This window comes from Polaromonas potterensis (genome assembly GCF_033446725.1).
Lineage (GTDB): Bacteria > Pseudomonadota > Gammaproteobacteria > Burkholderiales > Burkholderiaceae_C > Polaromonas.
On sequence record NZ_JAWQLX010000003.1, the window covers coordinates 1 to 54,873 of the forward strand.

The following is a 54,873-nucleotide window of genomic DNA, read 5'->3' on the forward strand; positions in this document are numbered from 1 at the left end:
CGTGTAATCTCGCGCATGGGACTTCTCCTTCATATAGGTTTCAGATTGAATTCAACAACCCAATCTTGGCACTTGATGCCGCTACCGTGAAGTGGGAAGTCCCTTCGTATTCCCCTCGCCCCGTTGGGCGATGGAGGGGGACTTCATTTGGCCAGGTGTGCTGCAAGCGCGTGCATGAATGACAGCCGCTTATGTTTCGACATGACGCGCTGCGCGCGTCATGTCTCCCCCCGAATTGGTATTTGTATTTTTCTCCACCCCCTTCTGGCTGCGCGGAGGAGCGCAGGCAAAAGCGGATCAGGGCTCGCGATTGTCTGAGCCGAAGGCGAGTTCGAGCGAGACCCCGCTTTTCACGAGCACCGCAGGCTGCCCGTAGCGAAGCGCAGGGACGCAGACAGCAGGGTCGCCTTTTCTTTTGCTTACTTTTCTTTTGGCGACGCAAAAGAAAAGTGAGTCGCCCGCCGGGGCGAGACCCGGCTTGCTGGCAAGCCACAGGCAAATGAATCAAAGAAGCTCAGCCCGAACGGTTAAGGCAAGAGAAATCGCTATACATTCAATAGCTGCTTGCGCCGACCACACAAGGGCTAGAGCCCTAAAAGGCTTAAGAAGTGCGTGATTCCACCGCCGCCGCAGGCGGCGCCGCCTGCAAACGCTGGTACTTCAGCCACAAGGTTTCCCGGCTTTCAATAAAAGCGGGATTGAGAGGAATACAAGCCACAGGACAAACCTGCACACACTGCGGCTCGTCAAAATGCCCGACACACTCCGTACAACGATGCGGGTCGATTTCGTAAATCTCTTTGCCCAGATAAATCGCCTGGTTCGGACATTCGGGCTCGCACACGTCGCAGTTGATACATTCGTCAGTGATCAGCAAGGCCATGGTTAAAGACCTTTCTGCGTACCTGCAGCATGCGCCTGCCGCAAGGCGGCCGCCACACCGCTGCTCACCATGTGCTGGACATCGCCCCCCAGCTTGCTGATCTCGCGCACCAGCGTGCTGCTGATACATTGCAAGGGCGCATCGGGCAACAAAAACACGGTTTCGACGCTAGGACGCAGCTTGCGGTTCATCGCCGCCATCTGGGCTTCGTAATCAAAGTCGGTGAGGTTGCGAATACCGCGCACCACGGCCACGGCCTGCTGCGCGGCGCAAAAATCCATGATCAAGCCATCAAAAGGCAAGACCCGAACATTGACCATGCCCCGCGTGTCGGCCTGCACCTGCGCAATCCGCGCGTCCAGGCTAAACAAGGTTTTTTTGTGGTGTGCCACCGCCACGCCGATGATGAGTTCATCAAACAAGCCGGCGGCGCGGCGCACGACGTCGTCGTGGCCCAGGGTGAAGGGGTCAAAAGTGCCGGAATAAACCGCAATGCGGGAGCTGGTCGCCATGCCGCAATTATGCCCCGCTGCCCACTGCGCCGCGTGCCCCTGCGCTTTGCAGGGCTACGCAGGCACGTTGCTGCGAACCAGCAAATGGAAAAACACCGCGCCGGCCTTGCCGCTGCGATGCACCTGCAGGCCGTAAGCCGCCAGTGCCTCGTCGTCCCAGGCCTGGGGCGCCTCCAGGTAGACATAACCGGCATCGGCCACCACCTGCGCCGCGGCCTTGAGTGCGGGCTCGAACAGCGGCGAGTCAAACGGCGGGTCCAGAAACACCAGTTGCAGGCTGCCGGCAGACTGCCGCCTGAGCAGGCTCAGGCCATCGCCGCGCTCGACACGCACCATGTCGGCCTGCAGCTTGAGCCGCAACGCGTCCAGTTTGGCGACCAGGCCGGCGTCCTGCTCGCACAGCAGCACCTCGGCAGCGCCGCGCGAGGCGGCTTCAAACCCCAGGGCGCCGGTGCCGGCGAACACATCCATGCAGCGCCAGCCCCGCAAGTCTTGGCCCAGCCAGTTGAACAGGGTTTCGCGCACACGGTCCGGCGTCGGACGCAGGCCGGGTTTGTTGGGGACCGGCAGCTTGCTGCGTTTGTACAGGCCGCCGATGATGCGGATTTCGCCGGGCGGCACGGACTTGCGTGCCACCACTTTGCCGGATTTGGCGCGCGGGCCGGGTTTGGCGGGTAACTTGTCTGCCACAGCGACAGGTGTGTATTTCATGGGGTTCCTCCGACGATCACCGTCACCATTTTTTCGGGTTGTAATTTGCGCGCAAACGCGGCCTTGATGTCCGCGGCGCTGACTTTGTCCACCTGTGTCGTCCAGCGGTCCAGGTAGTCCAGCGGCAAATCATTCCAGGCGATGTTGGACAAATTGCCGAGCAGCTTGCGGTTGCTGTCGATCAGCAGCGGAAAGCCGCCTATCAGGTTGTCCTTCGCCGCCTTGAGCTCGGCGGTGGTCGGGCCTTGGTCGACAAACTGCGTGATCACCTGCCTGGCCACCTCGGTGGCTTGTGTGGCCTGGTCGGGCCGCGTCTGCAGCCCCACCGTGAAGGCGCCGGCATGGCGGCCCGGCGAAAAGCCGCTGTAGACGCTGTAACTCAAGCCGCGTTTCTCGCGCACCTCTTCGGTCAGACGCGAGACAAAACCACCGCCGCCCAGAATGTAGTTACCCACCGTCAGCGCGAAATAATCCGGGTCATTGCGCTTGAAACCGGGCTGGCCCATCAAGACATGGGCTTGCGCCGAGTCAAAAGGAATACGCAACACCTCGGCACGTGTCAGCGCTGCCACTTCAGGCACAGGCGGCAAAGGTGGTGCCGTCGCACAGTCCAGTGCCGGCAGGCGCGCCAGCAAACCCGTGACCAGTGCATCGGCCTGGACACGGGTGACCGCCCCCACGATGCTGACCCGCGCCGTGCAGCGGTTGATGTAGCTCGCATGAAAAGCCTTCATGTCGGCCACGCTGATGCGGGCCAGGGTGGCTTCGGTCAGTTCATTCCCATAAGGATGTTTGCCGTACACCGCCTTGGTGAATTCGCGGGCCACCACACTGCCCGGGCGGGTGTAGGACTCCTTGAGCTGGGCCACCAGCCGCTGCCGGTCGCGCTGCCAGACATCGTCCGGAAAAGCCGGCTCGGCGATCTGCCGGGCCGCCAGCGCCACGGCTTTGCGCAACAGATCGGGTTCGGTCAGGCTGCGCAGCGAAAAACTGAAGCGGTCCGTTCCGGCCGAGGCCCCAAACGACGCGCCCAGATCGGCCCAGGCCTCGCCCAGGGCGTTTTCATCGAGTGCAGCTTCGCTATCCCGCGCAGCCACGCCTTTGGAGAGCAAGGCGGCGGTGATGCCGGCCAGACCGGCCTGCTCGGCAGGCACACGCCGGCCACCGCCATCCATATCGATCTGCACATCGACCATCGCAATGGTCGGGCTTTCAACCAGATAAACCTTGGCGCCGCTGGCCTGGGTCCAGTTCTGGATGGGAATTGCCGCCAGCACGAATGTATGACAAAAAAGGCCTGTAGCCCCTATCAGCAAAGCGCAAACAGCTCTATTTTTGATAGCACTTTTCACATGAAGTCCTGGGGAATCAGTGTTGAAGAAAACCGCGGCCAAGCCGTCAATGTCGGGACACCGCAGCCGGCGCACGTGGCCGGCGATTCGGGTCCGGCGGCTGCGGCAGCAAGGTGGCGACAGTCAACTGGTCGTCGCCGAAATAACGCGCGGCCACGGCCTGCACTTCGGCGCTGGTGATGGTGCGCAGTTGGGCAATCAAACGGGTGTCGGCGTCCAGCGGCAGGCCGTTGACCCAGTAGGAGCCGAGTTCGCGCGCCTGGCTGAACACGGCGTCGAGTTTATAGGTTTCGCTGGCAATCCACTGGGTTTTGACACGCTGGAGTTCCGCCTCGCTGACACCTTCGCGCGCCACCAGCGCGACCTGCTGGCGCAGGGCATCGGCCACTTGCTGCGCGGTCTTGCCGTCGGCCGGCACGCCATCCAGCGTAAAAATCTGCGGCCCCCGGCCTATCAGGCCATTGGAGGCGCCCGCGCTGTCGGCCAGGCGCTGGTCACCCTGGGTCAGCGCACGCTCCAGCCTGGCGCCGCTGTAACCGTCCAGCACCGCCGACAACACCGTCAGTGCGAGTGCATCGCGGTTGAAGGCATCGCTGCCCTCGGCCGCCTCCGGTGCGCGCAAGCCGGGCACCTTGTAAGACAGGCTCACGTAGGCCTGGCTGGCGCTGGCCTTGAAGTCCAGCCGGCGCGGCCCGGTCTGCTCGGGCTCCACACGCGGCTTGCGCACCGGCACCGGTCGCGCCGCCAGGTGGCCGTAATATTTTTCGGCCAGCCGCCGCACCTGGGCCACGTCCACGTCACCGGCCACCACCACCGCTGCATTGGCCGGCACATACCAGCGCCGGTAAAACGCGCGCGCATCGTCGGGCGTCATGGCCTCGATGTCGCTCATCCAGCCCACCACCGGGCGCCGGTAAGGCGAGGCGACAAAGGTGATGGCATTGGCCGTTTCATACATCAAGGCGTGCGGCGAGTCTTCGGTGCGCATGCGGCGCTCTTCCTTGATCACTTCGATTTCTTTTTTGAATTCTTCGTCGGCCCACTGGTTGTGGGCAAAACGATCAGCCTCCAGGCGCATGACTTCTTCAAGCTTGTTGGAGGGAATCTGCTGGTAATAACCGGTGGCGTCACGCGTGGTGAAGGCATTTTCCCGGCCCCCCAACGCGGCCACACGACGGGAAAACTCTCCCGGCTTCAACTCGGCCGTGCCCTTGAACATCATGTGTTCCAGCACATGGGCCACGCCCGAGGTGCCATCCACCTCGTCCATGGAACCCACCCGCACCCACAACATGTGGGCCGCCGTAGGTGCACGCCGGTCGGTTTTGACGATCACCGTCAGGCCGTTGGCCAACTGGAACCGGGTCACCGGCACGGCGGTGACCGGGGTCGAGGTGGTGGTTTGGGCCCGGGAAGAAAGGGCTAGAAAGGGGGTGAAGAGAAGGCAAAGCGCCAGAGGCAGATAGGTGCTGCGGGATGGTACGGAAAATCGGATAAATAACCCCATGAAATGCTGCCTCGTGTGTTTCATAGAATAGTGTGACTCCAAAGCACACCCAATGTTCAGTTTCTTCAAGAAAAAAAAGCCGGTTGATACACCCATCACCGCGCCAGCAGTACCCCCCAGCCCGCCGCCAGCCGACGTAGCGACACCCGCCAGCGGTGGCCTGATCGGTAGCGCGCTGGTCACACCGATTGGCATTCCTTTGCCCGGCGCGGTGCCGGCCGCGCGTGAACACTGGGTCAGCAAACTCAAATCCGGCCTGCACAAAACCGGCGCCAGCATTTCGGGCGTTTTCACCGGCAACCGCATTGACGACGCCTTGTATGAAGACCTGGAGTCGGCGCTGTTGATGGCCGACACCGGTGTAGCCGCCACCAGCTACCTGCTTGACGAGGTCAAGCGGCGTGTCAAGGACAGCGGCGTGACCCATCCGGTGGCCGTCAAAAACATACTGACCGAAGCACTGACCCAGTTGCTCAAGCCGCTGGAGCGGGCGCTGGTGATAGGCGAATTCAAACCGACCGTGATCATGGTTGCCGGTGTCAACGGTGCGGGCAAAACCACGTCCATCGGCAAACTCACACGACACCTGGCCGGTGAAGGCGCGTCGGTGCTGCTGGCGGCAGCCGACACCTTTCGTGCGGCCGCGCGTGAGCAACTGGAGGTCTGGGCCGACCGGAACATGGTGGAGATCGTCAGCCAGGCTGGCGGCGACCCCGCGGCCGTGAGTTTTGATGCCGTCAGTGCCGGCAAGGCGCGCGGCAAAGATGTGGTGCTGGTCGATACCGCAGGCCGCCTGCCGACGCAGCTGCATTTGATGGAAGAGCTGCGCAAGATCAAACGTGTGGTCAGCAAGGCCGACGCGAGTGCCCCGCACGAGGTGTTGCTGGTGATTGACGGCAACACCGGCCAGAATGCCTTGAGCCAGGTCAAGGCTTTTGACGACATCCTGCAACTCACCGGACTGATCGTCACCAAGCTGGACGGCACCGCCAAAGGCGGCGTGCTGGCGGCCATCGCCCTGTGGTCACGCGAACGCGCCAAAACCGCGCCGGGCTTGCGGCCGGTGCCTGTGTATTTCATCGGAGTTGGCGAAAAACTCGAAGACCTCGAAACCTTCAGCGCCCGGGAATTTTCCCAGGCCTTGCTGGCTTAGGAGGCTGCGCCAGGCCCTCAGGCCAGGCCGAGGCGTAGCAGCAAGACCCCCGCCACCACCCACGCGACGAGAAAAAACGTCTCGCCCAGCAACATGGCCACCGGCTTCCAGCCGAGTTTGAGCAGGTCTTCAAAACTGGTCTTCACGCCGGCGGCGGCAATCGCGGTCACCAGCATCCAGCGCGAAGTATCACCAGCCATGGTCGCCATGGCCGGGGTGATGGTGCCCACACTGGCCAGCATCACCAGCACAATAAAAGCCAGCAAAAAGCCAGGCACCAGCGGCACTTCGTTGTCCGGTGTCTTGACGTCGGGATGGGCGCGGTACAACACGGCGATGATCAGCACCACCGGCATCAGCAGCATGACGCGAAAAAGTTTGACCAGGGTCGCGGTATCGCCAGCCTGTGGACCCAACATCATGCCGGCGGCCACCACCTGCGCCACATCGTGGATGGAGCCGCCAAGCACAATCCCGGCCTGCGCCGGGCTCAAACCCATGGCATTCAGGCTGAAGGGGTAAATCACCATGGCCAGGGTGGACAAGACCGTGACGCCCACCACCGCCAGCAAGGTGAAACGTTCGTTCTCGCGGGTCTGCGGCAACACCGACGACACCGCCAGCGCCGCCGAGGCGCCGCAAATCGCCACCGCGCTGCCCGTCAGCAGCCCCTGGTCACGCGAACACCCGAGCCAGCGCGCCAGTGCCACCCCGAGAAAAATCGTCAGCAACACCGCCAGCACCATCAGCACGCCGGTCTGCACGCCGAGCTCGGCCACCTGCGAAAAGGTGATCCGTGCGCCCAGCAAGGCCACGCCCACACGCAGCACCGTGCGGCCGCAGAAGTTGATGCCTTTGACCACCTTCGGATGGCTGTTCAGGAAATGAAAAGCCAAGCCAATCAGCAAGGCATACAACAGTTGTGGCCCGCCGTAATGCTCGGACACAAAGGTGGCGGCCAGCGCAATCACCAGGCAGACCAGCACACCGGGGAAATACGACACCAGTTGTGTGCGCCAGCGACCAGGCACCTCACGTACGGTTTGGACCCAACTCATGTGGTTTTGGACAACATGCTGACGTAGTCATGCGCCTGGGTGTTGATGGTCGAGATGCGGTACTCCACCGGCTTGTCGCCAAAGGTCAGCGCCAGCCGGTGCACCTCCATCACCGGCGCACCGGCCGGAAGAGCCAGCACACGCGCCACGGACTTGCCCGCGGCCACGGCACGCGCGCGCTCCTGCGCACGTAACACGGTGATGCCGAAGTCGGTCTGAAAAAGTGCGTAAATCGTGCCCGGGCGTTCGGAGAAACGTTTTTCCGTGAGGTTGCGAAACATGGCGGCCGACAGAACCAGACGGTCATGTAACACCACCCGCCCGCGCAGTGCCAGCTTGTTTTCAATTTTGAACACCGCTTCGCCCGGCTTGATACGCAAGGCCCTGGCCTCGGCTTCATCGGCCTTGTCACGCGCAAACGACATGCAGTCGATCTCGGGAAACTCCTGCTCGCGCAAGTGATCGTCTTCCGGGTCCCAGCGCGGCTCCACGTGGAAAAACTGGAACATGAAACGGGCTTTGTTGTGCGGTGCGACAAACGTGCCCTTGCCCTGGCGCCGCACCAGCACATGTTCATGCACCAGCTCGTCCACCGCGTGGCGCAAGGTGCCCATGCTGACCTGCAGGGCCTGGGCCAGCGCCGTTTCGCTGGGCAGGGCTTGACCCGACCCGTAGTGCCCGGCTTCAATGATTTTTTGCAGTTCGCGCTTGACCTGGCGGTACAGCGGCAGCGACCCCGATCCGGACAGCGGCTTCAAGAGGCGGGCTTTGGTTTGAATCTCCACCGCCCTATTGGAACATTGCCGGCTGGTGTCGTACAGGTCATTTAGATGAGTTGATTGACAAGCCCGGACCCGTCCCTAGACTGGCGATTCGATTTAACTTCGGACCTCTGGAAACCCAATGATTCATTTTGTATTACATGATGCCAAAGACACCGTGGCAGTTGTGGTGGTGGAAGGTGTGAAGTCGGGCATGGACATGACCGGCTGGATCATGGATGAAGACAGCATGATCCATGTGAAAGCGCAACAGGACATCCCGATTGGCCACAAGGTCGCTCTGAAAGACATGGCCCTAGGGGACACCGTCTGGAAATACGGCATCGACATGGGCAAGGTGGTGGCCGACATCAAGGCCGGCCAGCACGCTCACGTGCATAACATCAAAACCAAACGCTGGTAATTTGACGACCCATCCAGCTACTGCGCGGCCCGCATGCGTCGTTGCGAATCCTCGCCGGGTTTCAACCCGGCTGCGGTTTTCGCCTAGCCTGCCGCCCGCTCGCTACGCCGGACAAACCATCGATTCACCAAAATTTGAAAAGGACTCCCATGTCAGTCATCGATAAAAACACCACCTTCCTGGGCTACCGCCGCGAAAACGGACGGGTCGGTGTGCGCAACCACGTGATCATTCTGCCGCTGGACGATTTGTCCAACGCTGCCGCCGAAGCCGTTGCCCACAACATCAAGGGCGCGATGGCGATACCACACCCCTATGGCCGGCTGCAGTTTGGCGCCGACCTGGAGCTGCACTTTCGCACCCTGATCGGTGCCGGCTGCAACCCCAACGTGGCGGCGGTGGTGGTGATCGGCATCGAAGACAGCTGGACCAAACAAGTGGTGGACGGCATTGCCAAGACCGGCAAGCCGGTGGTAGGTTTTGGCATCGAGGGCCACGGCGACCACGAAACCATCATGCGTGCCTCCAAGGCCGCACGCGAGTATGTGCAGTGGGCCAGCGAAAAACAGCGTGAGGTCTGCGGCATTGCCGAACTCTGGGTCTCCACCAAATGCGGCGAGTCCGACACCACCTCGGGCTGCGGCGCCAATCCGACGGTGGGCAACGCGTTTGACAAGTTACACCCGCTGGGCAACTACCTGTGTTTCGGCGAAACCACGGAGCTCACCGGTGGTGAACAAATTGTCGCCGAACGCTGTGCCAGCGATGCGATTCGGGAGCAGTTCATGTTCATGTTCAACCGCTACCAGGCCGTGATTGACCGCCACAAGACCAGCGACCTGTCGGACTCGCAGCCAACCAAGGGCAATATCGCCGGCGGCCTGACCACCATCGAAGAAAAAGCCCTGGGCAACATCCAGAAGATCGGCAAGAAGTGCACGGTGGACGGTGTCATCGACAAGGCCGAAATGCCGACCCATCCGGGCCTGTGGTTCATGGACTCGTCCAGCGCCGCCGCCGAGATGGTGACCTTGTGCGCCGCATCGGGTTACGCCCTGCACTTTTTCCCCACCGGCCAGGGCAATGTGATCGGCAACGCGATTGTTCCGGTCATCAAGATCTGCTCCAACCCACGCACCGTGCGCTTGATGAGCGAACACATTGACGTCGACACCTCGGGTTTGCTGCAACGCGAAATCACGCTGGACCAGGCCGGCGACAAGCTGCTGGAAAACATGCTGCGTACGGCGAATGGGCGTTTGACCGCAGCAGAAGCGCTCGGTCACCGCGAATTCGTTTTGACGCGCCTGTTCGAAAGCGCTTGAGCGTGCGAGCCCGCATCGTTGTCACCGAGTTCATGGACGAACGCGCCGTTGCGCAGCTGGCGGCCGTACACGACGTGTTGTACGACCCCCTGCTGGTGGACGACACGCCGCGCATGATCACCGAGGTCCAGAAGGCGGACGTGCTGATCGTGCGCAACCGCACCCAGGTGCGCCACGCCCTGCTAGGCGCCCTGGGCCGCTGCAAGGTGGTGGGCCGGCTGGGTGTGGGGCTGGACAACATTGATGTCAGCGGCTGTACCGCCAAAGGCATTCAGGTGATTCCCGCGACCGGTGCCAATGCCCTGAGCGTGGCTGAATACGTGATGGCCAGTGCGATGTTGTTGCTGCGCGGCGTTTATGCCTCGACACCCGCTGTCGCCGCTGGCCAGTGGCCGCGCAATGCCCTGAGCAATGGCCGGGAGACCGCGGGCCAGACACTGGGCATCATCGGTTTCGGCTCTATCGGGCAAACCACCGCGCGCCTGGCGCAAGCCCTGGGCATGAAGGTGATGGCTTTTGACGCCATGCTCACGCCCGACGCGCCGGTGTTCGCACAAACCGGCGTTCGCAGTGCCGCGCTGACCGAGCTGATCAGCCGTGCTGACGTGATTACACTGCACGTGCCGCTGGTGGACACCACACGCGGACTGTTCAATGCTGCACGTATCGCCGCGATGAAACCAGGCGCCATCCTCATCAATACCTCGCGTGGCCACATCGTGGACCTGGCGGCACTTGCCGCGGCGCTGCGCTCCGGCCAGCTGGGCGGTGCCGCCATCGACGTGTTTGATGTGGAACCCCTGCCTGCCGATGCGGCGCTGTTGAACTGTCCCAAGCTGCTGTTGAGCCCGCATGTCTCCGGCCTCAGCGTGGAGTCCAATGAGCGTGTCTCTTTCATGATTGCCGACAAAATTCTGGAGCAACTGCGTTAATGGCCCAACTGTCTATCGAAGAAGCCACCCATCTCGTGACGCGTGCACTACGCCTTGCCGGCGCGGGTGAGGCCATGGCGGCCAGCACCGCGCGGGCGCTGGTCCGCGCCGAGGCGCAAGGCCTGGCCTCGCACGGTCTGAGCCGTGTGCCGCAATACACCACCCACCTGCGCAACGGCAGGGCCAATGGCCAGGCCTTGGCCGTCGTGGTCAAACACAAAGGTGCGGCCGTGCTGGTGGATGCCCAACAAGGCCTGGCCTTTCCGGCCTGTGAACTCGCCGTGGCGACGGCCATCAGCACCGCGCAAACGCTGGGCGTGTGTTTTGCCGGCGTGACCAACAGCCACCACTGCGGCGTGCTGGTGGATCACCTGCGTCCCGTGGCCGCTGCCGGCATGGTGGGCCTGGGGTTTGCCAACTCGCCGGCGGCCATGCCGGCGGCCGGAGGCAAACACCCGATTTTTGGCACCAACCCGGTGGCCGCGGTGTTTCCGCGCAGAAATGCCGACCCCTTGATGATTGACCTGTCCCTCAGCGAAGTCGCACGCGGCAAACTCATGGTGGCGGCCAAGAACAAGCAGCCGATTCCTTTGGGCTGGGCACTGGACGCCCAAGGAAACCCAACCACCGACGCCCAAGCCGGGCTGGCCGGCTCCATGTTGCCGCTGGGCGCGGTCAGCAGCCCCAAAGGTTCCATGCTGGCGCTGATTGTCGAGTTGCTGGTGACCGCCGTGGTGGGTGCGCAATTCGGTTTTGAAGCCTCCTCGTTTTTTGTCGACGAAGGCAATGCGCCACGTATCGGCCAGGCCTTTGTGGTGATCGACCCGGGCGCACTGGCCGGCAGCGACGTGTATTACGAACGTATGGAAACACTGATCAGCGACATGTTGATCGACGACGGGGTGCGCCTGGCAGGCGCTCGCCGAATGCGGCTTGAGGAACAAGCCATGAGGTCAGGGTTAACGATTCCTGATGCACTGAAAACCCAGCTCGATCTGCTGGCCGCCTAGGCGGGTTTGGACGGCCTCTGATCCAGAGGTAGTGCGGACTGGCCTTTATTCAAAAGAAGGAGACAAGCATGAAACGTCGAGACATCGTCATGGCTTCCGCCGGTGCCGCTTTGGTGGCGCTTCCCGGCTGGAGCCAGGCCCAGGGCTTTCCCAAACCCGGCGCCACCATCAAATACGTCGTGCCTTTTGCACCGGGCGGACTGACCGACATGATGGCGCGCACCGTGGCGCAAAAACTCAGCGAGTCCTGGAAGGTGTCGGTCATTGTGGAAAACAAGGCCGGCGGCAATGCGCAAATTGGCGCGGAGCAAGTGGCCAAGTCGGCCCCCGACGGCAGCAGCCTGCTGGCCATCACCCTCACCCATGCGGCCAATGTCGCCCTGTTTCCCAACGCGGCCTACAGCTTTGGCAAAGACCTGCGCCCGGTCGCGCTGCTGGCCGGCTCGCCCATGCTGGTGGTGGTGCCGACGGGCAGTCCGATCAAGGACTTCAAGGACCTGGTTGCGCTATCCAGAAACAAACAGCTCAACGCTGGCTCCAGCGGCAACGGCACACCACCACACCTGACCATGGCGCTGTTCAACGACCTCAACAAAACACAGATGACCCACGTGCCCTACCGCGGTGGCGCGCCGTCCATGTCCGATTTGATAGGTGGCCAGTTGGATGTGATTTTTTCCAACTTTCCGGAATCGATTGCCCACGTCAAAGGCGGCAAGCTGCGCGCGCTGGCCATTTGCAGCCAGGGTCGCCATCCCATGGTGCCGGACGTTCCGACCACCACGGAGTCGGGCATGCCCGGGCTCCTCGTCGAGAACTGGACCGGCGCCATGATCCAGGCCAAAACCTCCGACGCCATCGTCGACAGCTACTCGCGCGAAATGATCAAGACCATGTACAGCGCCGATGTGGAAGAACGCGCCAGGCAGCAGGGCTTTCGCGTCACAAGCAAAGGGGCGGATGAGTTCTCGGTTTTTCTGAAAAGCGAGATTGAGCGCTGGAGCCGCATCATCCGGACCGCAAACATCACGGCGACCTGAGCGAACCGGTGGTTTCCCGGCTTCCCCAAGCGGTCGCCCTGGATTAAAGTATCTTTCAGGCCGGCCTCTTTCCGGCGCTGGAGAGACCACCATGGACAGCAGCACCCTTCCCCACACGCCCGACGGCACACGCCGGGTCGATCAGTTGCTGGCGCATTATGGCGAAAGTCACCAACACCCGACCAACGAACTGATTCATTTCGTGGCCATACCCCTCATCATGCTGAGCCTGGTCGGCATGTTGTTTGCCATTCATCCCTATGTGGCTTACGCGTTTATCGCGGCGAGCATGGTGTATTACGCACGACTGTCGCTGGTGTTTCTGGTCGCCATGGCCTTGTGGTCGCTGATCAGCATTGCGCTGCTCCTGGCCACGGGCTCGCTGCTGCTGCCGCTGAGCATCGCCATCTTTGTCGGCGCCTGGGTCCTGCAGTTCATCGGCCATAAAATGGAAGGTAAAAAGCCCTCTTTTTTCGAGGACCTGCAATACCTCTGGGTTGGCCCGCTGTTTGTCCTGGCCAAACTTTTTGGCAAACTGGGCATACGCTGGTAGCTTGAAAACGCTGCTCCTGCCCGCATCTGGAAACCATTGATTTTCCGGGGATACCTCTCTTGCCCAACTTTATAAGCCGTGTTTTACGTTTTGCCCTGCGCCTGATGCTGTGGCTGTTTGCTGCGATTTTTGCCTTCAGCCTGCTGTGTGCCGGCCTGATCATTCTGGTTTTCAGCCTGCTGAAGTCGCTGATCACCGGCCAAAAGCCCAAACCCATGGCGTTTGGCCGTTTTCAGCAGTTCTCGGCGCAAACCATGTGGCCGGGCGCCGGCGCCCGTGAGGCCGCCGCAACGCGCCAGGCCGATGTCGTGGACGTCGAAGTCCGCGAAATCCGCGACGACAAACGCCTGCCCTGAACCGGGCGCACCAGCGGTGCGCGCCTCCTCCGTCCCATCCCTTTCTCCAGCTTCTCGTGGTTTTCCCTGAGCTGGATTTGATTTCCATTTTTTCGTATACGATATAAATAATCCCAATCATGACCACACACCTGCCCTGGCTCACCGAATCTTCTGCCGACCGTTTTAACGACGTGCGTGACACCTCGCTCGCCAAACTGGTCAAGGGCGACATGCTGGCGCTCATCCTCAAGGGCGTGTTGATTCCCGGGCAACGTATCAACGAACCCGATGTAGCGGCGCGTCTGGGTGTTTCCCGCGTGCCGGTGCGTGAGGCCTTGCGCGAACTGGAAAGCTCAGGCCTGGTGGTGGCGCGCAAACATGCGGGCGTTTTTGTGCGCCAGCTGGAAGCCCGCGAAATCCGCGACCTGTACCAGATGCGCGGCCTGCTTGATGGTTTTGCCGGGCGCCAGGCGGCGCAGTTGCCGGCCGCCGACAAAGCCGCGCTGCTGGCGCTGCTGGACGAATCCGTGCAGGCCATGAGCGACGCGGCCGGCCGGCATGATGTGCAGCGTTATTACGGCGAGAACCTGCGTTTTCACTGGGCCTTGATCGAATCCGCCGGCAACCAGACCCTGACGGAAACCTACCGCGGCATTGTGCAAAAGCTGCACCTGTCGCGCCTGAAAAATCTGTCGCACGACGTCGGTATGCAAGCCTCGATTGCCGAACATCTGGACATCGTGCAGGCCGTGCGCCAGGGCGACCCACTGCGCTGCGAGGCCTTGATGGCCCACCACGTGGGCGACGCCTACGAACGTCTGCTCCAGGCCAGCGTGCCCCCAGCCTGAGCCCCGGCCACCTGAATTTCAAATAAAAAAACCAACTGGAGACAAACCATGAAACGACGCAGCCTGCTGTATGCCGCCCCCGCCCTGTTGGGCGTCCCCGCCCTGGTGTTGGCCCAATCCGGCTACCCGGCCAAGCCGATACGTTACATCGTGCCGGTCTCGGCCGGCGGCGGCAGCGACATGGTGGGCCGCACCGTGACCGAACGCTGGGGCAACCAGCTCAAGCAGAGTTTCATCGTGGACAACCAGGGCGGCGGCGGCGGTGTGATTGCCTGCCAGACCACGGCCCGCGCCGCGCCCGATGGCTACACCTTGATGCAGGGTTATGTCGCCACCCACGGCACCAGCCCGGCCACACGCAAGCTGCCTTACGACGCCGTCAAGGACTTCACGCCGATCGGCATGATAGGCGGCACGCCCAATGTGCTGGTGGTCAATGCCGCCTTGCCGGTCAAGACCGTCAAGGAATTCATCGATTACCTGAAGAAAAACCCCGGCAAGGTGAGTTACGGCTCGGCCGGCGCCGGGTCCTTGACCCACCTGACGATGGAGCTGTTCAAGCAGCAGGTCAACTCCTTCATGGTGCACATTCCCTACCGCGGCATTGCCCCGGCTTTCACCGATTTGATAGGTGGCCAGACCCAGGCCATGTTCCCCGGCCTGGCTGCGGCCGTGCCACACATCCGTTCCGGCCGGGTGCGGCCGCTGGCCGTGACTGGTTTGACACGCCACCCGCAGTTCAAGGATGTGCCGACACTGGACGAATCCGGCTTCAAGGGTTTTGACGCGCAGCAGTGGTACGGCGTGGTCGGCCCGGCCGGCATCCCGGCCCCCATCGTCAAGCAACTCAACGAGTCCCTGGCCAGCGTGTTGCGGGCGCCCGACCTGCGTGAAAAACTGTCTGTCGAAGCGGTCGAACCCCAGGTCATGACGCCCGAGCAGTTTGGCGAATTCATACGCGCCGACATCGCCCGCTGGACCCAGCTGGCGCGCGCCCGCGGCATCCAGCTCGACAGTTGAGTCCGAAAGTTTAAGCAAATAAGGGCTGTAGCCCTTATTCCACGGGCGTAATAAGCTCCTTTATTCATAGCATTTTTTCACTCCTGGCACTCCCTGCCGAAAGACACCATGGCCCGCAATACCCAGGTCGCCGCCGACCACAACGCCCCGCCCGTCACCCAGATCCTGGCCCAACACGTGGCCAGCCATCCCGGCTACCTGGCCGGCGGCTGGAGCGCTGCGGTCGACCATGAAGCCCACCGCACCTTCATGAACTGGCTGGGCTGCGCCGTCGGTGCGGCCCACCACGAAGCCGCCGACGCCGCACTCGCCGCCGTCAATATGCTGCAACCCGCCGCGCAAGCCAGCGTGTTGGGCCGGGCCGAGAAGGTCGACATGGCCAGCGCCGCGCTGGTCAACGGCATCACCTCACACACCTTCGACTTCGACGATACCCACCTGAAAACCATCATCCACCCGGCCGGGCCCGTCGCGTCGGCGGTGCTGGCGCTGGCCGAACACACGGGTGCTTCGGGCCGCGAACTGATAGACGCGCTGGTGCTGGGCATTGATGTGTCCTGCCGCGTCGGCAACGCCATGTACCCCGAACATTACGACCGCGGCTGGCACATCACCGGCTCCACCGGCACCCTGGGCGCTGCGGCGGCCTGCGCCCGCCTGCTCAAGCTGGGCGTGGCCAAAACCGCGATGGCGCTGGGCATCGCCGCCTCACAGCCGGTCGGCATGCGCGAGCAGTTCGGCACCATGACCAAACCCTTTCACCCCGGCGGTGCGGCGCGTGCCGGCCTGATGTCGGCGCTGCTGGCCAGCCAGGGTTATACCGCCAGCCCGAAAGCACTGGAAGCGCCACGCGGCATGATGCAAACCGTGTCCACCAAAAACGACTGGAACGAAATCACCAGCGAACTGGGCCAGCGTTTCGAGATTTCCTTCAACAGCTACAAACCGTTTGCCTGCGGCATCGTGATCCACCCCAGCATCGACGCCTGCGCGCAGTTGCGCGCCCAGGGCGTCACGCCGGAGCAAATCGAATCCATCGAACTCAAGGTGCATTCGCTGGTGCTGGAACTCACCGGCAAGAAGGAACCCGTCGATGGCCTGCAAGCCAAGTTCAGCGTCTACCACGGCTGCGCCGCCGGCCTGAGTTTTGGCCGCGCGGCCGAAGAAGAGTTCTCCGATGAAGTGGTCAACCGCACCGACATGGTGGCGCTGCGCCGCAAGGTGGTGGCCACGGTGGATGACTCCATCGACGAAGCCAGCGCCGACGTCACCGCCGTCCTCAAAGATGGCCGCCGCGTGCATGTGTTTGTCGAACACGCGATCGGCTCGCTGCAAAACCCCATGACCGATGCCATGCTGGAAGCCAAGTTCCGCGGCATGTCGGACGCCGTGATCGGCGCCGACAAAACCACGGCGCTGATCCAGGCCTGCTGGGCCGTCGGCAACGCTGGCGATGTCCGTGCCCTGACCGCGCTCGCCCGACCATGAGCAGTACCAGGCCCCACATCGTCGTCCTCGACGACAGCGAACGCGCCTTGCGCCGACTGGCCGACTGGGGCCGTATTGATGCGCAGGCCGATGTCAGCATCCACCACGCGGCGCTGAGCGGCGCGGCCCTGGTGGAGGCGCTGAAAAACGCCGACGTGATTGTGTTGATGCGCGACCGCACACCGTTCACCGCCGAGTTGCTGGCGCAACTGCCCAAGTTGCGCTACCTGGTCTTCACCGGCACCCGCAACGCCAGGCTGGACCTGGCGGCCCTGGCCGCGCGCAACATTCCCGTCAGTTGCACCGAGTTCGGGCCGTCCAAGGACAGCACTTGCGAGCTGACCTGGGGCCTGATCCTGGCCGTCACCAAACAGCTGGCCAGCCAGACCGCCAGGCTACAGGCCGGCCAGTGGCGCAGCGACACCGCGGCCCCGCTGCCCGGCGCGCTGGTCGGCCAGCGTCTGGGCCTGATCGGCCTGGGTGAAATCGGTGGCCGAGTTGCCAAGGTTGGCCAAGCCCTGGGCATGGACGTGGTGGCCTGGAGTCCGCGCATGACGGCCGAACGCGCGGCCGAACAAGGCGTGGGCTTTTTGCCGCTGGACGAGTTACTCGCCAGCTCGCAAGTTGTCAGCCTGCACCTGGTGGTCTTGCCCAGCACCCGGCATGTGATCAACGCCCAGCGCCTGGCGCTGATGCAGCCCGGCAGCCTGCTGGTCAACACCTCGCGTTCGGAACTGATAGACACCCAGTCGCTGGTCCAGGCCCTGCAACAGGGCCGGCCTGGGTTTGCGGCGCTGGACGTATTTGACGTCGAACCGCTGCCGCTGACCGACCCGCTGCGCCAGTTGCCCAATGTCTTGCTGACACCGCACCTGGGTTTTGTCACCGAGCCGGTGTTCCAGCGTTTTGCGACGGGTGTGACGGAATGCCTGCAAGCCTGGCTGGACCAGCAGCCGCTGGTTCGGGTGGTGGCTCCCGCAGCCTGAAACGCTACTGAATTCATAGCTGCTTGCGCCTGTGGGTAGGGGGCTAGAGCCCTATTTCATCTGAATATGGGCCAGATTCAAGTATTTGGCAGGCCGTGAAGCGCCTCTAGCCCAGCCTTTTTGGCCCTGTCCGACACAAAAAACCCCTTCAGCAGGCGGATTTTGACGCCCCGGCCACTGCTTTTCGTCCTACACAGGCCGACTGAACTAAAACGCACAATCAGGGACTAATACGGGGTAGGCCTAGGGTTAACGCGTATTAGCCTGACCCTATCAAAGCCATTGATCCTCTTGCTTAGCACTCTCTACTGCTGAGTGCTAATATTGACTTCAGAAAAGGAGTTCTGCCTTATGTCCTATGCGCTTTCCCCCCAAGTGGCCCCTACAACGACGGCCTTGGCGACTGCCAATCCCTGGTCGCTGCTGCCGCCGCTGGGCAACCTGGACGCTTATATTTCTGCGGTCAACCGCCTGCCCATGCTCACCCTGGAGCAGGAGCAGGAGTTCGGACGCAGCCTCAAAGACAACAATGACCTGGAAGCCGCAGGTAAGTTGGTGCTCTCTCACTTACGGCTGGTGGTTGCCACGTCACGCAAGTACCTGGGTTATGGCCTGCCCCATGCCGACCTGATTCAGGAAGGCAATATCGGCCTGATGAAGGCGGTCAAACGTTTTGATCCGGACCAGGGCGTGCGCCTGGTCAGCTACGCGCTGCACTGGATCAAGGCCGAGATGCACGAGTACATCCTGAAAAACTGGCGCATGGTCAAGGTGGCGACCACCAAGGCCCAGCGCAAGCTGTTTTTCAACCTGCGCTCGATGAAACAGGGCTTCAAGGACGACGCCGATGTGGCGACACACCGCGACACCTTGACCGAAGGCCAGATCAACTCGATGGCCAAAACGCTGAACGTCAAACGCGAAGAAGTCATCGAGATGGAACAGCGTATGTCGGGTGGCGACGTGTTGCTGGACCCCAGCCCCAGCGATGACGGCGAAGACGCGTTTGGCCCGATTGCCTACCTGTCGGATGCGACGCAGGAGCCGACACAGCTGATGGAGTCGCGCCAGCGTGACTTCCTGGCGAGTGACGGCATCACCGCGGCCCTGCAAGACCTGGACGACCGGTCGCGCCGCATCGTCGAGGAACGCTGGCTCAAGGTCAACGACGACGGCTCAGGCGGCATGACCTTGCATGACCTGGCGTCCGAGTACAAGGTCAGCGCTGAGCGGATTCGCCAGATTGAAGTGGCGGCGATGAAAAAGATGAAAAAGGTTCTGGCCGCATATGTCTGATGGGGCCTGACATCTTGCCTGCAAGGGTCGCGAGAAGCGGCTGTTGCAACAGCCTGCACCCGACCATCGCGTGCAGGCTTTTTTTTGGCCCGCGCCGGCCAGCCCGACGGCGGGATCAGTTGCCCTTGAGCAGCAACCGGATGTCACCGGCCAACAAGGTAGCGCCGCTGCCATAACGGCTGTACAGACGCACGCGGCCCTGCGGGTCAAAAATATAGCTGCCGGCCGAATGGTCCAGCGTGTAGCTGCCCGGGGTCTTGCCCTCGACCTTTTTGTAAAAGGTCTTGAAGTCCTTGCTCAGTTGCGGCAATTGGTCCAGCTCGGGTCGCAGCGCCAGGAAGGTTGGGTCGAAGTTGCCCATATAGGCCTTGAGCACCGCCTGGGTGTCGCGCTCGGGGTCGAGTGTGACAAACAGGCCTTGCAGCTTGTCGCCGTCGGCGCCCAGCATTTTTTTGATGTCGGCCAGCTCCGCCATGGAGGTCGGACAGACGTCCGGGCACTGGGTGTAACCGAAGAACATCACCACCACCTTGCCCTGGAAGTCCTTGATGCTGCGCGGCTGGCCGTTGTGGTCGGCCAAAGCGAAATCGCGGGCGTAATCGGCGCCGGTGATATCGATGCTGGCAAACTGCGGCTTGACTTCGGTGCAAGCACTTAAAATGGCTGCAGCCCCCGTCCATAAAGCGCCACCAGCTATCAATCGGATAGCGTTTCGTTTGCTGAGGGGAGTGGAGAAAAAACTCATACGAGGTAGTGGTCCAGCAGCAGGGCTGCGAATAAAACAGACAGGTGAATCAGCGAGAAGCGGAAGGTCTTGCGCGCCAGGGCATCGGAATAATTGCGCCACAGCCGCCAGCCGTACCAGCTGAAACCAAAACTCAAAACAATCGCCGCCACCAGGTACAACCAGCCACTCATCTTGTAGATAAACGGCATCAAACAGGCGGCAAACAAGACCAGCGTGTACAAAAAGACCTGCAGGCGCGTGAACTCGTTGCCATGGGTGACGGGCAACATCGGCAGGCCGGACTTGCGGTAGTCCTCGACGCGGTACAGCGCCAGCGCCCAGAAGTGCGGCGGCGTCCAGAGGAAGATGATCAAAAACAGGATCAGCGCTTCGGGGCTGACGTTGCCGGTCATGGCGGCCCAGCCCAGCACTGGCGGCATGGCGCCGGAGGCGCCGCCTATCACGATGTTTTGCGGCGTCAGCGGCTTGAGGATCACGGTGTAAACCACGGCGTAACCGACAAAGGTCGCAAACGTCAGCCACATGGTCAGCGGGTTGACCCAGACGTACAAAATCCAGGAACCCAGCACACACAGCCCGGCGGAAAACGCCAGGGTCAGCGGATTGCTGATCTGCCCCTGCGCGGTGGCGCGCCAGGCGGTGCGCCGCATCTTGGCGTCAATGTGCTGCTCGACCAGGCAGTTGAAGGCCGCCGCCGCACCGGCCACCAGCCAGATGCCGGCGCAAGCCACCAGCGCCAGTTTGACATCGGCCCAGCTCGGCACACCGGGCACGGCCAGCACCATGCCGATCAGGGCGCAAAACACGATCAGTTGCACCACGCGCGGCTTGGTCAACGCATAAAACTGCGCAAATTTGGAAGGGATGTGAGGCACCGCAAGGGCCGCGGAAGAGTCGGTGGGGTTCATGATGTCGAAGCACTCAATTTTGACGCACCCACCCTGGCTTGGGCGGGTCGGCTGGAAAAAATAGCACCAGTCAGCACCACCACCAAGGCGGCCGCCCCGCCGGTGTGGGAAACCGCCGCCACCAGGGGCCAGCCCAGCACAACGTTGCTCAGGCCAGTGGCAAACTGCCACAAGGCCAGGCCGCCTATCCACAAGCCATAAGAACGCATGGCGGGCATACGCTTGAGCTGCCAGGCCAGCAGCAGCAGCGCGGCAAACACCAGGTAAGCCGCCAGCCGGTGTACATAGTGGATCGCGGTCAAGGCCTGGAAGCTGATGTTGTCACCGTCCAGCCCGGCGCCCAGCGCCCGCCAGAAAGTGAAACCTTCCTTGAAATCCATGGCCGGCCAGAAACTGCCCTGGCAGGCCGGAAACTCACTGCAAGCCAGCACGGCGTAATTGGTGCTGACCCAGCCGCCCAGCGCAATCTGCAGCCAGAGCAAGACAAAGGTCGCGCCCAGCAGCAGCCAGGTGCCGGCCGGCAGGGCCACGCGTCGGGAGGCGTCCTGCGCCTGCGTGTAACGCACGGCCTGGGCCTGCAGCAAGGCCAGCAAAATCAGTCCCCCCATCAGGTGCAGGGTCACAATCATGGGAAACAGCTTCATGGTGACCGTCAGCGCGCCAAACGCGCCCTGGATGCAGACCCAGACCAGGGTCGCGGTAGGCCACCAAGGCGAGATAACGTGGCCCCCACGCTCGGCACCCGCCTGTCCACGTTTCGCCATGCGCCGCTCACGCCAGGTGAACACCGCCAGGGTCAAAATCAACACACCCACCCCTGTCGCCAGGTAGCGGTGCACCATTTCTATCCAGGCTTTGGAATGCGTGACGGGGCCGGTCGGCATGGCTGTCTGTGCGGCACTGATGTGCTGCTGCGCGCCCACCGGGCTGGCGTGGCCGTAACAGCCCGGCCAGTCGGGACAACCCAGGCCGGAATCGGTCAGGCGTGTGAAAGCCCCGAACAGCACCAGGTCAAACGTCAGAAACAAGGTGACCAGCGTGAGCACACGCAGGCGGCGGGCGGTGGGCTGGTTTTTGTTGCGCAGCCAGACCCAGGCGAGCGGCGCCATGGCCAGGATCAGGCCGGTGCCCATCAGGCGCAGCGCCGGGCTGAGGTTGTAAAGGTCGTGTGTGTCCATACGTCAGTCAGTGCAGCACAGCATCACCCCAAGCGCGCACACCAGGGTTCTATTCAAGCAGGGGCCGCGGGTCCGGCTCCGCCGGCCCGCAGGCGCAGCGGCCCCCTCGGGGGGCAGCGCAGTACACGCAGTGACAAGCGTGGGGGTCACATTCACCGGCCTTCCTTGTCCCAGGAACTGGAAGCACGCAACAGCCGCTCCAGATCGCGTTTGGCCTGGGCTGCGCCGGCCGCGTCCATATTGGCCGGGAAACGCATCATCCAGTTGCCAATGGGATCCACCACATACAGGTGATCGGCCAGCTTCTGGCCGGGCGCGGCTTGCAGCCACTGGTCGAGGCCGGCCACACGCAACACGGTGGCGCCCTGCAGCGCGGTGTTCAGCTTGTCGGGAATCGCTGCCTCGTCGCTGACCAGCCAGACACGGTCCAACCGCTCTTTTTCACGGCCCAGGGACTCGCGCATCTGGCGCTGGAGATACAAATACTGCTCACAGGTGGCGTCGCAGGCGCCGCCCGCCACACTGACCAGCAGCCACTGCCCTTTGAGCGCGGGCAGCTCGATGCGGCGGCCATCAGGCGCCACGCCTGTCAGCGCCGGCAGCGGACGCTGCGGATCGATCAGTTCGCCATAACTGCGCCTGGCTTCCGGGCGGATCACGTAATAGGTGAAATAAGAGGCGATCACCGGCGCCGCGCACACCAGCAACACGGCCAGCATTTTCCAGCGCCCCGAGCGGGTATCGGGCGCGCGGGCCGCCGTGGCCGAATCCGATGTCGGCAAGGCATGCACGGTCAGGCCCAAAGGCTGGTCCCGCCCACCTGGCGTGGATGACGCCGCCAGGCCAGGGGACGCTTGGAAAGAATCAGAGGAGGGATGTTGCACGGTAAAAATCGTTGTTTTAGGAATGCTGTGAGTGCCGCTTGCTGCGACGCGGAAGAATCAACTGGAACCAGACATACAGGCCAGCGACCAGGGCGCACAAGCCAAACCACTGGAAGGCATAACCATGGTGTTTGTCCACGCCGGTGTTGGGTGCCGGCCAGTCGCGCAGCAAACCTTCGCTGGCGGCGCCGGTCTGCAACATCGATGCCGGGAGCAAGGGCACCCCGATTTCGGCACTGAAAGCAGCGACATCGAGATTTTGCCGGATACGGCCTTGATCCGCCCCCTCGAAGGCGTAAAGCTTGGACGGTGGCGGGGCCATGCGGCCGGGCACGCTGACCAGGCCTTCGGGGGTGACGATGGCGGGTAGCCGCGTGCGGTCCCCAAAGTCGCGCGGCACCCAGCCGCGTTGCACCAGAATCCACTGGCCGCTGTCCGTCAGCGCCAGTGGCGTCACAACCCAGAAGCCGGATTTGCCGTTCATGGGCCGGTTGTCGAGGTAAACCGTATGCGCGCCTTGCCAGGTGCCTTGCAGCACGGCCCGCCTGTGCATCACATCCGCTATGTTTTTAGTAGCTATCAGCGCCCATCCATCGAGGGCTGGAAGCTTTTTTTGTGCATCAATCGCGGCCTGCAACGTTTCTTTCTGCGCGGCGCGGCGCAACTGCCACTGGCCCAGCGAAAAAGTCAGCGCCACCATCAGCACGGCGGCCAAGGTCAACACCACAAAGCGGCGGGTCTGAAGGCGTGAGCTCATGCGCGGATAATCCTGTTCATGACTTATCTCGTAGCACTTGCATTTTTGGCCATCCTGGCCAGCCTGGCCTCGGCGCTGTTTTTCATGCTCAAGGACGGCACGGACGGCAAAAAGAAAACCAGCAACATGGCGCGCGCGCTGGCCTTTCGTGTCGGGTTTTCTATCCTGCTGTTCATATGTGTTTTGCTGGCCTGGAAGTTCGGCTATATCCAGCCTACGGGCATTCCGGCTGGAAAGTAAAAAAAGCGCCTTGCGGCGCTTTTTTCCGATTGGCCAGGGTCACAGCCAGTAGACCAGGATGTACAAGCCCAGCCAGACCACGTCCACAAAGTGCCAGTACCAGGCGGCGCCTTCAAAACCGAAGTGACGTTCCGCCGTGAAATGCCCGTTTTGCAGGCGCAGCGTGATGAACAGCAGCATCAACATGCCGACCAACACGTGAAAGCCGTGAAAGCCCGTCAGCATGAAGAAGGTCGAGCCATACACGCCGGACGTGAGTTTCAGGTTGAGTTCGCTGTAGGCGTGGAAATATTCGTAACCCTGCACACACAGGAAAACAATACCCAGCAGCACAGTCGCCCACATGAAGGCAATGGTTTTGCCGCGGTGGTTTTCGCGCAGGGCGTGGTGAGCGATGGTCAGTGTCACACCCGAGCTCAGCAGCAAGGCGGTGTTGATGGTGGGCAACCAGAACGGGCCCATGGTCGTGAACGGCTCGATGATGTCGGCAGGCGATCCGGTGACACCGGCGGCCATGCTGGGCCAGACGGCTTTGAAATCAGGCCACAACAAGGCGTTGTCCAGGCTGCCCAGCGTCGGCAGCGCATGTGAACGTGCCCACCACAAGGCCGTGAAAAAGGCGCCGAAAAACATCACTTCCGAGAAGATGAACCAGCTCATGCTCCAGCGGTAGGAGAGATCGATCTTGTGGCCGTATAGGCCGCCTTCACTTTCCCGCGCCGCGGCGCGGAACCAGAAAAACAGCACAGACAGCCACCAGACCATGCCCAGCGCCAGGGAATAAGCCCCCCAACCCGCACCGTTGATCCACTGTCCTGCGCCCAGAATGACGAAGAACAGGCCGATCGACGTCATCACCGGGTAGGCCGAGGGCTCCGGGACGAAGTAATAAGGGGTTCCTGCATGTGCTGCTGACGACATTTCCAACTCCTGTTTCGCTAAATTCTGAATTTATTCTATTGAGGGTCTGGCGGCTTATTTGCCCACCACCCAGGTAGCCAGAAGAATCAGGCTACCGACAAACACCAACACCCCGACCAGCGCCACGATCACGATATGCACGGGGTTGAGCTGCTCCACGTCTTTTTCATAGTCGCCGCGATCGCGCAAGCCGACAAACGACCAAGCCACGGCCTTGATGGTCCGCAGGATGGATCCCTTGCGCTTGGTCACGGGTTCGTTCATGCGCCTGGCTCCTGCTTGGGGCTCACATGCACGGCCGCCACCGGGGCTGCCGGCGTTTTACCGCCGACTTCAAAGAAGGTGTAAGACAGGGTGATGGTGCTCACGTCTTTGGACAGTTTGGGGTCGATCACAAAGGCCACGGGCCACTGCTTTTTTTCACCCGGGGCCAAGGTGTACTGGCTGAAGCAAAAACACTCCAGCTTGTTGAAGTGGGAACCGGCCTGGGCTGGCGCATAGCTGGGAATCGCCTGCGCCGACATGGTGCGGTCCTGCACATTCTGGAATTCATACATCACGGTGGCCAGTTCGCCCGGATGCACCTGCAGCGAACTGACCGCCGGCTTGAACATCCAGGGGCCGCGTGCATTGGCGTCGAACTCGACGGTGATGCTGCGGCTGGTATCGACCTGGGTGTTGGCCGACAGGGTCGGCGTGGCGCCGGGAATCAGGCGGTCACCGAGCGCCAGCACGTTGATGCCGGTCATCTCGCAGATGGCCTTGTAAATCGGCACCAGCGCATAACCGAAGACAAACATGCCGAGCACAATCACACCCAGCTTGCCGACCATCCTGACGTTTTCTTGTTTCAGGCCCATAACTCAGCCCTTGCCAAAAAAGACCAGCTTGGCCATGAAACCGAGAAAAAACACGAACGCAATCGAGGCCAGGATCAACCCCAGGCGCCGGTTGTTCTTTTTCTGTTCAGGTGTCATGGCGTACGGTTATCTTTTCCAGCGACTCAGTAATAACCGACGACTTTGGTCGCGGTGGCATCCAGACGGGGAGGCGTTTCAAAGGTGTGGAAAGGTGCTGGCGAAGCCACTTCCCATTCCAGGCCTTCGGCGCCCGCGCCATCTGGATCGTTCCAGGGACGCTGGGGGGCTTTTTCGCCCTTGCCCATCATGGTCGGCAGGACGATGAAGAGGAAGAAATACACCTGTGCAATACCGAAGAAGAAGGCACCCACGCTGGCAATCGCGTTGAAGTCGGCAAACTGCATGGGATAGTCGGCGTAACGGCGTGGCATGCCGGCCAGACCCAGGAAGTGCATCGGGAAGAAGGTGATGTTGAAGGAAATCAGCGACCACCAAAAATGGATCTTGCCGCGGGTTTCGTTGTACATGACACCGGTCCACTTGGGCGACCAGTAGTAATAACCGGCGAACAGCGCGTACAAAGAGCCGGCTACCAGCACGTAATGGAAGTGGGCCACCACGTAATAGGTGTCCTGCAACTGGATGTCAATCGGCGCGACCGACAGGATCAGGCCGGTGAAGCCGCCCATGGTGAACACGAAGATGAAACCGACGGCGAACAACATGGGGGTCTCGAAAGTCATCGAGCCTTTCCACATGGTTGCGATCCAGTTGAAAATTTTCACACCCGTGGGCACGGCGATCAGCATGGTCGAATACATGAAAAACAGCTGGCCGGTCACCGGCATGCCGGTGGTGAACATGTGGTGCGCCCAGACCACAAAGCTCAGGATGGCGATGGAGCCGGTGGCATAGACCATGGAGGCATAGCCGAACAGACGTTTGCGGGCAAAGGCCGGGATGATCTGGCTGACGATGCCGAAGGCCGGCAAAATCATGATGTAGACCTCGGGATGGCCGAAGAACCAGAAGATGTGCTGGTACATCACTGGGTCACCGCCGCCGGCGGGGTTGAAGAAACTGGTGCCGAAGTGGCGATCGGTCAGCGTCATGGTGATGGCGCCAGCCAGCACGGGCATCACGGCGATCAGCAGGTAGGCGGTGATCAGCCAGGTCCAGCAAAACATGGGCATCTTCATCAAGGTCATGCCGGGAGCGCGCATGTTCAGGATGGTCACGATGATGTTGATCGAACCCATGATGGACGAAGCGCCCAGGATGTGCATCGCAAAAATGCCGGCGTCCATGGACGGGCCCATCTGCAAGGTCAGCGGCGCATACAGTGTCCAGCCTGCAGCCGGCGCACCGCCTGGCATGAGGAAGGAGAACATCAGCATCAAGCCGGCAGGAATCAGCAGCCAGAAGCTGAAGTTGTTCATGCGGGCGAAAGCCATGTCGGCCGCGCCGATCTGCAGCGGAATCATCCAGTTCGCAAAACCCACAAAGGCCGGCATGATGGCGCCGAACACCATGATCAGGCCGTGCATGGTGGTCAACTGGTTAAACAGCTCGGGGTTGACCAGTTGCAGGCCAGGCTGGAACAGCTCGGCACGAATGCCCAACGCCAGGACACCGCCAAACATCAACATCGTGAAGCTGAACAGCAGGTAGAGCGTACCGATGTCTTTGTGGTTGGTCGCAAAAACCCAGCGCCGCCAGCCCGTGGGCGCATGGTGATCGTGATCGTGGTCGCCATGGGCGTGATCGGGATGGTCTAGAACGGCACTCATCTTGCTTCCTTTGAAACTTGTCTGCGGCTTGTCTGTCTGTCAGCCGACGGGAGACGGGAGGTCTTGTGGCTGGATTGCTTACTTGCGGGCGGCCAGGACTTCAGCAGGCTGCACCAGTTCGCCGGTCTGATTGGACCAGTTGTTCTTGGTGTAAGTAGCCACTGCAGCAAGATCGGTATCGCTCAGTGCTTTCCACGAAGGCATGGCACCACCGGCAGCACCGTTGAGCAGAACCTGAATTTGTTTGCCGTGGTCCTTGTCCAGCACAATGGCCGAGCCGTCCAGCGGCTTGATCGGGCCGGCGCCCTTGCCGTTGGCCTGATGGCAGGCCGCGCAATTGGCGCCATAGACTTTTTCGCCGCGCACCTTCAGGTCGGCCAGGGCCCAGACTTTGGAAGGATCGTCGGCCTTGGCCGCGGCTTCCTTGACCTTGACGCCCACCCATTTCGCATAGTCTTCAGCCGACACCACCTTCACGTGGATAGGCATGTAAGCGTGCTCCTTGCCGCACAACTCGGCGCACTGGCCGTAGTAGTCGCCGATTTTTTCAGCACGGAACCAGGTGTCGCGCACAAACCCGGGAATTGCATCCTGCTTGATACCGAAAGCCGGCACCATGAAGGCGTGGATCACGTCGTTGGCGGTGGTGATGATGCGGATTTTTTTATCCACTGGCACGACCAGCGGGTTGTCGACCTTGAACAGGTAGTCATCCGGCTCTTCGCCTTTTTTCGGACCGCCGTTGTCGGACATTTCGCGGTGCGTGCTGTCCAGCGTCGAGACAAAACCGATGCCTTCGCCTTCACCCTTGATGTAGTCGTAGCCCCATTTCCACTGCATGCCAGTGGCCTTGATGGTCAGATCGGCGCTGGTCGTGTCTTTGGAGGCCACCAGCACCTTGGTGGCCGGCAGGGCCATCAGGATCACAATGACGAAGGGAACAATGGTCCAGATGATCTCGACCGTAGTGGATTCGTGGAAGTTGGCCGATTTGTGGCCAACGGACTTGCGGTGTTTCCACATGGAGTAAAACATCACGCCGAACACTGCCAGGAAAATGACCAGGCAGATGATCATCATGAACCAGTGCAACCACTGCTGCTCTTCGGCGATCTTGGTGACCGCGGGGTGCAGATTGAGCTGATTGACGGCGGGGCCGCCAGGCAAGTCATTCACGGCGTAAGCGGCGGTGCTGACCAGGGCGGCCGCAGATCCGAAAATTGCGCCCGCATGCTGCATGCCAAGCCGTGTCATTTTGCTCATGGTGTTACTTACGTTCATCGTGATCACTTTTTCTGCTTCAATTACCGACCGATTATAAAGTTAGCGACGAGTCACCCCGCCGCACCTCCAGCTGATGCAAGACTTTCAGGACCTGCTCAGCAGGCCCGCAGTGCGAAACGGATCTCGCGGGCTAACGCCGGCCGCAACTCAGGCGGCACATGCCGCACCGTCCGGCCCTGACCGGACACCTCGATCAGCGAGCCGTCTCCATCCTTGGGCTCAATCCGACCCCACTCCCGGTTGAACTCGGCCCGCTGCATACGCCCGGCCGACTCCAACTCAACCACCAGTTGCCCACCTTGCAAGACGATTCTTTCACCGTCTCCCGCATGGCGCACATACACCACCAAGGCCATCCCCACTGCCACGATCTCTGCCCAGGCAAAAGGCATGACCAAGGTCGCACCCCGCGACCAGAGGAAGGCCGCCATCCCCAGCGACACCACACACAGCGACACGTAAACCCATCCCAGCTGGGCCGGCGTCACGGATCGATGTCGTTTGAGAAGCCACTGCACAGCCTCCTGGCTATGGCTACCCTGCGCGGGCACAGTGGCAAAACGAAAGGCGGGTGGCGGCTGCAACACGTGGCAACCCTCATCAACTGCAGCCCCTACCCTGCACGGGCCGCATGAGGTATGGGAACATCCCCAAAATTCAAGTGGCAATTGTAGCCGCGATTAGCCCGTGCGAACCCGTAGTCCAGGGCCTGAGTCACGCCCGAGTCGGACCAGCTTCAAGCGTATTTTCCCTCTGTAGCGCGGCCTATCGGGCTTGCCGGCAAGGTGGCATTCGAGCGGATGCCGAAGCCATCAGGAAAGACAGCAAGGCTAGCGAAAAAACAACAAACGTGTCAAAAAAGTATGGTTGGCCTCGGCCGCCATCAGAAAAACCAACACCAGCAGGCACACCGGTGGCAGCAAGATGGCGCAAACCAGCGCCAGTCGCTCCCAGGCCATGTGCATGAATACCGCGACGATGAGTCCGGCCTTCAGCAACATGAGTGTCAGGATCAGGGTCCAGCGCAGATAGCCCTGGAGATGCACATAGTCCACCAGGTAGGACAAGGCACTGAGGACAAATAACAAGCCCCAAACCTTGAGGTAGAGACTGATGGGGTGTTGTTGGCCAGTGTTCATGATCAAGTCCTTCGACGAACCGCCGTCAGGCGGCTTGGCGCCCCCGCGGAGGCAAGAAGCAAATCTGCGCATGAAGATTCATGGCGTTCCTCACCAGAGATAAAACAGCGCAAAGATAAACACCCAGACCAAATCGACAAAATGCCAATACAGGCCGACGATCTCGACGATCTGGTAATTGCCGCTCTTTTCGTAATCGCCGCGCATGACCTTCCAGGCCACGACGATCAGGTAGATCACGCCGGCAGTCACATGCAGGCCGTGAAAGCCCGTGATCATGAAGAAACTCGAGCCGAACTGCGCCGCGCCCATCGGGTTGCCCCAGGGCCGCACCCCTTCCTCAAGAATCAGCTTGGACCATTCGAAGGCCTGCATGGCAACAAAGGTTTCACCCAGCGCGGCGGTGACAAACATCAGTGCCGCGGCGTTGAAGCGATCGCGCCGGTACGCGCAGTTGACGGCCATCGCCATCGTGCCGCTGCTCGTGATGAGCACAAAGGTCATGATCGCGATCAGCAGCAGCGGGATATCGGAACCGCCCACATGCAGCGCAAACACCTCGCTGGGATTCGGCCAGGGCACGGTGTTTGAAACACGCACCGTCATGTAGCCGGTCAAAAAAGAGCCAAAGATAAAAGTGTCGCTGAGCAAGAAAAACCACATCATGGCCTTGCCCCACGACACCTGGAAGGCCTGGCGATCCGACGACCAGTCGCTGATCAGGCCGCGCCAGCCATTGATCGCGGCGGGTGCGTCCTGGGGAAGGTGAGTCTTGGCGGACATGTCGTGCCCCTTAAGCCGTGCCGCAAATGAAGGCCACCAAAGCCGGCGTCAGCCAGCCCAGGGCCGCGAACAAAACCAGCCACACACCCAGCAGGAAATGCCAATAACGGGCGCACAGCGCTATACGCCAGGCTTGGCGGGTCGTGTCACCGGACAGGCGCACCGCACGCAAGGTGATGCCCCAGCCAACCAGGCCACCCAGCACATGCAACCCGTGCAGCGCGGTCAGCACGTAGAAAAAACTCGCTGCCGGGTTGCCGGCCATGGCCACGCGCGCGTCTTGCAACAGTTGCCAGGCCCACAGCTGAACCCCCAGGAACATCAACGCGCACAGGCCGCCGGCCAGCAGCCAGCGGCGGGCTTGCACGGATCGCCCGGTGTGTGCGGCGGTGCTGGCGCTCTGCATGGCTAGGCTGGCGGCGACCAATAACGCCGTGCTGAGCCACAACGGCCACGGCAAAGCCATCGACGACCAGTCGGTACTTTGCATACGCATCACATAGGCCACGAGGAAAAGCGAAAACAGCATGCCGGCCACCGCCATGAACACCCACAGGCCCAAGCCCGCCGCGACGCACGGGTCAAGCGTGCGCTGGCCGTCCGGCCGACCGACGTGCTCCGTGTTGGCGCTGAGAATCACGCTGCCCGGGTTCATGCCAGCACCTCCCGAACGCCACCCGGCACAGGCTCTTCACCGCCCGCCCCAGGTGGCTCGTTCTGCGCGATAAAGTCCTTGGCCGCCCCCGGCACGCTGTAGGCATAAGCCCAGCGATAAACCACCGGTAGTTGCGGTCCCCAGTTGCCGTGGACAGGGGGCGTTTGAGGTGTCTGCCACTCCAGCGAGGCGGCACGCCACGGATTGGGGTCGGCTTTCGCGCCCCGAAAAATGCTCCAGACCAGGTTGAAGACAAAAACCAGTTGCGTGGCCCCCACGATGAGTGCCACCACCGTGATGAACTCATTGAGCAGGTGCGCCGATGGCGGGATGAACTGGTAGTTGTCGAAGTTGTAATAACGCCGCGGCATGCCCAGAATGCCGAGGTAGTGCATAGGGAAGTAGATCAAGTAGGTGCCGATGAAGGTGACCCAGAAGTGGAACTGGCCCAGCCGGTCGTCGAGCATGCGACCCGTCACCTTGGGGTACCAGTGGTAGATGGCGCCGAAAACCACCAGCAGCGGCGCCACACCCATCACCATGTGAAAGTGCGCGACCACAAAATAGGTGCCCGACAAGGGGATGTCCACGCTGACATTGCCCAGGAACAGCCCGGTCAACCCGCCGGCCAGGAACGTGAGGATGAAGGCCAGCGTGAACAGCATGGGCACGGTCAGGTGAATGTCACCACGCCACAGCGTCAGCACCCAGTTGTAGACCTTGATGGCGGTGGGCACCGCGATGATCAGCGTACTCGTCGCAAAAAAGAAACCGAACCACGGGTTCATGCCGCTGACAAACATGTGATGCGCCCAGACCACGAAGCTCAGCCCCCCAATGATGACGATGGCCCAGACCATGGTGCGGTAACCAAAGATGGCCTTGCGCGCATGCACGCTGATCAGGTCGGAGACGATGCCAAAGGCCGGCAACGCCACGATATAAACCTCGGGGTGGCCGAAGAACCAGAACAAGTGTTGAAACAGCAGCGGGCTGCCGCCCTTGTAATTACTCACCTGCCCCATGGACACCAGCGCCGGCATGAAAAAGCTGGTGCCCAACGTTTTGTCGAGCAACATCATCACGCCGCTGACGAACAGCGCGGGGAAAGCCAGCAGCGCAAGAATGGTGGCCACAAAAATGCCCCAGACCGACAGTGGCATGCGCAGCAGCGTCATGCCCTCGCAACGCGCCTGCAACACCGTCGTCACGTAGTTCAGCCCGCCCATGGTCGTGGCGACGATGAAAATCAGCAGCGACACCAGCATGGTGATGATGCCCCAGTCATGCCCTGGCGTGCCGGGCAAAATGGCCTGCGGCGGGTACAAGGTCCAGCCCGCACCGGTAGGCCCGCCCGGCACAAAAAAGCCGGCCAACAGTACCACCACCGACAGCAGGTAGACCCAGAAGCTCAACATATTCAGGTAGGGGAAGACCATGTCGCGCGCGCCCACCATCAGCGGGATCAGGTAGTTGCCGAAACCGCCCAGGAACAAGGCGGTCAACAGGTAGATCACCATGATCATGCCGTGCATGGTGACAAACTGGTAATAACGCTCGGCATTGATGAACTCGAACTGGCCGGGAAAGCCCAGTTGCAGTCGCATCAGGTTGGACAGCAGCAGGCCCACCAGCCCCACCATGATGGCGGTGCAGGCGTACTGGACCGCAATCACCTTGTGGTCCTGACTCCAGACATAGCGGGTCCAGAAACTTTGCGGGTGGTGTGCGGTATTTGCAGCGTAGGCCATGGTGCTCCTTAGGGGTGACGGGGCGTCACCGTTGTGCCTTCTGCTCGGGCGCCACCGGGGCCGGGCCACCCAGCGACCCGATATAAGCCACCAGCGCAGCCAGTTCTTCCTCACTCAGCTCGATCTTGGGCATGATGGGCGGGAAACCTTTCACACTGCGGGCCTGCGGATTGCGTATGAAACCCTGCAAATAAGCCTCATCCACCAGCGCACTGGAACCATCCGCCATGGTTTCGGTTTTGCCGTACAGGCCTTTCCAGGTCGGCCCCACCCGGGGACTGCCATCGATCGTGTGGCAAGCCACACAACCCTTGGACTGAGCCAAAGCCTCTCCCTGGGCGACCTGTGGACTCGCGCTGGCGGCGGCTACGCCGGACGCGCCGGGGGCTGATTTGGCCATGGACATCGCAAACGTTGGCTGTTTCTTCAGCCAGGTCTGGAAGGCGACCGGGTCTTCCACCACCACAAAACCACGCATATTCGGATGGCCGATGCCGCAAAGCTGGGCGCACAAGGCCTCGTAACGGCCGAGCTTGGTCGGCGTGAACCAGAAGCTGCTCATCTGGCCCGGCACGATATTCATACGCGCCCGGAACGGCGGCACATAAAAATCGTGCAAAACGTCGTTCGAACGCAGCAACACCTTGACCGGCTGGTTCAGCGGCAGGTGCACCTCGTTGCCGGCGACCAGAAGATCGTCCTGCCCGGTGGGGTCGTCGGGCTGGAGTCCGAAGGGGTTGGCGGCATTGACGAAACGTGCATCGGTCCGGCCCAGCTTGCCGTCCGCACCTGAGAAGCGGTAATACCACTGCCACTGCTGGCCCAGCACCTCCAGCACCATGGACTCCTGCGGCGGATTCACGTATTTGGCGTAGACAAACAGGCCAGGCGCCAGCAAAGAGGCAATGCCGACCGTGGTGATGCCTATCAGCCAGCGCTCAAGTTTTTTGTTGTCGGGTTCGTAGGCTGCGCGCTGGCCGTCGCGGTGTCGATAACGCAGCACGGTGTAGATCAGAAAACCGCAAATGACAATGAAAAAAAGACTGGTGATGGCCAGCGTCACCGTCAACATGTCGTCCATCTGCTGCCAGTTCGAGGCCAGGGGTGTGGTCCACCAGGGGCTGACAAAGTGAAACAGCACCGAACCGATGACGATGACGATGAGCGCAACTGCCATAAGCACGTGCATCTCCCGGTTCAGTGTTAACGATCCGCTCCATGCCTGTCCAGCCTTGCGTACAAGAGCGCGGCGCTTACGCCAAAAATCAGATGATTCACCAGCGTGGCCGTGCCGCGCCAGTCGACGAACCAGGGGAAAAATTGAACCATGCCGTAAAAGTTCAGCAGGTACAGGGCAGCGCCAAACACCGCGCCCGTCAGCGACAACAGGCCCAAACTTGAATCGAGGTGAAACGGCGCAACGATGGCCGCCAGCACCAGGCCCAGAAGGCTACCCAACACATAGTGGGCCAACAGCGCCACCGTCACGACGCCCAGGCTGAAGCCGGAGGATTGCAAGGTGTCCGGCCCCATCACGATGGCGGCAATCATGTGCGAAGCGGCCCAGGGGCTGGTGTGCGTGAACCAGGTGAGCCAGATCAGTTCCAGCACCATCAGCACAGCCCCCGCGGCCAGCCCGGCCACCGCAGCGGCGGGCCAGTCCGGCACGCGTTGCCGGTGGTAGGAATGCATGTGAATGTCCATGGCCGACTCCTTCAAACGTGAACCCAGCACCGGCGCGGTATGCGCCGGACAGGTCCCGGTGTTTCAGGGAAATACGGGGGTATCCGGGTCCGCGCCCTCAAAGCGAGCTTCCGGATGCGAGGCTTGCAACAGCGCCTCGACCACGGGCACACGCGCACTGGGCACATCCACCATCAGCAGGATTTGCCCCTGCGCAATGGCGGCCTCGAAACGTTTGAGTCTGTGGCTGGGCATGGAAATGCCAATCATGCTCGACGACCAGGCACCAATCAATGCCCCCAGGACGCCTAGCACGGCCACCATGCCCCACTGCAGCGACCCGTATCCGGTGATGGAGATGGGGTAAAACATGGCCACCAGCAAGCCCGTCACGATGCCTATCGTGCCGCCCACCAGCAAACCAGTTTCGGCCGCGTAAATCACATCCGTCGTCTGGAAGACATTGGCGGCGTTCAAGCCGGTCATGGCCGTGCCTTCGCGTCCGAAAAAATGAATCTGCTTCACCGGGATGCGTGCGAGCAGCAAGTCATCCATCGTCCGCCGGGCGCTTGCCACATCGGGTATCAGCCAGTAAATGCGTCTGCTCATAAAACCCCCTCTCATCACACCATGTGACCACAGGAAATAGAACATGAACGATTTCGTTATACACCTGCACCCACGCGCGTGCAAGTTGCGCCCGCCGGCCCTGGGGAAGTAGGCAAAGGAGCGCGACCCGGCTCAGGCTTTGGGTCGTTTGTCGTGCAGCATGGTGCGCATGTCCTGAACAGAGACGGCACTGAGTGCGCTGACCTTGATCCTGGGCTGAGCTTTCATCGCGTGGCCGTAAATAATTTCGAAGGTCAGTGCCAGCCGGCCATCGGCCTGGCGCGGCAAATGCTGCGCCAAGGCCTGCAGCAAACGCGCCTTCCAGGCGCGGCCGCGCAACGCCGGAAAACGTGCGGGATGGAAATTGCGCCCCAGCTCGCGCAACTCCTGCAGCAGGCGTTCCGGCGTTTCATACGTCAGCGTGATGCGCTCCATGTCCATCACCGGTTCGGCAAAACCGGTTTGCACCAGCATGTCGCCCCAGTCGTGCATGTCGGTCAATTGGTGGCCGGCCGGCGGCCAGCTCAGCAAGGTGTAGATCTCGCGCAGCTCGCGCGTGGTGTCCGGCCCCAGGCAGGAAAACATCAAAAAGCCGCCGACCTTCAAAGCCTGGTGCCACTGCGCCAGCAAGGCCTGCGGGTCCGCACTTTCGTGCAGTGCCATGTTCGCCCACAACATGTCCACGCCCCCTGGCGGCGGCGCCTCGAATGACACGGCGGGCGCTGTCCAGCGTTTCGGGTGCCACCATGGTTTCGCTATGTTTTCAATAGCTGCTTGCGCCCGTCCTTCCTGGGCTTCAAGCACAAAACATGCTGCATCTGGGTAGGTATTGGCAAGTTCGCGGTGGGCCTGCAACCCCCCACGCACCGCGCCCCAGTGGCTCCAGGCCTGCGGCTGCAGCTTGATCCACTGCAACCGGTCCCGCATGCGCTGCGCGACTTCTTCGTGCAGCCAGGGCGAGGCCGCCGGCGCAATACGCTGCCAGTGGCTGACAGCGATCGGATCCAGGGTGGGGGGGCGTTGGGTAGGCATGGCATGGGAAAGAAGGGAAGCGCCGAGTATATTGACACGATGTCGCTACGCCTGCCCAACCCGGCTTCTGTGCTGCAAACCCTGGCCAGCCAGTGCGCGGTTTGCCACAGCTGGCCGTCGCGCCGGGTGTGTGCGGCCTGCGTGGCGCGTTTTGGGCAAACACAAGCGCGTTGCGACACTTGCGCATTGCGTTTGCCCACTGACCTGTCCTTGGGACAAGGCCGCCCTGCGTCCCGCTGTGCGACCTGTCTTCGCCAGCCCCCGCCGCTGGACGCCTGTTTTTCCGCCATGACTTATGCCTATCCCTGGTCAGAGCTGGTGGCCAGCTACAAATTCGGCGGCGACCCGGCCTGGGCCGCTGTCCTGGCCGAGTTGCTGCTGCAAGCGCCTGGCGTGCCCCAAGCCCTGGCAGCGCTGGAGACCGGCGACTGGCTGATACCCCTGCCCTTGTCCACCGCACGCCTGCAGTCGCGCGGCTTCAACCAGGCCTGGGAACTGGTCAAGGCCTTGGCGCGCCAGACCGGCACGTTGGCCCAAACCGATGCCCGGCTGTTGCTGCGTATCCGGCACACGCCACCGCAGGCCCAGCTCAAACGCGAGGCCAGGCTGCAAAACGTCAAGGGGGCTTTTGTCGTGGACCCTTTGCGCGTGTCCGGGCTGCAGGGCCGCCGCGTGCTGCTGGTGGATGACGTGATGACCAGCGGCGCCTCACTGTTTGCCGCCGCGCAGGCCTTGCGTGATGCCGGCGCGGCCTCGGTCTGCGGCGTGGTGTTTGCTCGTACGGAAAGTGACTGAAGCCCCCACGCTTGTCGCTGCGCGTCATACGCAGCAGTTCCCACGCTTCACCAGCAGCGACAATCCCCCCATGTTCAATATCGTCTTAGTCGAGCCCGAAATCCCCCCGAATACCGGCAATGTGATCCGGCTGGCCGCCAACACCGGTTGCCGCCTGCACCTGGTGGAGCCGCTGGGTTTTTCGATGGATGACAAACACATGCGGCGCGCCGGGCTGGATTACCACGAGTACGCCGAGCTCAAGCGCCACGCCGATTGGCAGACCTTTCTGGACACCGAACAACCGGATCCGCTGCGGCTGTTTGCCCTGACCACCCGCGGCACGCGACGTGTACATGACGCGCATTTTTTACCCGGCGACTGGCTGGTTTTTGGCGCCGAAACCCGGGGCCTGGCGCCCGAGGTCCGCGAGGCTTTTGCGCCCGCGCAGCGCCTGACCTTGCCCATGCTGGCCGGCCAGCGCAGCCTGAACCTGTCCAATGCGGTGGCCGTCACGGTGTTTGAGGCCTGGCGGCAAAACGGCTTCGCGGCGCGGCCTGACCGCGCGCCAGGGCCCGCCACCTAGGTGGGCTTGTCGGTCTTTTCTGCCGGGTCCACAGTGGGCGTCGGCCGGGACGGCCAGGTTCGCTCGGCCTCGGCCGCCTTCAGGCGTGTCTGCTCGATCAGGAATTCCATGAACACCTTGGCGCGGGTCGGCACAAATTTGCGGCTGGGCAAAGCCGCGTACAAGGTGAAACGCCCGGTGATCCAGGGCGCCAGCACACGCCGCAGCTGCCCGTCCCGCAGGTAGTTCGCCACCAGGTCCAGCGGTTGCGCGCAGATACCGCTGCCATCCAGCGTGGCCCGCAGCAAGGTGTCGCTGTGGTTGGCCATCAGCACCGGCTTGATGTCCACCACTTCTTCCCGGTCGCCCTCCTCGGGATTGATCAGCCGCCACTCCCGCTGCCGCGCACCCGTGTACATGAGGCGCAACAAAGCATGTTTTTGCAGGTCTTCGGGCTTCTTCGGCGTTCCCGCAGCGCGCAAATACCGGGGGGAAGCACACAACAGGCCTTCCGAAACAATCACCGGCCGCGCCACCACATTGGCGTCATACAGTCCGCCGGCCCCCAGAATCGTCAGGTCGAAATCTTCCACCGGCGGCACCAGCGGCGAGTCCACCGTGATGTCCAGCACCACCTTGGGATAACGCCGTCGGAACTCGGCCACCAGCGGCGCCAGAATGTGCACGGCCATCACCGGCTGGGTGTGGATGCGCAGCAGGCCGGCCAGCTCGGTGGTTTGCTGGCGCGTGGAGGCTTCGGCCTCGTCCACATCGTTGAGGATGTTCCGCACCCGTTGCAAATAGGACTGCCCCGCCTCGGTCAGCGACAACTTGCGTGTGGTGCGCTGCAGCAGGCGCACGCCCAGGTGTTCCTCCAGATCGGTGATCAGCCGGGTCATCACGGCGGGTGACATGTCCAGCGTCCGGGCGGCGGCGGCAAAACCACCGTCATCCACCACTTGCTGGAAGGCGCGCATCGATAAAAGTCGGTCCATAGGGTTAATACCTACAAAGTCAAGGCTTTATTGTTCCACATTTGGCAATTAATAATTGAAGCATACGCTGTTTTTCTTCTTCAACGGCAATAGTACAGTTCATACATCGATGAGCCGAAACCACTTAGTAAGCGACTCACCGAGGCTGGACAGACGAGGTTTTTGATCCCCGCCCGCCCGGAAATGTCTTATCAACGTCTAAAAAGGATTTTCATCATGAACTCGAAATTTGTTGCCTCCGCTCTGATCGCTGCAGCCAGCCTGGTGTCCGTGAGTGCTTTTGCCGCTGGCGCCGACGGCTCCGTCGACGTCCAGCCTACGCTGACCAGCATCTACACCCGCGCCGAGGTGCAAGCCCAAGCCCGCGACGTGCAGCCTGGCGCCGTGACAGCCAGCAACATGGTCTCCGGTGGCGCGACGGTTGCCGTAGCACCTGTGGCCAGCGATCGCAGCCGCGCTGAAGTGCGTGCCGAAGCCGTCCAGGCTGGTGTGTCTTACAACGCTGCTCCCGGCCGCGCTTAAGCCCACCGCTGCAGTCATGCAGCTGCCAACAAAAAACCCGCCACGGCTTGCCCTGGCGGGTTTTTTATTGGACGGATGAACATCTTTCCCGGTATCAAACGCTTCAGGGATTCAGGGATTCAGGGATAACGCCGCACCAGCGATTCGGCGATACACACGGGTTTGGCCGAGCCTTCCCGTTCAACCAACACTTCCCAAGTCATCTGCACGCCGTTGTTGTCAATCGGCTCGCTGGCCAGCAGCTTCATGCGCGCACGCAAGCGGCTGCCGACCGGCACCGGCGCCGTGAAACGCACCTTGTTCAGGCCGTAGTTCACCCCCATGCGGCTTTGCACAATGGTCAAGGAAGACTCAAAAAACCTGGGCAGCAGCGACAAGGTCAAAAAGCCGTGGGCAATCGGCGCGCCGAAGGGCCCACTTTTGGCTTTTTCCGGGTCCACATGAATCCACTGGTGGTCGCCGGTGGCTTCGGCAAACAGGTTGACCTGCGCCTGGGTGACGGTCAGCCAGTCGCTGACGGCAACTTCCTGGCCCACACAGGCGGCCAGCTCGGAAAGGGTCTGGAAGGTTTTCATGGGCCGACTGTAACGTGGGACCAACGGCCGGCGTGTCCAGCCAGCGACAGCCAGTGACGCCGGTTCACTGGTCCAGCCAGCGGCAGATGCCGGCCCACTGCTCCAGGTCTTTTTCAACCCGGCTCGGGGCCACGTCAAACAAGGTGAGTCCGCGCGCTGCCAGATGGATGTAGTTTTGCGTGTCGCGCACATAACCCAGCACCGGCAAACCCAGGCTGTCGACAAAGCTGCGCAGCTTGTCGGCGGCAATCGTGCGCGCATCCACCCGCATGCCGATGATGCCGACCTGCATCTTCCCGGCACGACGGTGTTCGGCTAGCTGGTCCAGAAAAGTCCGGGTTGCAAAAATATCGAACACGCTGGGCTGCAGCGGCACGATCACCTTGTCGGCCAGCTTGGCCACATCGTTGAAACGCCAGCCGTGCAAGCCGCCTGGCGTGTCCAGCACCACGTGGGTGGTGCCTTTGGGCGGTTTGACAATCAGGTCGGCGTTGATGTCCCAGGTGGCGATGGGCCGTGCCGCCTGTGAACGCAGCCCCAGCCAAAGCCGGGACGACTGCTGGCGGTCGGCATCCCCCAGCATGACCGCATGGCCCTGGCTGGCGAAATACCCCGCAACATTGGTGGCCAGTGTCGTTTTACCGACGCCGCCTTTCGGATTGGCAATCACAACCACAGGCATACATATCTCCTGGAATTTGAACCGTATCGTAACGGCAGCCGCCGGATCGTCCAAGCCGCGGCCAGTCGCAGCCGCTCAATGGTGACGTTTTTACCACTTTTGGCGCGAAGCGGCGGCTAATGCAAGCCATCCCACAGCAGCTTGATGCCGGTGAGGAACATGCCGAAATAAAGAATCCGGTAAAACAGCACCGGATCGATACGTCTGGCCAGCCGCACCCCTATCCACACACCGATGGGCGCCAGCGGCAGCAACACCAGCGAGGTGCTCATGTTGCGCATATCCAGCAGGCCCAGCCAGGCATAAGGAATCCACTTGGACAGGTTGATGACAAAAAAGAAGAAGGCCAGCGAGGCGGTAAAGGTCACCGGCGACAGGCGCAGCGGAATCACATAAGCGCTGACCGGCGGGCCGCCGGCATGGGCGATAAAACTCGTGAAGCCCGAGGTGACGGTGAACAAGGCACCCAGCCAGCGCGGCGGCGGCGGACTGTCAGGCCGGGGCGGAAACAAGAGGCGCTGGGCCAGGAACAACAAGGTGAACCCGCCGACGATGCCGGCCACGGTGTTGGCCGGCAAGACCTTGAACAACAAGGCACCGATCAAGGTGCCCAGCAAGCCGCAGGGCACGAGGAACTTCACCAGCCGCATGTCGAAGTCCTTGCGAAACGCGGCCATGCCCAGGAGATCGATCAGCAGCAACACCGGCATCAGGATGGCGGCCGCCTGCGGCACGGTCACGGCCAGCGCCATCATGGGCACGGCCAGCGAACCAAAGCCGGCGCCGAAGCCACTCTTGCTGATCCCCAGCAACAACACGGCGGGCACCGCCACGGCATAAAAGAAGGGATCGGTGATGAGGGGAAAAGTCACAGGAAGAGAAGAAACGGACGGGCCAACAATCAACAGCTGCCGATTATCGAGCCTAGAGCGGAGCGACCCGCTGCTGGCGGCATAAAGCCGGCGGCAGAAGACTTCATCATAAAATCGGCCTCCAGCCCTTTAGCAACGGACGCAAGCAGCTCCTCTTTTGATAGCGATGATGCGTTGCGGCAGCCCGGTCGCGATTCACTCCTGCATTTCCAGGCCCAGATAGGCCTTCTGGATCTCCGGCCGGGTCAGCAACTCGCTGGCCTGGCCCTCTGCGACGATGCGCCCTTCCTCCATCACATACGCCCGGTTGGCCAGTTCCATGGCCATGGCCACGTTTTGCTCCACCAGCAGCACCGAGGTGCCTTGCGCATTGATCTGGCGGATGGCGCGGAACATGTCCAGCACAATGGCCGGCGCCAGGCCCAGCGAAGGCTCGTCCAGCAGCAACAGGCCGGGCCTGGCCATCAGGGCGCGGCCCAGGGCCACCATCTGCTGCTGGCCGCCCGACAAGGCACCGGCGGGGCTTTGCAGCTTGGCCTCCAGCGCCGGAAACAACGCCAGCACATGCGCCAGCGAGGCCTTGCGGTGTGCCTTGGCCTGGGGGATGAAGCTGCCAAGCTCCAGGTTGTCCAGCACCGTCATCTGCGTGAACAGCCGCCGGCCTTCCGGCACGATGGCAATGCCGGCTTCACAGAAGCGGTGACTGGCCAGTTGGGTAATGTCCTTTCCGTTAAAACGCAGGCTGCCTTCGCGCACGCGGTGCAGGCCGGCGATGGCGTTGATCAGCGTGGTTTTGCCGGCGCCGTTGGGGCCGACCACACACACCAGCTCGCCGGGTTGGACCGCAAGTGTCACGCCCCACAGCGCCGGTGCCGCGCCGTAGTTGACCAGGATGTTGTTGACTTCAAGCATGGGGGGTTCCCAGGTAGGCGCTGACCACGTCGGCGTTTTTCATGACCTCCTGGGCCGGGCCAACGGCGATCAGCTTGCCATGGTTGAGCACGGCCACACGATCGGCCAGCGCCATCACGGCCCGCATCACATGTTCGACAAACACGATGGTGGCGCCGCGGTCGCGTATCTTGCGGATCAGCGTGATGGCTTCGTTGATTTCGCCGGGTGTCAGGCCGGACAACACCTCGTCCAGCAACACCAGGCGCGGCCGCGCGGCCAGCGCCCGCGCGAGTTCCAGGAACTTGCGCTGGTGCAGGTTCAGGTCGTCGGGCAAGGCATCGGCCTTGTCCTGCAGGCCGGTGAAGGCCAGCCACTTCCAGGCCTCTTGCGTGGCCTGCGCGTGGTTCAACGCCGCGCCGCCAAACATCGCCACCAGGGACACGTTTTGCAGCACGCTCAGATGCGCAAACGGCCTAGGGATCTGGTAGGTGCGCGCAATGCCGGCCTGCGCGATCTGGTGTGCGGCCAACCCCGCGAGTTGGCGCCCTTCAAAAAACATCTGCCCGCCGCTGGCCGGGAAATGCCCGCTCACCACATTGATAAACGTTGACTTGCCCGAACCATTGGGGCCGAGCAGGCCGAGGATTTCCCCCTCGTGTACCTGCAAGGTCACGCCATCCAGCGCCTGTACACCGCGAAAGGCCTTGGACAGCTGGCGCACGTCCAGCAACACCTTGCCGCTGCTGCCGGCAGGCGCCGGAGCAGCCACCGTCTCCGGCGCGGCTGGCGGCGCCACCACCACTGGTGGTACCGAACGTTTGCCCGCCGTGCGTTTGAGGAAATAACCCAGGATGCCGTTGGGCATGAACAGAATCACCAGCACCAGGATCACCCCCACGGCCGCCTTGCCGGCTACCGGGTGGTTGCCCGCCGTGAAAAAATACATCAGGCAGGTGATCGCGATGGCGCCCACCGCCGGCCCGGCCCAATGCCGCGTACCGCCCAGCACACTCATCAGCACCACGGTCAGCGGCACCACAATGGTGAAGGTTTCGCCCGCCGTGACATACGAGACAAACAAGGCATGGATGCCGCCGGCCAGGCCTGCCAGCGCGCAGGAAATACCAAAGGCCAGCAGCTTGTAGCGAAAGGTCGGCACGCCCATCACTTCGGCCACGTCTTCGTCGTCATGGATGGCAAACAGGCCCAGGCCCAGCCGCGAGGCCTGGATGCGGTAGGAGATCAGCAGCGTGGCCACAGCGCCTAACAAGGCCATCAGGTAAATCGACGACGAGGCCGTCGGGCCCAGCGCCGGGACGGCCACGGCATTGAGGTAAATCCCCGGTCCGCCGTCAATCCGCGTGTTGAGCACAATCGTGCCCACCACAAACGTGATGGCCAGGGTCAGCAAGGCAAACAACTCGCCGCGCACCGACTTGACGCGAAACACCACGGCGCCCAGGGCCATGCCCAGCAAGGCCGCCAGCAGGGCCGCCGCAGGCAGGGTCCAGAGAAAAGGCCAGTTCAAATTGGCCGCCAGCCCGGCCGAGGTGTACATGCCTATGCCGAAAAAAGCCCCGTGGCCAAAGGAAAAGTAGCCCGAATAACCGGACAGGATGTTCCAGGACAGGGCCAGGATCATCCAGTGGCAAATCAGGTAAAGAAAAGATTCATAAAAAGCCGGCACACCCAGCCAGGGCACACTGGCCAGCAAGGCGCCCGCGGCCAGGATGCCGATGACGGTTTTGTTCATGCGTGGGCCCGTCCGGCCTTCCGACGTGGATGGACGTCCTTCCTCTTCGGAGGGCAGCGCAACACGCGGCGTAGTGAGTGTGGAGGTCATAGTTTTCCCGGACGAAACAGCAGCATCACGATCAGCAGCGAGAACGAAACGATGGGCGCCCACGAAGGTGCGGCAACGGCCATGGTGATGGCTTCACTCACACCGATGATGATGCCGGCCACCAGGGGCCCGAGCGCGCTGCCCAGGCCGCCCAGCATGACCGCCGCGAAAATCACGCCGACCCAGGCAAAAATCTGCGAAGGGGTCAGCGTGAAGGTCAGTGCCAGGCAGATGCCAGCCACCGCCGCCAGCGCCGCGCAAATACCCGCCAGCATCAGCGACATGCCTTTCTGGTTGATGCCAAAGGCCGAAGCGATGGGCCCGTCCTCGGCCATGGCACGCAAGGCCTTGCCGAGGTCGGTGTAACGCATGGCCGCCCAGATCAGCAGCGACAGCGTGACCGCCATCCCCAGCGTCACCAGCTCGGGCACGGGAAAATACAACGAGCCGAGGGTGAATTTCTGGTCGTTGTAATGCGTTTCCAGCCGGCGAAAGTCAGCGGTCCAGATCGCCTGGATCACACTTTCGATCACCACCGTGATGCCAAAGGTGACCAGCAGCGAATTGAATGGTGAAATCGCAAAACGCGACAACACCCATTGCATGCCCACACCGAACATAAAAAACAGCGGTGGCAACAGCAGCAGTGTGAGCAGCGGGTCCACATGCCACACCGTGGCCATGTGGTAACTCATGTAGGCGGCCAGAAACACCAGGCCAAAGTGGGCCAGGTTGATCTGGCGCAGCAAGCCCCAGGTCAGGCCCAGCCCGAGACCGATCAGGCCGTAGAGGCCGCCTATGAAAATCCCCGAGAGGATGGACTGGGCGAGCAGGTTGAAACTCGGGAAACTCATCTGCGGCTCGGGGCGTCAGTTGACTTGCAGCTTCGCGCCGGCCGGGGCGAACTGCGCCGGATGGATCACCACCCACTTGCCGTTCTGGACCTGCTTGACCTTCATCAGGTCGTCACCGTAGTTGCCGGGGCCGTCGAAACGCAGGCGACCGTGGATGGTGTCCACCCGGTTCTTGCGCAGCCAGGCGGCAATCGCCTTGTCGTCAAAACTGTTGGCACCGCGCACGCCGGCTTCCAGGATCTGCCAGGCCGAGTAAGAGGCTGCGGCCTGCACTTCCACCGAGGTGTCGGGCAGGTTGGCCTTGGTGGCGCGCTCATTGAACAATTTGACAAATTCGGCCGCCACGGGATTCGTGGTGAATGGCGCATGTTCTTCAAAGATGGTGAGCGAGAGTGCGTTTTTTCCATCGGGTGACTTGGTCATGGGGCCAGGCGCGGGATAGGTGTGGAAATGCAGCGGCGGCACATAGTCGATTTTTTTCATCGCGTCGAGCAGCATGTTGCCCTCCAGGCCGATGTCACCGACCCAGACCAGGTCGGGCTTGGCATCCTTGACCCGCGCCGCAATCGGTCCGAAATCGCGGTTGCCGAAATCCCATTCGAGAAACAACACCTCCTGCAGGCCGCGTTTTTTGGCGACTTCCCGGGCGCCCAGGGACATGAAGTGGATGGACGGAAACTTGCTGGTCACGAAGGCGACCGTCTTGGGCGGCTTGGGCGCAGCGGCCAGGGCGTCGAACACCGAGTTCGGCACCGTGGTGCCGGGATCAGAGCCCAGCGACCAGGCCGGAAACGCCATGTCGTACTTGGACAAGGACGGAATGCCGAAGGTGTGATGCACCAGCACCTTGTTGTAACGCTGGGCCACACCCATGGCCGAGAGAATCGCGCCCGTCGCATAAGGGCCCATCAGCAGGTCCACCTTGTCCGAGGTCACCAGTTGTTCATACAGGGTGCGGGCCAGCTCCGGCTTGGACTGGTCATCCTTCAGTGTCCATTCCACCTTGCGGCCCAGCAGACCGCCCTTGGCATTAAGCTGCTCTACATAAATTTCGCCCACCAGCTTGTGTGTCAAGGCGGTGGTCGCCAGCGGCCCGGTCAAAGCCAAGGTGCTGCCGATACGCACAGGGGCCGGTGCCTGCGCGGCCGCCGGCATGGCGGCAAGCAGCGCCGCGCTGGCTACAGCCGTGGTGAAAAGCGATGTCAAGAATTTCATGGTTTGTCTCCTGTTGATTTATAGATACGCTCACTGCAGAAAAAATATCGGCACGGACCGGTCTGCGTCTTCGTCGCTTCACCGGTCCGGCCGTTCACGGCCTTCGCATGGCACGTTTCATGGCACGCCAACGCCGCACGGAACTATTCCACCTTCGCGCCCGACTTCTTCACAATCGCCGCCATGCGTTCGGTCTCGCTCCTGATCAGTGCGCCCATCTGCTCCGGCGTGGAACTCATGGGCACCATGCCCTGGCTGCTCAGGTTTTTCTCGACAAAATCGCGGTTCGCAAGAATGCTGTTGACCGCCGCGTTCAGCTTGGCGACGACCTCGCGCGGTGTGCCGGCGGGTGCGAGAAAGCCGTACCAGGCACCGATGTCCATGTCCTTGAAACCGGCCTCGGCGAAGGTCGGCACATTGGGCAACAAGGCCACCCGTTTGTCGCCGCTCACGCCGAGCACCTTGAGCTTGCCCGAAGCGATGTGGCCCTGGATGGTGGGGAATGCCGGGAAGGTAAACAGCACCTGACCGCCCATGACGTCGGTCACCGCCGGGCCGGCGCCCTTATAGGCCACATGGACCAGGTCGGCACCGGTCAGCCGCTTGAACATCTCGCCCATGAGGTGTGGCTGGCTGCCCGCGCCGAAAGAGCCATAGCCCAGATCCTTGCGCGATTTGGCGTAGACCGCCAGTTCCTTCATGTCATTGGCCGGGGTACTGGCATTCACCACCAGCGCTAGCGCCACATAGGTGACGGGTGCGACCGGAACAAAATCACGCTGCACGTTGTAAGACAGCGCGGGAAACAAGACAGGATTGAGTACAAAGGTGGCATCGTTGGTGAACAACAAGGTGTGGCCGTCGGCTGGCGACTTGGCCGCGGCATCGGCCCCTATGGCCGTATTGGCACCACTACGGTTGTCGATGATCACCGGCTGACCGAGGATTTCCGAAAGCCGCTGGCCCATGCGCCGGCCGACAATGTCGGTGGTGCCGCCTGGCGCGTACGGAATGATGATACGAATCGGTTTGCTGGGAAATGGGGCGGCGCCCTGGGCGGCGGCCATGCGGGGAAACACGGCAACAAGGGCGGTGGCGCCCGCTGCGGCCAGGAGTTTGCGTCTGTGGGTCATGTCGGGTGTCGATCGGTTATTCAAGGCCTCAGTCCACCTGGGCGCCAGAACGCTTGACCAGATCGGACCATTTCGAAATTTCGGCGCGACCGAAGTTCGCCATCTCCTCGGGCTTCATGCGGCGCAGCTCCAAACCTTGCGCGCCCAGCCTGGCGGCGACATCAGCGCTGGCTAGGGCCTGATTGGCGGCATCGCGCAAGCGTGCAAGAACCGGTGCGGGTGTGGCCGCCGGCGCGTACAACATGAACCAGGCCACCAGGTCGAAATCGCCGTAGCCCTGCTCCGCAATCGAGGGCAATTCGGGCGCGGCAGCGCTGCGTTTTGCGCTAGACGCGCCCAAGGCGCGCAGCTTGCCGGCCTTGATGTGTGGCAACACGGCCGCCGGGTGGTAAAACATAAACTGCACCTGGCCAGCCATCACGTCGGACATGGCCAGTCCGCCCTCCTTGTAGGGCACATGCACCATCTCGCCACCCAGCCTGGCCTTGAGCAACTCTCCCGCCAAATGGCCCGAGGTGCCATTGCCGGCCGAGGCAAAACTCACGCCGCCCGGTTTGCCGGCCTGGGCCGCCAGATCTTTCACGGTTTTCAGCGGCGAGTTGGCGGCCACCACCAGCAAGGTCGGTGTGTAGCCAGCAAAAGCCACCGGCGCAAAGTCCTTGAGCGGGTCGTAAGGGAGTTTTTTGTACAAGGTCGCGTTGATCGCATGCGTACCCACCGTGCCCATGACGATGGTGTAACCGTCGGCCGGCGACTTGGCCACCAGGTCGGAACCGATGACACCACCGGCGCCGGCGCGGTTCTCCACAATCACGGTCTGGCCCAGCGGTTTGGCCAGGGCTTCCGCCATCACGCGTGAAATGATGTCCGTTGTGGTGCCCGGGCCAAACGGCACGATGAGTTTGATGGGCCGTGTGGGATAGTCCTGCGCGCCAGCAAGCGTGGAACCCAAAGCCAGGGCGGTGCCCACCAAAAAGGCAGCGGTACGTGTCAAACGGCCGCGGATGACAAGCGGTGAGGTGTTCATGTATTGATTCCCGTGGAAGGCAGGGGGGCGGCGCGTTCGGACCAGCCGGCACGTAATTCGGCGTTGTGTTCGCCCAGCAGCGGCGGTGCGGTGACGTCCAGGGCACGCTCGCCGTCAAAGGACACCGGTGACCGCACGGTGCGGAATGAGCCGGTCACCGGATGCCGGGTTTCGACAAACAACTGCAGGTGTTTGGCCTGCGGGTCTTCTGGCACCTCGGCCGTGGTGTACATGGGTGCGTGCGGCACATCGTTGGCCTCCAGCCGTTTGCACCAGTCGGCGCGATCCCGCAGGCAAAAAATGCCGCCCAGCACCTGCATCAGGTCTTCCTGGTGTTCGATACGTGCCAGCCGACTGGCGAAACGTTCGTCTTCAAAAATGTCGGCGCGCTCCATGGCGGTGGCCAGGCCTTGCCAGAACTTTTCAGGCGAGGACATGTGCAGGGCAATCCACTTGCCGTCCGAACACTGCAAGACATAGGACTGCGAAACGCTGGGGCGGCTGAACGGCCCCATGACTTCATCCACCGCAAACAAGTGGGTGAAGGCATCCAGGTTGAAATGCGCCATGGCCTCGAACATGGAGACTTCCACCTTGCGGCCCACACCGGTGGCGTGGCGTTCGTGTAATGCGCCCAGAATGCCGTAGGCCGCGTAATAGCCGGTCACCGCGTCGGCAATCGCCGGCCCCACCACCCGCGGATTCGCCGGATTAACCAGCAAACGCAGGTAACCACTGGCGGCCTGGGCCACCGTGTCATAACTCGGTCTATGCGCGGCCGGACCGGTCGCGCCAAAACCGCTGATGGCGCAATAAATCAGCTTGGGGTTGATCGCCCGCAAACGTTCTTCGCCGGCGCCTATCTGCTCGGCCACACCGGGACGGAAATTCTGGATGTAAACATCGGCCTCGCGAATCAGCGCGTCGAACTGCGCCAGGTCGTCGGCCTGTTTGGTGTTGAGCGTGAGGCTGCGCTTGTTGCGGTTGTAGGTCTGGAAATGCGGACTGTACAAGCCGCCCTTGAAGGCGCGGAAAGGATCGCCCGTTCCCGGCAGTTCCACCTTGACCACGTCGGCGCCCAGGTCGGCCAGCAGCATGGACGCCGCCGGCCCGGTGATGAAGGTGCCGTGTTCGACCACACGCACACCCTGGAGGACTTTGCTCATGCCTGACGCTCCGCCGGCAACGTGCCGGTGTATTGCTGATCACGTGTGGCCTGGTAGGACAAGGCAAAACCGATGGGGTCGCTGAGTTCTTCGTTGAGGTGGGCAATCAGGCTGGCCGTGCGCGCCAGCATGGGCACCCCCTTGAGCGCATTGACAGGAAAACCCACACCCAGCAACACGGCAGGGATGGCGCCCGACACATTGAGCTTGAGTTCCTTGCCCACCACCTCGGGAATCACGGCTTCCACGGCCTGCGCGATCTCGACATAACGCTGGCCGCCACCGGCTTTCACCGACACCTCGAAGAGTTTGCCCACACGCGGGTCGCGGGCCTTGTGTTCGGGGTGACCATAACCGGCAATTGGCTGCTTGCGCGCCCGCAGATCGGCGATGACCACGCGGGCTGCGGCCCGCAAATCGCCATTGTGTTTTTCCGCTTCCTTTTCAACTTCCAGGTAGAGGCGGCCGGCGGTTTCTGACGCGCCCAGGATCACCGAGCCCGAGCCGAGAATGCCGGCTGCCACCGCGCCCTGCATGGCGTCAGGCGCGGCGGCCAGCGTCATACGTGCGGCCTGCACGCTGGGCACCAGGCCATGTTCGGCAATCGCCACCAGCGTGGCATTCAACACGGCACTGGTCGCGGCGTCGGCGCGTCGGCCGGTGACCAGCAGGAAAAAATAGTCGCCAAAATTGATCTGTCCGATCAAATCCTGGGCCAGATCGGCGCCGCGAACAACAATGGTGTTTTCATTCGAGGTGCAAATTGCAGAACGGGGCACGGTGGCCTTGCCAATTTTCAAGTGTGTTCTCCAGTCAATGGGGATGGGTGGGTTCAGGCGTTGGCGACCAGCCGAAAGTCGTACCTGGCGCTGTGAAAAGGTTTCGTCATCACCCGGCCGCCCGGGGCCGGGCCTGCAGGGTGTGCATCAAAGTCGACGATCAGGCTGTTACGCACGCCGAAGACGGCGTCGGAGTCGATGTAGGGGCTGTCGGACACAAAAATGTGTGTGGTCAGGCGCTCATGTCCGGGCGCCTGCAGCATCATGTGCATGTGGCCTGGTCGGTTCGGGTGGCGGCCCATGCGGTGCAACATGCCGCCCACCGGGCCGTCGGCGGGCACGGGATAAAACGCTGGCTTGATGGACCAGAAACGGTAGTTGCCATCGGCGTCTGTGTAAAAACGCGCACGCAAGGCCATGCCGGCGTCCTCGCCCTTTTGCATGTCGTAAAAACCTTCGCCATCGCCCGACCACACGTCCACCGCGCAGTGGCCCAGCGGCTGGCCGGCCAGGTCGGTCACGCGGCCATGGTAATAACAGGGCTCGCCGGAATTGCCCTCACCGATGTCGGCGCCCAGTTCCAGCACCGGTGCACCTTCCCAGTAAAAAGGACCTTGCACGGTCGCCTCGGTAGGTGTATCAACGCCGACACGGGCCTGGTGCGCGGCGGCGCCTTTGGCCTGGTCGATGGCGACCACCAGCATCGACAGGCCCAAGGTGTCCGACAGCAGGATGAACTCCTGGCGTTTCTCATCACACATCTTGCCGGTGGCCGTCAGAAACTGAATGGCGGTCATCCATTCGTCGGGCGTGAGCTGCACGTCCTGCACAAAGGCATGGGCGTGTTTCACGAGGGAGGTCATCACCTGTTTGAACCGCGCGTCGGGGCAGTCCGCCATACGCTCCACCACGGCTTGGGCCAGGTCTTGTGCTTCGAGTTGCGCCATCTTCTTGTCTCCTTTTTAATCGTTCGCCCCGGGGGCCTGGCATGGGAAAGCAATGCGAGTCTAGGAGTTCATGTCATGTCCTGGAAGTGATTAATTTCCACCGTTATCATCGATGCCATCAATGGTAAAAAACCGAGGCTTTCTCCATGGAACTCCGTCATGTCCGTTACTTCGACGCCATCGCCGAAACCCTGAATTTCACGCGCGCCGCCGAGCGCTTACACGTCACCCAATCAACGCTGTCGCACCAGATCAAGCAGATGGAGGACGAACTCGGCGTCGCGCTGTTTGACCGCAGCAACAAGAAAATCCGGATGACCGAGGCCGGTGAAATCCTGCGTACCTACATGACACCGGCGCTGGAACAAATCGATCGGGGCGTGCAGGCGCTGCGCGGTGACGCAGAGTTCCTCTCGGGCACCATCCGCCTGGGCACCACGCCCAGTTTCAACACCCGCATGGTGCCGCTGTGTGTCTCCACCTTTTTGCACCACTACCCGAACATCCAGGTGGTGGTGGAAGAGTTGTCGGGGGACATGCTGGCCAGGCGTATTTCCTCGGGCGAGCTGGACCTGGCCGTGTCTTACCGGCCGGCCGACGGCACGGGCCTGTGGTTCGAGCCCCTGTACAACGAAGAATTGCGGCTGGTCGTGGCGGCCTCGCATCCGCTGGCAAAACGGCGGCGCGTTCGCATGGTGGAGTTGCATCATGTGCGCATGGTCCTGCTGCCGAAGGAATACCTGACGCGGCAACTGCTGGACGAATGTTTTGAAGCGGCCGGAGCCACGCCGCTGGTCGTCGCGCAACTCAACTCGATCTGGCCCATGTTCGAGCTGATCCGGCAGACGGACCTGGCCGGCATCTTCGGCGAGACCGCCGTGACACCCTCGGCCGACTTGCGTGCCGTACCGCTGGAGGACCCGGTACCCATCCGCACACCGGGCCTGCTCTGGCAAAAAGGCGCCACACGCTCGCCCACCCTCAAGCATTTTGCAGACATCATCCGCCGGGCCGCAGGCCAGATCGGGTGATGCCTGCGCGGACTCACAGGACCGTACACGCCTGTTCAAAAGACAGCCGCGGGTTGCGGTCAAACAGCTTGCCATCGTCGCCGTAACCGAGGTTGATCAGGAAGTTGGCCTGCAGGCGGCCGTCGGAGAAAAACTCGGCATTCACCTTGGCCAGGTCTACGCCGCTCATGGGGCCGCAGTCCAGGCCCAGGGCCCGCGCCGCGGTCATGAAGTAGGCGCCACCCAGAGTGCCGTTGCGGGTCGCCGTGCCTTGCGCCAGGCCGGGATTGCCTTCGAAGTTTTCCTTGGCACCCGGCTTGTGCCAGACCTGGGACATGTGTTCGTAAAACTGGGTGTCATTGGCCACGATCACCGTGACCGGGGCATCCCGTGTCTTGTCCAGGTTGCCGGGCGACAGCGCCGGCAGCAGGCGCGCACGCGATTCCAGCGACACCAGAAAGACATACCGGGTCGGCTGGGTGTTCATCGACGTGGCGCCCATCTTCGCGATGTCATACACCTCGCGCAACAAGGACAAGGCCACGGGTTTGTCGAGAAATCCGTTGGCGGTACGCGCCTTGAGGAACAACTGGTCCAGGCATTCAGGGGAGATTTTCATGGGTTTGCTTTTCAATCAACAGTAAAAAAATGGCGCTTTATTCCGCCTTGATGTCGGCGTCGCGGATCAGCTTGGTCCAGCGCTGCACGTCGCGCTGCACCAGTGCCCGGGTGTCGCCGGCGTTCAGGCTCATGGGTTTGCCACCGGCCTTGCGGAAGGCTTCGCCCACGTCAGGCGCGGCGATCACCTGGGCCAGCTCGGTGCGCAAGCGGCTGAGTATCTCAGGCGGTGTTTTGGCCGGCGCAAAGTAGCCGAACCAGGACTCCAGTTCCAGCGCGGCCACACCAGTTTCCAGCACCGTGGGCACCTCGGGATGCATGGGGTTGCGCGCCCCGCCCGACACGGCCAGCGCCTTGACCGTGCCGCCATCGACCTGCACACGCGCCGTGGGTGAGAGGTCAAAAAACAGGTCCACCCGACCGCCCAGCAAGTCCTGATAGGCGGCCTGTGCGCCGCGATAAGGCACATGGGTGATCTGCACACCCGCCAGATGCCACAATGCGGCCGGCAGCACATGCTGGCCCGAACCGTTGCCGGCCGAGGCATAAGTCAGCTTGCCCGGATTGGCCTTGGCATAGGCCACGACCTCTTTCAGCGAGGTCAGTGGCAAGTCCTTGCGCGCCATCAAGGTATAGCTGTAACCCACGGCCAGTCCGAGCGGCTCAAAGTCTTTCAGGCTGTCGTAAGGCAAGTTGCGGTACAGGCCAGGGTTCAGCGCCAGGTTGGACACCGAGCCGACCAGCAGGGTGTAACCATCGGGCGCGGATTTGGCCACGAAGTCGGTGCCCACCAGCGTGCCCGAGCCGGGTTTGTTTTCGACAATGAAGCTCTGCCCCATCTGCTTGCCCATGCGGTCGGCCAGCAGGCGGCCAACAAAGTCGAAACCACCACCCGGCGGTTGCGGAACAATGACCTTGACCACCTTGTTGGGGTAGTTGTTGGCTTGCGCCTGGGCCAGCGGGAAACAGGTCGCTGCGACAAGGCCAAAAGCCACGGCCAACGCCCTGAGTTTGAGAAAATTTCTCCAGGGAAAAGTCGGTGTGTTCATGCCGATCACCGCTCCAGCACACCGCCGGCCAGCCAGCGCGTGCCACGTTGGTACAAGGCGTCCACCACGGGGCCCTTGAGCATGGGCATGTCCAGCTTGACGGTGTAACCAATACGCGTCTGGATATAGGCCAGGTGGCGGTAACCCTCGGGGAAACCAGCCAGCGCCTGCGGGTCCAGCGCCAGGCGGGCGGAAGAATCCACCGGGTCGATGCGGTCTTTTTCGTAAATCGGCTGGCGGTGCAGCAGCTTCCACTGGCCTTCATGTTTTTGCACAAAATCGTAGAAACGGCCAGTGCAAACCACGTCACACAAAACCCCTTCCACCATGCCGCGCTGCGAGATCGTCATCTTGGTCTGCGCGATCGCACGCTCGCCCGCCATCTCGACGGCCGAACCGCCGAGAAAATGCAGGATACTCACGCCTTTTTCCCAGCCTTCACGCGTGACACGGATGAAGTCCTTGAACGGCCCCTGGAACCAGGTGGCCATCATCACACCGTCCGGGTGCCAGACGCTGGAAAAACGTTCCCAGTCGCCAGCGTCGCGCCAGACCGCCCAGCGTTCCAGCATCTGGCGGATCAGCAGTTCGTTTTCCATGTGTTCACTCATTGACCGTCTCCTCTTGTTGATTCTTGGGTTCCGGCTTGCCACCCGCCGATACTTCGTAGTCCACTTGGTGGCGCGCGATACGCAGGTCTGTCAGCTCGTGTTTGATGCGTATGTGTTCGGGGTGATTGGCATAGGCCTCCAGCGCGGCCTGGGTTTCGAATTCCGAATACAAGACCACGTCGCAGGCATAGTCGACAGCGCTGGTGTCGACCCCTATCTCCAGATGCATCAACCCGGGTACACGCCCGCGCAGCGACTCGAAGCTGCGCGTGAGCAGGGCTATGCTCTGGGCTTTTTCCGCCGGCGTGTCGCCGCGCAGGTTC

The 54,873-nt window shown here is 61.9% G+C and carries 62 protein-coding genes (1 of these 62 only partly in view); 18 read left to right on the plus strand and 44 right to left on the minus strand.

Annotated features, from left to right (window positions below):
- Window positions 1–601: 601 nt before the first annotated feature.
- Genes R6254_RS06050 through R6254_RS06070 form a run of 5 tightly spaced genes read right to left on the minus strand, consistent with a single transcriptional unit; the run spans window position 602 to window position 4,965 of the window.
- On the minus strand, window positions 602–883 hold the full coding sequence (locus R6254_RS06050) for a YfhL family 4Fe-4S dicluster ferredoxin (protein WP_318405226.1): 282 nt from the start codon (window positions 881–883) through the stop codon (window positions 602–604).
- Between the two features lie 2 nt (window positions 884–885).
- Window positions 886–1,395: a pantetheine-phosphate adenylyltransferase gene (gene coaD / locus R6254_RS06055; protein ID WP_318405227.1), complete on the minus strand. Its 510-nt coding sequence runs from the start codon at window positions 1,393–1,395 to the stop codon at window positions 886–888.
- 54 nt (window positions 1,396–1,449) lie between these two features.
- On the minus strand, window positions 1,450–2,106 hold the full coding sequence (rsmD, locus tag R6254_RS06060; protein ID WP_318405228.1) for a 16S rRNA (guanine(966)-N(2))-methyltransferase RsmD: 657 nt from the start codon (window positions 2,104–2,106) through the stop codon (window positions 1,450–1,452).
- Window positions 2,103–3,458, minus strand: coding sequence for a M16 family metallopeptidase (locus R6254_RS06065; protein ID WP_412103116.1), 1,356 nt, complete (start codon window positions 3,456–3,458; stop codon window positions 2,103–2,105). The genes rsmD and R6254_RS06065 overlap by 4 nt, the downstream gene beginning before the upstream one ends.
- A 46-nt stretch (window positions 3,459–3,504) precedes the next feature.
- A complete protein-coding gene (locus R6254_RS06070) occupies window positions 3,505–4,965 on the minus strand; it encodes a M16 family metallopeptidase (RefSeq protein ID WP_318405232.1) in 1,461 nt (486 codons plus the stop codon).
- Between the two features lie 52 nt (window positions 4,966–5,017).
- On the opposite strand from R6254_RS06070, the gene ftsY reads away from it, so the two are divergent.
- A complete protein-coding gene (gene ftsY, locus R6254_RS06075) occupies window positions 5,018–6,118 on the plus strand; it encodes a signal recognition particle-docking protein FtsY (RefSeq protein ID WP_318405234.1) in 1,101 nt (366 codons plus the stop codon).
- 17 nt (window positions 6,119–6,135) lie between these two features.
- On the opposite strand, the gene R6254_RS06080 is transcribed toward ftsY, so the two are convergent.
- Window positions 6,136–7,176 (minus strand): YeiH family protein, encoded by a 1,041-nt coding sequence (locus R6254_RS06080; protein WP_318405236.1) that lies wholly within the window; start codon window positions 7,174–7,176, stop codon window positions 6,136–6,138.
- Entirely contained in the window at window positions 7,173–7,934 is a 762-nt protein-coding gene (locus R6254_RS06085; protein WP_318405238.1) for a GntR family transcriptional regulator, read from the minus strand. The genes R6254_RS06080 and R6254_RS06085 overlap by 4 nt, the downstream gene beginning before the upstream one ends.
- A 145-nt stretch (window positions 7,935–8,079) precedes the next feature.
- Here R6254_RS06085 and R6254_RS06090 point away from each other — a divergent pair, with 145 nt between their 5' ends.
- From R6254_RS06090 to rpoH, 12 genes are all read left to right on the plus strand, one after another.
- Window positions 8,080–8,361 (plus strand): flagellar biosynthesis protein FlgA, encoded by a 282-nt coding sequence (locus tag R6254_RS06090; protein WP_318405240.1) that lies wholly within the window; start codon window positions 8,080–8,082, stop codon window positions 8,359–8,361.
- A 149-nt stretch (window positions 8,362–8,510) separates the two neighbouring features.
- Entirely contained in the window at window positions 8,511–9,686 is a 1,176-nt protein-coding gene (locus tag R6254_RS06095; RefSeq protein ID WP_318405241.1) for a UxaA family hydrolase, read from the plus strand.
- Between the two features lie 32 nt (window positions 9,687–9,718).
- A complete protein-coding gene (locus R6254_RS06100) occupies window positions 9,719–10,618 on the plus strand; it encodes a hydroxyacid dehydrogenase (RefSeq protein ID WP_318406056.1) in 900 nt (299 codons plus the stop codon).
- Window positions 10,618–11,628 carry an Ldh family oxidoreductase gene (locus tag R6254_RS06105; RefSeq protein WP_318405243.1) on the plus strand — a complete coding sequence of 337 codons (1,011 nt, stop codon included), beginning with the start codon at window positions 10,618–10,620 and terminating at the stop codon, window positions 11,626–11,628. The genes R6254_RS06100 and R6254_RS06105 overlap by 1 nt, the downstream gene beginning before the upstream one ends.
- Window positions 11,629–11,696: 68 nt before the next feature.
- Complete coding sequence (locus R6254_RS06110) at window positions 11,697–12,668, plus strand: Bug family tripartite tricarboxylate transporter substrate binding protein (RefSeq protein WP_318405245.1); 972 nt, start codon at window positions 11,697–11,699, stop codon at window positions 12,666–12,668.
- A gap of 91 nt (window positions 12,669–12,759) precedes the next feature.
- Window positions 12,760–13,221, plus strand: a complete 462-nt coding sequence (locus R6254_RS06115) for an Mpo1 family 2-hydroxy fatty acid dioxygenase (protein WP_318405246.1) — start codon at window positions 12,760–12,762, stop codon at window positions 13,219–13,221.
- Window positions 13,222–13,280: 59 nt separating this feature from the next.
- The gene (locus R6254_RS06120) at window positions 13,281–13,577 is read left to right on the plus strand and encodes a hypothetical protein (protein ID WP_318405247.1); all 297 of its coding nucleotides are present in this window, start codon (window positions 13,281–13,283) and stop codon (window positions 13,575–13,577) included.
- A 119-nt stretch (window positions 13,578–13,696) separates the two neighbouring features.
- Complete coding sequence (locus R6254_RS06125; protein ID WP_318405248.1) at window positions 13,697–14,407, plus strand: FCD domain-containing protein; 711 nt, start codon at window positions 13,697–13,699, stop codon at window positions 14,405–14,407.
- 48 nt (window positions 14,408–14,455) lie between these two features.
- The gene (locus R6254_RS06130) at window positions 14,456–15,427 is read left to right on the plus strand and encodes a Bug family tripartite tricarboxylate transporter substrate binding protein (protein ID WP_318405249.1); all 972 of its coding nucleotides are present in this window, start codon (window positions 14,456–14,458) and stop codon (window positions 15,425–15,427) included.
- A 108-nt stretch (window positions 15,428–15,535) separates the two neighbouring features.
- Window positions 15,536–16,915: an MmgE/PrpD family protein gene (locus R6254_RS06135; protein WP_318405251.1), complete on the plus strand. Its 1,380-nt coding sequence runs from the start codon at window positions 15,536–15,538 to the stop codon at window positions 16,913–16,915.
- Window positions 16,912–17,901, plus strand: a complete 990-nt coding sequence (locus tag R6254_RS06140; protein WP_318405253.1) for a D-2-hydroxyacid dehydrogenase family protein — start codon at window positions 16,912–16,914, stop codon at window positions 17,899–17,901. The genes R6254_RS06135 and R6254_RS06140 overlap by 4 nt, the downstream gene beginning before the upstream one ends.
- Before the next feature lie 351 nt (window positions 17,902–18,252).
- Entirely contained in the window at window positions 18,253–19,197 is a 945-nt protein-coding gene (gene rpoH, locus R6254_RS06145; protein WP_318405254.1) for an RNA polymerase sigma factor RpoH, read from the plus strand.
- Window positions 19,198–19,312: 115 nt separating this feature from the next.
- Here rpoH and R6254_RS06150 read toward each other — a convergent pair whose 3' ends face one another.
- The 5 genes from R6254_RS06150 to R6254_RS06170 form a co-directional block, all read right to left on the minus strand.
- Complete coding sequence (locus R6254_RS06150) at window positions 19,313–19,942, minus strand: SCO family protein (protein WP_318405256.1); 630 nt, start codon at window positions 19,940–19,942, stop codon at window positions 19,313–19,315.
- Window positions 19,939–20,853, minus strand: coding sequence for a heme o synthase (cyoE, locus tag R6254_RS06155; protein WP_318405257.1), 915 nt, complete (start codon window positions 20,851–20,853; stop codon window positions 19,939–19,941). The genes R6254_RS06150 and cyoE overlap by 4 nt, the downstream gene beginning before the upstream one ends.
- Window positions 20,850–22,031, minus strand: coding sequence for a COX15/CtaA family protein (locus tag R6254_RS06160; protein WP_318405259.1), 1,182 nt, complete (start codon window positions 22,029–22,031; stop codon window positions 20,850–20,852). Before R6254_RS06160 ends, cyoE begins: the two co-directional genes overlap by 4 nt.
- Window positions 22,032–22,183: 152 nt before the next feature.
- On the minus strand, window positions 22,184–22,915 hold the full coding sequence (locus R6254_RS06165) for a hypothetical protein (protein ID WP_412103117.1): 732 nt from the start codon (window positions 22,913–22,915) through the stop codon (window positions 22,184–22,186).
- A gap of 16 nt (window positions 22,916–22,931) precedes the next feature.
- Complete coding sequence (locus R6254_RS06170; protein WP_318405261.1) at window positions 22,932–23,672, minus strand: SURF1 family protein; 741 nt, start codon at window positions 23,670–23,672, stop codon at window positions 22,932–22,934.
- An 18-nt stretch (window positions 23,673–23,690) separates the two neighbouring features.
- Here R6254_RS06170 and R6254_RS06175 point away from each other — a divergent pair, with 18 nt between their 5' ends.
- On the plus strand, window positions 23,691–23,912 hold the full coding sequence (locus tag R6254_RS06175; protein WP_318405262.1) for a twin transmembrane helix small protein: 222 nt from the start codon (window positions 23,691–23,693) through the stop codon (window positions 23,910–23,912).
- Between the two features lie 39 nt (window positions 23,913–23,951).
- On the opposite strand, the gene R6254_RS06180 is transcribed toward R6254_RS06175, so the two are convergent.
- The 15 genes from R6254_RS06180 to R6254_RS06250 all read right to left on the minus strand — a co-directional run bounded on the left by R6254_RS06180 (window position 23,952) and on the right by R6254_RS06250 (window position 36,419).
- The gene (locus tag R6254_RS06180; protein WP_318405263.1) at window positions 23,952–24,833 is read right to left on the minus strand and encodes a cytochrome c oxidase subunit 3; all 882 of its coding nucleotides are present in this window, start codon (window positions 24,831–24,833) and stop codon (window positions 23,952–23,954) included.
- Between the two features lie 54 nt (window positions 24,834–24,887).
- Window positions 24,888–25,097 (minus strand): DUF2970 domain-containing protein, encoded by a 210-nt coding sequence (locus R6254_RS06185; RefSeq protein ID WP_318405264.1) that lies wholly within the window; start codon window positions 25,095–25,097, stop codon window positions 24,888–24,890.
- Entirely contained in the window at window positions 25,094–25,693 is a 600-nt protein-coding gene (locus R6254_RS06190; RefSeq protein WP_318405266.1) for a cytochrome c oxidase assembly protein, read from the minus strand. Before R6254_RS06190 ends, R6254_RS06185 begins: the two co-directional genes overlap by 4 nt.
- Window positions 25,694–25,696: 3 nt before the next feature.
- Entirely contained in the window at window positions 25,697–25,810 is a 114-nt protein-coding gene (locus tag R6254_RS06195; protein ID WP_318405267.1) for a cytochrome oxidase small assembly protein, read from the minus strand.
- Window positions 25,811–25,836: 26 nt separating this feature from the next.
- A complete protein-coding gene (gene ctaD, locus R6254_RS06200; protein ID WP_318405268.1) occupies window positions 25,837–27,483 on the minus strand; it encodes a cytochrome c oxidase subunit I in 1,647 nt (548 codons plus the stop codon).
- Window positions 27,484–27,561: 78 nt separating this feature from the next.
- On the minus strand, window positions 27,562–28,722 hold the full coding sequence (coxB, locus tag R6254_RS06205; protein ID WP_318406060.1) for a cytochrome c oxidase subunit II: 1,161 nt from the start codon (window positions 28,720–28,722) through the stop codon (window positions 27,562–27,564).
- Window positions 28,723–28,862: 140 nt separating this feature from the next.
- Window positions 28,863–29,354, minus strand: coding sequence for a DUF2244 domain-containing protein (locus tag R6254_RS06210; RefSeq protein WP_412103118.1), 492 nt, complete (start codon window positions 29,352–29,354; stop codon window positions 28,863–28,865).
- A gap of 243 nt (window positions 29,355–29,597) precedes the next feature.
- On the minus strand, window positions 29,598–29,906 hold the full coding sequence (locus R6254_RS06215; protein ID WP_318405270.1) for a cytochrome C oxidase subunit IV family protein: 309 nt from the start codon (window positions 29,904–29,906) through the stop codon (window positions 29,598–29,600).
- Between the two features lie 90 nt (window positions 29,907–29,996).
- On the minus strand, window positions 29,997–30,689 hold the full coding sequence (locus tag R6254_RS06220; protein ID WP_318405272.1) for a heme-copper oxidase subunit III family protein: 693 nt from the start codon (window positions 30,687–30,689) through the stop codon (window positions 29,997–29,999).
- Window positions 30,690–30,699: 10 nt separating this feature from the next.
- Window positions 30,700–31,344, minus strand: coding sequence for a cytochrome c oxidase subunit 3 (locus tag R6254_RS06225; protein ID WP_318405273.1), 645 nt, complete (start codon window positions 31,342–31,344; stop codon window positions 30,700–30,702).
- Window positions 31,341–33,095, minus strand: coding sequence for a cytochrome c oxidase subunit I (gene ctaD, locus R6254_RS06230; RefSeq protein WP_318405275.1), 1,755 nt, complete (start codon window positions 33,093–33,095; stop codon window positions 31,341–31,343). The genes R6254_RS06225 and ctaD (R6254_RS06230) overlap by 4 nt, the downstream gene beginning before the upstream one ends.
- Before the next feature lie 25 nt (window positions 33,096–33,120).
- A complete protein-coding gene (locus R6254_RS06235; protein WP_318405276.1) occupies window positions 33,121–34,278 on the minus strand; it encodes a cytochrome c oxidase subunit II in 1,158 nt (385 codons plus the stop codon).
- Between the two features lie 20 nt (window positions 34,279–34,298).
- Window positions 34,299–34,799, minus strand: coding sequence for a hypothetical protein (locus R6254_RS06240; protein WP_318405278.1), 501 nt, complete (start codon window positions 34,797–34,799; stop codon window positions 34,299–34,301).
- A 63-nt stretch (window positions 34,800–34,862) separates the two neighbouring features.
- On the minus strand, window positions 34,863–35,387 hold the full coding sequence (locus R6254_RS06245) for a DUF1269 domain-containing protein (RefSeq protein ID WP_318405280.1): 525 nt from the start codon (window positions 35,385–35,387) through the stop codon (window positions 34,863–34,865).
- Window positions 35,388–35,519: 132 nt separating this feature from the next.
- A complete protein-coding gene (locus R6254_RS06250) occupies window positions 35,520–36,419 on the minus strand; it encodes a biotin synthase (protein WP_318405281.1) in 900 nt (299 codons plus the stop codon).
- A 39-nt stretch (window positions 36,420–36,458) separates the two neighbouring features.
- Between R6254_RS06250 and R6254_RS06255 the strand changes: the two genes are divergently transcribed.
- Window positions 36,459–37,214 (plus strand): ComF family protein, encoded by a 756-nt coding sequence (locus R6254_RS06255; protein ID WP_318405282.1) that lies wholly within the window; start codon window positions 36,459–36,461, stop codon window positions 37,212–37,214.
- A 70-nt stretch (window positions 37,215–37,284) separates the two neighbouring features.
- Window positions 37,285–37,779, plus strand: coding sequence for a tRNA (cytidine(34)-2'-O)-methyltransferase (locus R6254_RS06260; protein WP_318405284.1), 495 nt, complete (start codon window positions 37,285–37,287; stop codon window positions 37,777–37,779).
- Here the strand turns inward: R6254_RS06260 and R6254_RS06265 are convergent.
- Window positions 37,776–38,753 (minus strand): LysR family transcriptional regulator, encoded by a 978-nt coding sequence (locus R6254_RS06265; protein ID WP_318405285.1) that lies wholly within the window; start codon window positions 38,751–38,753, stop codon window positions 37,776–37,778. The two genes, R6254_RS06260 and R6254_RS06265, sit on opposite strands and share 4 nt — an antisense overlap.
- A gap of 216 nt (window positions 38,754–38,969) precedes the next feature.
- Between R6254_RS06265 and R6254_RS06270 the strand changes: the two genes are divergently transcribed.
- The gene (locus R6254_RS06270) at window positions 38,970–39,275 is read left to right on the plus strand and encodes a hypothetical protein (protein WP_318405287.1); all 306 of its coding nucleotides are present in this window, start codon (window positions 38,970–38,972) and stop codon (window positions 39,273–39,275) included.
- 119 nt (window positions 39,276–39,394) lie between these two features.
- On the opposite strand, the gene R6254_RS06275 is transcribed toward R6254_RS06270, so the two are convergent.
- The 12 genes from R6254_RS06275 to R6254_RS06330 all read right to left on the minus strand — a co-directional run bounded on the left by R6254_RS06275 (window position 39,395) and on the right by R6254_RS06330 (window position 51,262).
- Window positions 39,395–39,850: a MaoC family dehydratase gene (locus R6254_RS06275; protein ID WP_318405289.1), complete on the minus strand. Its 456-nt coding sequence runs from the start codon at window positions 39,848–39,850 to the stop codon at window positions 39,395–39,397.
- 64 nt (window positions 39,851–39,914) lie between these two features.
- On the minus strand, window positions 39,915–40,532 hold the full coding sequence (locus R6254_RS06280) for a ParA family protein (RefSeq protein ID WP_318405290.1): 618 nt from the start codon (window positions 40,530–40,532) through the stop codon (window positions 39,915–39,917).
- Window positions 40,533–40,648: 116 nt separating this feature from the next.
- On the minus strand, window positions 40,649–41,404 hold the full coding sequence (locus tag R6254_RS06285; protein WP_318405291.1) for a sulfite exporter TauE/SafE family protein: 756 nt from the start codon (window positions 41,402–41,404) through the stop codon (window positions 40,649–40,651).
- 195 nt (window positions 41,405–41,599) lie between these two features.
- Complete coding sequence (locus R6254_RS06290; RefSeq protein ID WP_318405292.1) at window positions 41,600–42,316, minus strand: ABC transporter ATP-binding protein; 717 nt, start codon at window positions 42,314–42,316, stop codon at window positions 41,600–41,602.
- Window positions 42,309–44,141 (minus strand): branched-chain amino acid ABC transporter ATP-binding protein/permease, encoded by a 1,833-nt coding sequence (locus tag R6254_RS06295; RefSeq protein ID WP_318405293.1) that lies wholly within the window; start codon window positions 44,139–44,141, stop codon window positions 42,309–42,311. The genes R6254_RS06290 and R6254_RS06295 overlap by 8 nt, the downstream gene beginning before the upstream one ends.
- On the minus strand, window positions 44,138–44,995 hold the full coding sequence (locus R6254_RS06300) for a branched-chain amino acid ABC transporter permease (RefSeq protein WP_318405295.1): 858 nt from the start codon (window positions 44,993–44,995) through the stop codon (window positions 44,138–44,140). The genes R6254_RS06295 and R6254_RS06300 overlap by 4 nt, the downstream gene beginning before the upstream one ends.
- A gap of 15 nt (window positions 44,996–45,010) precedes the next feature.
- Complete coding sequence (locus tag R6254_RS06305) at window positions 45,011–46,210, minus strand: amino acid ABC transporter substrate-binding protein (protein WP_318405297.1); 1,200 nt, start codon at window positions 46,208–46,210, stop codon at window positions 45,011–45,013.
- A 143-nt stretch (window positions 46,211–46,353) separates the two neighbouring features.
- Window positions 46,354–47,343 carry a Bug family tripartite tricarboxylate transporter substrate binding protein gene (locus R6254_RS06310; RefSeq protein ID WP_318405299.1) on the minus strand — a complete coding sequence of 330 codons (990 nt, stop codon included), beginning with the start codon at window positions 47,341–47,343 and terminating at the stop codon, window positions 46,354–46,356.
- A gap of 28 nt (window positions 47,344–47,371) precedes the next feature.
- Window positions 47,372–48,370 carry a Bug family tripartite tricarboxylate transporter substrate binding protein gene (locus R6254_RS06315; protein ID WP_318405300.1) on the minus strand — a complete coding sequence of 333 codons (999 nt, stop codon included), beginning with the start codon at window positions 48,368–48,370 and terminating at the stop codon, window positions 47,372–47,374.
- Window positions 48,367–49,536, minus strand: coding sequence for a CaiB/BaiF CoA transferase family protein (locus tag R6254_RS06320; RefSeq protein WP_318405302.1), 1,170 nt, complete (start codon window positions 49,534–49,536; stop codon window positions 48,367–48,369). Before R6254_RS06320 ends, R6254_RS06315 begins: the two co-directional genes overlap by 4 nt.
- Window positions 49,533–50,336 (minus strand): citryl-CoA lyase, encoded by an 804-nt coding sequence (locus tag R6254_RS06325; RefSeq protein WP_318405304.1) that lies wholly within the window; start codon window positions 50,334–50,336, stop codon window positions 49,533–49,535. The genes R6254_RS06320 and R6254_RS06325 overlap by 4 nt, the downstream gene beginning before the upstream one ends.
- 32 nt (window positions 50,337–50,368) lie before the next feature.
- Window positions 50,369–51,262: a dioxygenase family protein gene (locus tag R6254_RS06330; protein ID WP_318405305.1), complete on the minus strand. Its 894-nt coding sequence runs from the start codon at window positions 51,260–51,262 to the stop codon at window positions 50,369–50,371.
- 146 nt (window positions 51,263–51,408) lie between these two features.
- Here R6254_RS06330 and R6254_RS06335 point away from each other — a divergent pair, with 146 nt between their 5' ends.
- A complete protein-coding gene (locus R6254_RS06335; protein WP_318405307.1) occupies window positions 51,409–52,293 on the plus strand; it encodes a LysR substrate-binding domain-containing protein in 885 nt (294 codons plus the stop codon).
- Between the two features lie 13 nt (window positions 52,294–52,306).
- Here the strand turns inward: R6254_RS06335 and R6254_RS06340 are convergent, their stop codons facing one another.
- The 4 genes in view from R6254_RS06340 to R6254_RS06355 are tightly spaced (at most 37 nt apart) and all read right to left on the minus strand, a layout consistent with a single transcriptional unit that may run on beyond the window.
- Entirely contained in the window at window positions 52,307–52,891 is a 585-nt protein-coding gene (locus R6254_RS06340; protein ID WP_318405309.1) for a malonic semialdehyde reductase, read from the minus strand.
- A gap of 37 nt (window positions 52,892–52,928) precedes the next feature.
- Window positions 52,929–53,939 (minus strand): Bug family tripartite tricarboxylate transporter substrate binding protein, encoded by a 1,011-nt coding sequence (locus R6254_RS06345; protein WP_318405311.1) that lies wholly within the window; start codon window positions 53,937–53,939, stop codon window positions 52,929–52,931.
- Between the two features lie 5 nt (window positions 53,940–53,944).
- Window positions 53,945–54,550, minus strand: coding sequence for a nuclear transport factor 2 family protein (locus R6254_RS06350; RefSeq protein ID WP_318405313.1), 606 nt, complete (start codon window positions 54,548–54,550; stop codon window positions 53,945–53,947).
- On the minus strand, window positions 54,543–54,873 hold the 3' portion of the coding sequence (locus R6254_RS06355; RefSeq protein WP_318405315.1) for a Dabb family protein. It continues 23 nt past the right edge of the window; the window shows 331 of its 354 coding nt (coding positions 24–354); its start codon lies off the right edge, out of view; its stop codon occupies window positions 54,543–54,545. The genes R6254_RS06350 and R6254_RS06355 overlap by 8 nt, the downstream gene beginning before the upstream one ends.

What these genes read in the sequence shown, in the direction of transcription:
- R6254_RS06050 (WP_318405226.1), bottom strand. Translation starts at nt 883, where the DNA reads ATGGCCTTGCTGATCACTGACGAATGTATCAACTGCGACGTGTGCGAG.
- coaD (WP_318405227.1), bottom strand. Translation starts at nt 1,395, where the DNA reads ATGGCGACCAGCTCCCGCATTGCGGTTTATTCCGGCACTTTTGACCCC.
- rsmD (WP_318405228.1), bottom strand. Translation starts at nt 2,106, where the DNA reads ATGAAATACACACCTGTCGCTGTGGCAGACAAGTTACCCGCCAAACCC.
- R6254_RS06070 (WP_318405232.1), bottom strand. Translation starts at nt 4,965, where the DNA reads ATGGGGTTATTTATCCGATTTTCCGTACCATCCCGCAGCACCTATCTG.
- ftsY (WP_318405234.1), top strand. Translation starts at nt 5,018, where the DNA reads ATGTTCAGTTTCTTCAAGAAAAAAAAGCCGGTTGATACACCCATCACC.
- R6254_RS06080 (WP_318405236.1), bottom strand. Translation starts at nt 7,176, where the DNA reads ATGAGTTGGGTCCAAACCGTACGTGAGGTGCCTGGTCGCTGGCGCACA.
- R6254_RS06090 (WP_318405240.1), top strand. Translation starts at nt 8,080, where the DNA reads ATGATTCATTTTGTATTACATGATGCCAAAGACACCGTGGCAGTTGTG.
- R6254_RS06095 (WP_318405241.1), top strand. Translation starts at nt 8,511, where the DNA reads ATGTCAGTCATCGATAAAAACACCACCTTCCTGGGCTACCGCCGCGAA.
- R6254_RS06100 (WP_318406056.1), top strand. Translation starts at nt 9,719, where the DNA reads ATGGACGAACGCGCCGTTGCGCAGCTGGCGGCCGTACACGACGTGTTG.
- R6254_RS06105 (WP_318405243.1), top strand. Translation starts at nt 10,618, where the DNA reads ATGGCCCAACTGTCTATCGAAGAAGCCACCCATCTCGTGACGCGTGCA.
- R6254_RS06110 (WP_318405245.1), top strand. Translation starts at nt 11,697, where the DNA reads ATGAAACGTCGAGACATCGTCATGGCTTCCGCCGGTGCCGCTTTGGTG.
- R6254_RS06115 (WP_318405246.1), top strand. Translation starts at nt 12,760, where the DNA reads ATGGACAGCAGCACCCTTCCCCACACGCCCGACGGCACACGCCGGGTC.
- R6254_RS06125 (WP_318405248.1), top strand. Translation starts at nt 13,697, where the DNA reads ATGACCACACACCTGCCCTGGCTCACCGAATCTTCTGCCGACCGTTTT.
- R6254_RS06130 (WP_318405249.1), top strand. Translation starts at nt 14,456, where the DNA reads ATGAAACGACGCAGCCTGCTGTATGCCGCCCCCGCCCTGTTGGGCGTC.
- R6254_RS06135 (WP_318405251.1), top strand. Translation starts at nt 15,536, where the DNA reads ATGGCCCGCAATACCCAGGTCGCCGCCGACCACAACGCCCCGCCCGTC.
- R6254_RS06140 (WP_318405253.1), top strand. Translation starts at nt 16,912, where the DNA reads ATGAGCAGTACCAGGCCCCACATCGTCGTCCTCGACGACAGCGAACGC.
- rpoH (WP_318405254.1), top strand. Translation starts at nt 18,253, where the DNA reads ATGTCCTATGCGCTTTCCCCCCAAGTGGCCCCTACAACGACGGCCTTG.
- R6254_RS06150 (WP_318405256.1), bottom strand. Translation starts at nt 19,942, where the DNA reads ATGAGTTTTTTCTCCACTCCCCTCAGCAAACGAAACGCTATCCGATTG.
- cyoE (WP_318405257.1), bottom strand. Translation starts at nt 20,853, where the DNA reads ATGAACCCCACCGACTCTTCCGCGGCCCTTGCGGTGCCTCACATCCCT.
- R6254_RS06160 (WP_318405259.1), bottom strand. Translation starts at nt 22,031, where the DNA reads ATGGACACACACGACCTTTACAACCTCAGCCCGGCGCTGCGCCTGATG.
- R6254_RS06170 (WP_318405261.1), bottom strand. Translation starts at nt 23,672, where the DNA reads ATGAGCTCACGCCTTCAGACCCGCCGCTTTGTGGTGTTGACCTTGGCC.
- R6254_RS06175 (WP_318405262.1), top strand. Translation starts at nt 23,691, where the DNA reads ATGACTTATCTCGTAGCACTTGCATTTTTGGCCATCCTGGCCAGCCTG.
- R6254_RS06180 (WP_318405263.1), bottom strand. Translation starts at nt 24,833, where the DNA reads ATGTCGTCAGCAGCACATGCAGGAACCCCTTATTACTTCGTCCCGGAG.
- R6254_RS06185 (WP_318405264.1), bottom strand. Translation starts at nt 25,097, where the DNA reads ATGAACGAACCCGTGACCAAGCGCAAGGGATCCATCCTGCGGACCATC.
- R6254_RS06190 (WP_318405266.1), bottom strand. Translation starts at nt 25,693, where the DNA reads ATGGGCCTGAAACAAGAAAACGTCAGGATGGTCGGCAAGCTGGGTGTG.
- R6254_RS06195 (WP_318405267.1), bottom strand. Translation starts at nt 25,810, where the DNA reads ATGACACCTGAACAGAAAAAGAACAACCGGCGCCTGGGGTTGATCCTG.
- ctaD (WP_318405268.1), bottom strand. Translation starts at nt 27,483, where the DNA reads ATGAGTGCCGTTCTAGACCATCCCGATCACGCCCATGGCGACCACGAT.
- coxB (WP_318406060.1), bottom strand. Translation starts at nt 28,722, where the DNA reads ATGCAGCATGCGGGCGCAATTTTCGGATCTGCGGCCGCCCTGGTCAGC.
- R6254_RS06215 (WP_318405270.1), bottom strand. Translation starts at nt 29,906, where the DNA reads ATGAACACTGGCCAACAACACCCCATCAGTCTCTACCTCAAGGTTTGG.
- R6254_RS06220 (WP_318405272.1), bottom strand. Translation starts at nt 30,689, where the DNA reads ATGTCCGCCAAGACTCACCTTCCCCAGGACGCACCCGCCGCGATCAAT.
- R6254_RS06225 (WP_318405273.1), bottom strand. Translation starts at nt 31,344, where the DNA reads ATGAACCCGGGCAGCGTGATTCTCAGCGCCAACACGGAGCACGTCGGT.
- ctaD (WP_318405275.1), bottom strand. Translation starts at nt 33,095, where the DNA reads ATGGCCTACGCTGCAAATACCGCACACCACCCGCAAAGTTTCTGGACC.
- R6254_RS06240 (WP_318405278.1), bottom strand. Translation starts at nt 34,799, where the DNA reads ATGGACATTCACATGCATTCCTACCACCGGCAACGCGTGCCGGACTGG.
- R6254_RS06245 (WP_318405280.1), bottom strand. Translation starts at nt 35,387, where the DNA reads ATGAGCAGACGCATTTACTGGCTGATACCCGATGTGGCAAGCGCCCGG.
- R6254_RS06250 (WP_318405281.1), bottom strand. Translation starts at nt 36,419, where the DNA reads ATGCCTACCCAACGCCCCCCCACCCTGGATCCGATCGCTGTCAGCCAC.
- R6254_RS06255 (WP_318405282.1), top strand. Translation starts at nt 36,459, where the DNA reads ATGTCGCTACGCCTGCCCAACCCGGCTTCTGTGCTGCAAACCCTGGCC.
- R6254_RS06260 (WP_318405284.1), top strand. Translation starts at nt 37,285, where the DNA reads ATGTTCAATATCGTCTTAGTCGAGCCCGAAATCCCCCCGAATACCGGC.
- R6254_RS06265 (WP_318405285.1), bottom strand. Translation starts at nt 38,753, where the DNA reads ATGGACCGACTTTTATCGATGCGCGCCTTCCAGCAAGTGGTGGATGAC.
- R6254_RS06270 (WP_318405287.1), top strand. Translation starts at nt 38,970, where the DNA reads ATGAACTCGAAATTTGTTGCCTCCGCTCTGATCGCTGCAGCCAGCCTG.
- R6254_RS06275 (WP_318405289.1), bottom strand. Translation starts at nt 39,850, where the DNA reads ATGAAAACCTTCCAGACCCTTTCCGAGCTGGCCGCCTGTGTGGGCCAG.
- R6254_RS06280 (WP_318405290.1), bottom strand. Translation starts at nt 40,532, where the DNA reads ATGCCTGTGGTTGTGATTGCCAATCCGAAAGGCGGCGTCGGTAAAACG.
- R6254_RS06290 (WP_318405292.1), bottom strand. Translation starts at nt 42,316, where the DNA reads ATGCTTGAAGTCAACAACATCCTGGTCAACTACGGCGCGGCACCGGCG.
- R6254_RS06295 (WP_318405293.1), bottom strand. Translation starts at nt 44,141, where the DNA reads ATGACCTCCACACTCACTACGCCGCGTGTTGCGCTGCCCTCCGAAGAG.
- R6254_RS06300 (WP_318405295.1), bottom strand. Translation starts at nt 44,995, where the DNA reads ATGAGTTTCCCGAGTTTCAACCTGCTCGCCCAGTCCATCCTCTCGGGG.
- R6254_RS06305 (WP_318405297.1), bottom strand. Translation starts at nt 46,210, where the DNA reads ATGAAATTCTTGACATCGCTTTTCACCACGGCTGTAGCCAGCGCGGCG.
- R6254_RS06310 (WP_318405299.1), bottom strand. Translation starts at nt 47,343, where the DNA reads ATGACCCACAGACGCAAACTCCTGGCCGCAGCGGGCGCCACCGCCCTT.
- R6254_RS06315 (WP_318405300.1), bottom strand. Translation starts at nt 48,370, where the DNA reads ATGAACACCTCACCGCTTGTCATCCGCGGCCGTTTGACACGTACCGCT.
- R6254_RS06320 (WP_318405302.1), bottom strand. Translation starts at nt 49,536, where the DNA reads ATGAGCAAAGTCCTCCAGGGTGTGCGTGTGGTCGAACACGGCACCTTC.
- R6254_RS06330 (WP_318405305.1), bottom strand. Translation starts at nt 51,262, where the DNA reads ATGGCGCAACTCGAAGCACAAGACCTGGCCCAAGCCGTGGTGGAGCGT.
- R6254_RS06335 (WP_318405307.1), top strand. Translation starts at nt 51,409, where the DNA reads ATGGAACTCCGTCATGTCCGTTACTTCGACGCCATCGCCGAAACCCTG.
- R6254_RS06340 (WP_318405309.1), bottom strand. Translation starts at nt 52,891, where the DNA reads ATGAAAATCTCCCCTGAATGCCTGGACCAGTTGTTCCTCAAGGCGCGT.
- R6254_RS06345 (WP_318405311.1), bottom strand. Translation starts at nt 53,939, where the DNA reads ATGAACACACCGACTTTTCCCTGGAGAAATTTTCTCAAACTCAGGGCG.
- R6254_RS06350 (WP_318405313.1), bottom strand. Translation starts at nt 54,550, where the DNA reads ATGAGTGAACACATGGAAAACGAACTGCTGATCCGCCAGATGCTGGAA.